Consider the following 57,409-nt stretch of genomic DNA (forward strand, 5'->3'; position numbering starts at 1 on the left):
AATTGCCCGTGAGGCTTGACCATATAACACCCAAGCAATTTGCTGACCCGATACATAAAGGGCACCAGATTGCGGTGTGTGAAGACGCTATGAACCGAAAGTTCGCACAACACACAAACCTATCGCATACCCATTCGCTGGAACGTGACCGCAAGGCACGCACCGGCTACCGAATTTCTTGACGACCATAGAGCATTGGAACCACCTGATCCCATCCCGAACTCAGCAGTGAAACGATGCATCGCCGATGGTAGTGTGGGGTTTCCCCATGTGAGAGTAGGTCATCGTCAAGATTAAATTCCGAAACCCCTATCTGCTGACGCAGGTAGGGGTTTTGTTTTGCCCGCAGGAAAGTTCTTACGACAAGCACGGACAGCTCCCGGCTGTCACAGCCCCCCGACAGTGCTAAGGTTCGGCCCTAGCTTTTGCATTTTCAAGGATGCCTTTATGCCGGACGCGACGTCCTTAAGCCCTGCTTTCATGGTGGTCCACGGGAATCGCCTGGATGAGTTGCGCAGCCTGGTGATCAGCTTGATGCGTCGCTATCCGCTGGGGCCTCTTGAAAATGAAATCGCGCTGGTTCAAAGCAACGGCATCGCCCAGTGGTTGAAGCTGGCATTGGCTGAGGATCCGCAAGACGACGATACCGGTGGCTGCGGTATTGCCGCCGCCATTGATGTGCAATTGCCCGGCAGCTTCATGTGGCAACTCTATCGAACGGTTCTGGGGCGTGACGAAATCCCGGCCAAGTCGTTGCTTGATAAGGCTCCCCTCACATGGCGGCTGATGCGCCTTCTGCCGCAGTTGATCGAGCAGCCCCATTTCGAACCCCTGCGGCGTTTTCTTACCCACGACACCGACTTACGCAAGCGTTATCAGTTATCCGAGCGCCTTGCCGATCTGTTTGACCAATACCAGGTGTACCGGGCTGATTGGCTGGAGGACTGGGCGGAGGGGCGGCATCAGACAAGAAGCGTCCGGGGCGAAATCAAGCCGCTCGCGCCAGAAAACTGTTGGCAGGCCGAACTGTGGCGCGCCCTTCTGGTGGATGTGGGCGAGCAAGGCATGGCCCAAAGCCGTGCCGGAGTTCATCAACGGTACATCGAGCGCATCAACAGTTTGGAAGTGGCTCCCAGGAACCTGCCCGCGCGGGTGATTGTGTTCGGCATTTCTTCTCTGCCGGCCCAAGCCCTGGAAGCACTTGCCGGTCTGTCCCGGTTTAGCCAGGTTCTGCTGTGCGTCCATAACCCATGTCGCCACCATTGGGCGGACATCGTGGCCGACAAGGACCTGCTACGTCACCAATACAAGCGCCAGGCCCGCAAGGCCGGAATGCCTGTCGTCCTCGACCCGCAGACCTTGCATCAGCACGCTCATCCATTATTGGCAGCGTGGGGCAAGCAGGGGCGTGACTATATCAACCTGCTCGACAGCTACGACGACCCCAACAGTTATCGCTCGGTATTTCGCGATGGACGGATCGACCTGTTCAGCGAGGGCAATCCCACGACCCTTCTCAGTCAGCTGCAGGATGACATTCTCGAGCTGCGCCCGCTGAACGAAACCCGGGAGCAGTGGCCTGCGGTCGATACGGAGCAGGACGGGTCTATCCGTTTCCATATCGCCCACAGTGCTCAGCGTGAGGTTGAAATCCTCCACGATCAACTGCTGGCCCGCTTCAGTGCGGATCCGAGCCTGCGCCCCCGGGATATCATCGTCATGGTCCCGGACATCGACAGCTACGCACCGCATATACGTGCTGTGTTCGGTCAGCTTGAGAGAACTGATCCCCGTTTCATTCCTTTCACCCTCACTGATCAGGGCCAGCGTGGACGTGATCCGTTATTGATCGCTGTCGAACACTTGCTCAAGCTGCCGGATAGCCGCTTTCCGGTCAGCGAAATCCTCGATCTGCTCGATGTTCCGGCGTTGCGTGAGCGGTTCGGTATCGATGAAGCTGACTTGCCTACGCTGCACCGCTGGATCGAGGGTGCCGGTATCCGCTGGGGCATGAATGCCGAACATCGTGCCGGATTAGGATTGCCCGCGGAGCTCGAGCAGAACAGCTGGCGTTTCGGTCTTCGGCGCATGCTGCTGGGCTATGCCGTCGGCGGCGCGGGCGCCTACGACGGCATCGAACCCTATGATGAAATTGGGGGCCTGGATGCGGCGTTGATCGGTCCTCTGGTTGCCTTGCTGGATGCTTTGGAAGTGGCTCATCAGGAACTCAGCCTCCCCGCATCACCGCAAGAATGGGGCTCGCGTCTGCAGGATCTGATGCAACTGTTTTTCCAGGCGAGCAACGAACATGACGACTATCTGCTGGCCCAACTCGAAGACTTGCGTGAAACCTGGCTGGAGACCTGTGAGTCAGTTGCCCTGCATGATGAGTTGCCCCTGACTGTTGTCCGTGAGGCTTGGTTGGCAGGGTTGGATCAGGGCCGACTGTCCCAGCGCTTCCTGGCCGGTGCGGTCAACTTCTGCACCTTGATGCCGATGCGCGCCATCCCCTTCAAGCTGGTGTGTCTGCTGGGAATGAACGACGGTGATTATCCGCGAGCGCAACCGCCCCTGGATTTCGATCTCATGGGCAGCGACTATCGCCCTGGGGATCGTTCCCGACGCGAAGATGATCGATATCTGTTATTGGAGGCGCTGCTCTCTGCCCGGGAAAAGCTCTATATCAGTTGGGTCGGACGCAGCATCCGCGACAACAGTGACCGTCCTGCATCAGTATTGGTCGGCCAACTGCGGGATCATCTTGCCAGTGGGTGGCGGTTGGCAGATGACAGCAAGGATCTGCTTGAGGCGCTGACCCAGGACCATCCTTTGCAACCGTTCAGTGCTCGTTATTTTCATCAAGGCAGCGCGTTGTTCAGTTACGCCAGCGAATGGCGAATGCTTCATGGTGCCCACGAACACGCCGCCCAAAGCCAGGTGCTGGATCCCTATGTTCAGGAAGAACCCTTGGGCCTTGGGCAACTGCAGGACTTCCTGCGCAATCCCGTCCGGCACTTCTTCAGTCAACGACTCAAAATATTCTTCGAGGCCATCGAGGCCCCTTTGGCAGATGACGAACCCTTCGTTCTCGATGCACTGCAACGCTACAGCCTGAGCGACAGCTTGCTGGAGGCCGCCCTGGTTCGCCTCGATCAACCGGATCTGGCACTGGCCACTCATGCCAAAAGACTGCAGAACAGCGGCCTGTTACCGATGGCCGGTTTCGGTGAATGCATGCAACGTGAACTGATCGAGCCTTTGCCTGATTTGCTCCAGCGTTACCAGCAGCTTCTGGCGTTATGGCCCACACCGCTGACCAGTGCCTTGCCTGTCAGCTTGCAATTGCATGGCGTGAGCGTCGAGGGCTGGCTTAGTGGCCTGCATCAGCGTGCTGATGGAGCGGTTCTCACCATCAGCGCCATACCCAACGGTATTGGCTCCCCCAAGACCCGTAAATGGCATCGTCTGATTCGTCCTTGGGTCAATCATCTTGTAGCGTGCGCTAACGGCTTTTCGATGACGACGGCACTGGTGGCCAGTGATGATAGCTTGCTGCTGGCTCCTTTTGAGGAGCCCGTGGCACGACGGTTGCTCGGTGATCTATTGCAAGCCTGGCAGGCGGGTATGCGTCAGCCGCTTCCCGTCGCGGTGAAGACCGCCTTCGCCTGGCTCGGCCAGAGTGATCCTGCCAAAGCCGATGCGGCTGCTCGAAAAGCTTACGAAGGCGATGGGCAGAACTCTGAAGGCGAGCGGCGGGAAAGTCCGGCGTTGGCCCGGCAGTTTGCAGACTTCGATGCCTTGACGGCCGACGAGACATTCTCCGACTGGTGCGATGCACTTTACCGGCCACTGCTCGAAGCACCATGGCGTTCATTGGCCGGCGAGGAGGTAAGCGCATGAATCGCCAGCCTCCACTCGCCCTGGCCTTCCCGCTACGTGGCAGTCAATTGATCGAGGCCAGCGCCGGTACCGGCAAGACCTTTACCATTTCGGCGTTGTACCTGCGTCTGGTACTGGGGCATGGCGGCCCGGCCACCGGCTTTGGTCGCGAACTGCTTCCTCCGCAGATCCTGGTGGTGACCTTTACGGACGCTGCTACCAAGGAGTTGCGTGAGCGTATCCGCACGCGTCTGGCTGAGGCGGCGCGTTTCTTTCGTGATGAAATTGCCGCCCCGGATTCGCTGATCGCCGAGTTGCGGGATGAGTTCGATGCAACGCAGTGGCCTGGCTGTGCGAACCGTTTGGACATCGCTGCGCAATGGATGGATGAAGCAGCAGTGTCGACCATCCATAGCTGGTGTCAGCGCATGCTGCGTGAACATGCTTTTGACAGTGGTAGCCTGTTTACACAGACCTTGGAAACCGATCACAGCGACTTGCTTGGCGAAGTGCTCCGCGACTATTGGCGGCTGTTCTGCTACTCGATGCAAGGTGAGGCGCTGAATTGGGTGCGGACACATTGGGGCGGGCCCGCTGCGCTGCTGCCGCGAGTCAGAGGCCTGTTTTCCAGCGAACGCGATGCTGCTGAGGGGCTTGAACCGGCCGAACTGATCGCCGCATCGCTTCAGGAGCGCAGCGCCGCCTTGCTCGATCTCAAGGCGCCGTGGCGGCAATGGGCCGTGGAGTTGCTGGAGATCTGCCAGCAAGGCGTTGCCAACAAAAGTGTCGACGGGCGCAAGATGCAGGCCCGCTACTTCGAGCCGTGGTTTCAGAAAATCAATGCCTGGGTGGAGGACGAAAGCCTTGAACTGTTGGACATCGGCAGCGGCTTCACACGCCTGACCCCCGAGGGCATGGCCGAGGCCTGGAAAGGCGAAGTGCCCAGTCATCCCGGGCTGGACGCCATGTCCGGTCTCAAGGCCAACCTGGAAGCCTTGCCCACCCCCGATGCCGCGGTGCTGCAACATGCCGCGCAATGGGTTGGGGCACGTTTTGAGGCGGAGAAACGGCGCCGTGCGGAGATGGGTTTCGACGATATGCTGCTGCGTCTGGACGCAGCCCTTCAAGCCGAAGGTGGACCACGTCTGGCAAGTTTGATCCGCGAACAGTTTCCGGTGGCGCTGATCGATGAGTTCCAGGACACCGACCCGATTCAATATCGCATCTTCGAAAGCATCTACCACATCGCAGAAAGCAACCCCGACACCGGGTTGTTCCTGATCGGTGACCCGAAGCAGGCCATTTACGCTTTTCGCGGCGCTGACATCTATACCTACCTGCGCGCCCGCGAAGCCACCGCCGGCAGGCTGCATACGCTGGGAACAAACTTCCGTTCCAGCCACGCCATGGTCAGTGCGGTGAACCATATTTTCCAGAATGCCGAATCCCGCGCTGAAGGGCGCGGTGCTTTTCTGTTTCGTGAACCGTCGGGCAAGAACCCGGTGCCGTTCCTGCCCGTTGAGTCCCAAGGGCGCAAGGAGTCCTTGCAGGTCGACGGGCTACCCGTTGCCGCACTGAATATCTGGCACCTGTCTTCTGATCAGCCGCTTTCCGGGGCGGTGTATCGCAAGCACATGGCGGCGGCTTGTGCCAGTGAGATCACGGCATTGCTCAATGGCGGCCAATCGGGGCGCGATGGCTTTACGGTCGATGAAAAGACGCTCCAGGGATTACGCCCGGCGGATATCGCCATCCTGGTGCGTGACGGTAAAGAAGCTCAGGCAGTGCGCGACGAGCTGTCCGTACGGGGAGTGCGCAGTGTCTACCTGTCCGATAAAGACTCGGTCTTCGCTTCCCAGGAAGCGCGGGACCTGCTGATCTGGCTCAGGGCCTGCGCCGAGCCGGATGTCGAGCGGCCACTGCGGGCAGCGCTGGCCAGCATCACACTGAATCTTGCGCTGACGGAGCTGGAACGTCTCAATCAGGATGAGCTGGCCTGGGAGCGTCGGGTCATGCAGTTCCGAGGCTATCGTACGGTCTGGCGTACCCAGGGCGTGTTGCCCATGTTGCGTCGCCTGCTACATGATTTCGAGCTACCTCAAGCCTTGATGACGCGCAGCGACGGCGAGCGGGTGCTGACCAATTTGCTGCATCTTTGCGAGCTGTTGCAACAGGCCGCCGGCGAGCTGGATGGCGAGCAAGCTTTGATTCGGCATCTGTCCGAGCACCTGGCGCTGTCCGGACAGGCTGGCGAAGAACAGATCCTGCGCCTGGAAAGCGATGAGCAACTGGTCAAGGTGGTCACGATTCACAAGTCCAAGGGACTTGAATATCCACTGGTCTTCTTGCCCTTCATCTGTTCAACGAAACCGGTGGATGGCAGTCGGTTGCCTTTGCATTACCACGATGAAGCCTGTAAGGCACAGATTAGTCTCAAGCCTACCGCCGAGTTGATTGCCAAGGCCGATGACGAGCGTCTGGCCGAGGATCTGCGGTTGCTCTACGTGGCCCTGACCCGCGCACAACATGCGTGCTGGTTGGGTGTGGCTGATCTTAAACGGGGCAACAGCAATAGTTCGATCTTGCACTTGTCCGCATTGGGCTATCTGTTGGGCGGTGGTATGCCGTTGGTCGAGTCGGTGGAGTTGAGGCGCTGGCTGGAGGACCTGCAACAAGGCAGCGCAGTGATCAGCTATCAGGAGATGCCCCAGGCCACCGATGAGCATTACCGGCCGCCACGCAACGAAGCGGTATTGCTTGAACCTTTGATTCCCGTACGCAAAGCCAGCGAAAACTGGTGGATCGCCTCCTACAGCGCTTTGCGTATCGGGGAAAGCCTGAGTGCGGCCAGCAATGATGCACCGGAGAACCCGCAAGCTCAGAAGCTGTTCGACGATGAGCGGCTTGACCCCGATGCCCCAAGGGAAATTGTTGCCGTGGGTGGCGATATTCATCGCTTCCCTCGCGGTCCCGGACCGGGCACTTTTCTTCATGGTCTACTGGAATGGGCTGCTGGCGAAGGATTTGAAGCGACGCCAAGCGCCATCGAGGATGCCATAGCCCGGCGCTGCAATCGTCGAGGTTGGAAAGGCTGGATCGCTACCCTGGGTGACTGGCTGCAACACCTGATCAAACTGCCTATGCACATAGGGGACGGTCAGGCGCCGGTGGTGCTCGAAAACCTGTCCCAGTTCCAGGTCGAAATGGAATTCTGGTTTGCCAGCCACAAGGTCGATGTGCTCAAGCTCGACCAACTGGTTTGCCAATTCACCCATGGCGGTGTCGCTCGCGTGGCCGCTGAGCCGGTGTTGCTCAACGGGATGTTCAAGGGTTTCATCGATTTGACGTTCGAGCACGATGGCCGATATTACGTGGCCGATTACAAGTCCAACTGGCTGGGTGTCGATGACATGGCCTACACCGCGCAGGCCATGGAACAGTCAATCCTCGACAATCGCTACGACCTGCAATACGTGTTGTACCTGTTGGCCTTGCACCGTCAGCTCAAGGCGCGCCTGCCTGGCTATGACTACGACCGGCATGTCGGTGGGGCGTTGTATCTGTTCCTGCGCGGTACCCGCTCAGCCAGTCAGGGCGTTTACTTCACCAAGCCTCCACGGGCGCTGATCGAGCACCTGGACCGCATGTTCCAGGGGAGGTGCGAGCCAAAGGCTGAACCGGCATGGGAACAGGGGGAGCTGCTATGAAACGTTCTTTTGCCGATCTGTTACCCAAGCCGTCTGATGACGAGAGCCTGATGGATCTGGCTCCGCTGAGCCGTGCGGATGACTTGCTGCTGTTGCTCACCCGCTGGGTCGAACGAGGATGGCTGCGCGCCCTGGACAAGGCGTTCGTCGCCTTCCTCCATGAACTCGCGCCTGAAGATGATCCATTGGTGCTGCTTGCTGCGGCGCTCACCAGCCATCAGTTGGGACACGGGCATGTCTGCCTGGATTTGTTCGAAACGCTCAAGGAGCCGGATTTCGCCCTGTCACTGCCGCCTGAAGGCGACTCGCAAACCGGCGTGGAGCTGTTGCCCTCGCAAATACTACGGACCCTCGATGGGGCTCACTGGTGCAAGGTCCTCGCCTCCAGTGCGCTGGTGGCCTTGGCCGTCGATGAGCATGAAGAGGCGCGGCAGCGTCCTTTGGTGTTATCAGGTAAGCGTCTTTATCTGCGTCGTTATTGGGCTTATGAGCGGCGGATCGATGAGGCGTTGCGGCAACGGCTTGCCGAACATGAAGCCGCACCTGGTGATCTTCGCGAGCGTTTGAGCGGATTGTTCGGGCCGGCCAAAGCCGCTGGCCCGATCGATTGGCAAAAACTGGCCTGTGCGCTGGCGACCCGGGGAGCCTTCAGTATCATCACCGGCGGTCCGGGTACCGGCAAGACCACCACGGTTGTGCGCTTGCTCGCCTTGCTTCAAGCGCCCGCTGTCGAGGCAGGCAAACCGCTGCGGATCCGCCTGGCCGCGCCCACAGGCAAGGCGGCGGCACGTTTGACCGAGTCTATCAGCCAGCAGGTCCGCACCCTCGATGTGGTTGACGCCGTGCGTGAACGCATTCCCTGCGATGTGACCACGGTCCATCGTTTGTTGGGCAGTCGGCCTGGTACCCGACATTTTCGCCATCATGGGGGCAATCGCTTGCCACTGGATGTGTTGGTGATCGATGAAGCTTCCATGATCGATCTGGAGATGATGGCCAATCTACTGGATGCGCTGCCGACTCATGCGCGACTGGTATTGCTGGGCGACAAGGACCAATTGGCTTCTGTTGAGGCTGGTGCGGTACTGGGGGACTTGTGTCGGGACGCCGAGGAGGGGTGGTACAGCCCCCGGACCCTGGCCTGGCTGGAGTCGGTCAGCGGCGAAAACCTGGCGGCCAGTGATCTGCGGCAGGACCTCGATGGTACTCATGCCCTGGCCCAGCAAGTGGTCATGCTCAGGCATTCGCGGCGCTTCGGTGAGGGCAGTGGGATCGGTCAACTGGCGCGTCGGGTTAACCAGCAACAATCGGAACAGGCCCGTCAACTGCTGCTCGAAGGCGAATTCACCGACCTGTTTTCCCTGGCGCTGAGGGGCGAACACGATGGAGCGCTGGAGCGCTTGTTACTCGACGGCAAGGCAGACGGGCCGAAGGGTTATCGGCATTACTTGAGCCTGTTGCGTCAGCGCCGCCCGGCCATTTCCCGACCGCTTGAGGACGGCTGCTGGACAGATTGGGCTCGAGAGGTCCTGTCGGCTTTCGACGAGTTCCAGCTGCTTTGTGCCGTACGCAAAGGCCCGTGGGGCGTCGAGGGGTTGAACCAGCGCATCACCGCCGCACTGCTCAAGGCCCAGCTTATCGACAGCGATCACCAATGGTACGAAGGGCGCCCGGTTCTGATGACCCGCAACGACTACGGGTTGGGCTTGATGAATGGCGATATCGGTATCGCGCTCAAGCTGCCCGAACGAGATGGGCCGGACGCGGGCAAGCAGGTTCTGCGGGTCGCGTTCCCTCGTAACGATGGCCAGGGCGGTGTGCGTTTCGTCCTGCCCAGTCGCCTGAATGATGTAGAAACTGTCTTTGCCATGACGGTGCACAAATCCCAGGGGTCGGAGTTCGCCCATACGGCTTTGATTCTTCCGGATGCGCTGAACCCCGTGCTGACTAAAGAGTTGGTGTACACCGCCATTACTCGGGGCAAGCAGTGGTTCAGCCTGATAGAGCCGCGAGCGGGAGTCTTTGAAGAGGCGGTTCGGCGCAAGGTCAAGCGCTTGAGTGGGTTGATGCTGGAGCTGGAAGGAACTGTCTGAGCGACCGACTTTCACGGTCAATGTCCTGGGCAGCTGTTCTGCCGGCGGATATCGCAAGCGTCGCAGAACGCTGCCTCGCTGGCTTTTTGGCACTGTGCTATCTTTCCGGCACTTATTGCATCGACCAAGAGACTTTCCATGAGTGTGGCTGTTCAGGAGACAGTGCGCCGCAAGGGCTGGAGGCAATATTTGCTCGCCAGCCTTCTGTGCTTACTGGCGCCTGTGGTTATCGGCCAGGAGCAGGCCACCACGACCCGGGCTGAACAGCGGGCCGAATCCGTCACCCAGGTTGTGTTGGGAATTCTCAGCTACGCCCGCTGGCCCGTGGAGCCGGCGCAATTGCAGTTGTGCATTGTCGGGCCGACTCAATACACCGACGATCTGGTCAAGGGTACGACGCAGGCCACTGGCCGGCCCGTGACTGTGCAGCGGGTGCTGGCCGATCACCCCAGCATCGCCACGGATTGTAACGCGATCTACATCGGCAGATTGACCCTTGACGAGCGCACCCGTCTGTTTGCGTCCTTGATCGGCAAACCTGTGTTGAGCATCAGTGAGGGCGGCGATCAGTGCACCGTCGGCAGCCTGTTCTGTCTGCGGGTCGCTGACGAACAGGTCTCGTTCGAGGTCAACCTGGATTCGGTGGCGCGCAGTGGCGTGCGCATTCACCCCAGCGTTTTGCAGCTTTCACGTCGCAGGCCAGCAGCACCATGAGTCTGCCCACGGCACGGATTCGTCCCACACTGGGCTCGGTCATCGGTCGCGGTCACCTGATTGTCGCGTTGGTGGCGATCACCATGGCCAGTGTCTCCCTGACGTTGCTCGGTGTACTTGCGCTGCGAGTCTATGCCGATCACAACCTGCACCTGATCGCCCGTTCGATCAGCTATACCGTTGAAGCGGCCGTGGTGTTCGATGACTCAGTGGCGGCGACTGAGGCGCTGGCTGTGATTGCCTCCACCGAAGAAGTCGCCGATGCCGAGGTGTTCAACGAGCACGGGCGTCTGCTGGCTCGCTGGCAGCGGCCGGAAACAGGCTTGTTGTCGGAGTTGGAAAGGCACATCGCCAAAACCTTCCTGGAAAAGCCCATCAGCCTGCCCATCATCCATCAGGGCCAGAATATAGGCGCAGTTCTACTGTCGGGGCATGGCGGCAGTCTTTTGCGGTTTTTGCTCAGCGGCCTGGCGGGAATTGTCCTGTGCACGGCGGTGAGCGCCTGGGTGGCGTTGTATCTGGCGCGGCGTCAGTTACGCGCAATCACCGGGCCGCTGCGCAGCCTTGCCGAGGTGGCCCATGCCGCGCGCAGCGAACGCGCCCTCGACCGACGCGTCCCACCAGCCGCTATCGCCGAACTGGATAACTTGGGCAATGACTTCAACGCGCTGCTTGATGAACTGGAGTCTTGGCAAACCCACCTGCAAAGCGAGAACGAAACCCTGGCTCACCAGGCCAGTCATGACAGCCTGACCGGATTGCCGAATCGGGCATTTTTCGAAGGCCGGCTGATCCGTGCACTGCGCAATGCCAACAAACTCGACGAGCAGGTCGCCGTGCTCTATCTGGACAGTGACCGATTCAAGGGTATCAACGATAACTTCGGCCATGCTGCCGGTGATGCAGTGCTGACGGCGGTGGCGACACGGGTTCGGGCGCAGTTGCGTGAAGGTGACCTGGTGGCGCGCCTGGGCGGGGACGAATTTGCCGTGCTGCTTGCGCCCTTGCACCGGGCCGAGGATGCCGAGCTGATTGCCGAAAAAATCATAGCCAGCATGGAAATGCCCATTCAATTGCCCGGCAATGCCTCGGTGCTGACTTCTCTGAGTGTCGGCATCGCCGTTTACCCTGATCATGGCGCTACACCAGGCGCCTTGCTCAATGCCGCCGATGCGGCGATGTATCAGGCCAAACGCCTCGCCAGAGGCGGTCAACACACGGCCGGGGCGGAGCACCCGGTTGCTGATCTTCAAGCCAGGAGCTGACTCGTGCGCCTCTATCCTCAACTCTCCCTGCAGCGCTTAGCCGCGCTTTTGTTCATCACCGTTCTGGCCCTGACCGGCTGCCAGACGCCGCCCCCAAAAGGTCTTACCCCGGCGCAAGTCGCCGTGCTCAAACAACAAGGGTTCGAATTGACTGACGAAGGCTGGGCCTTCGGTCTGTCGGGCAAGGTGCTGTTTGGCAGCGATGTGGAAAACCTCAACGCGGCCAGCACCGAGATCGTCGAACGAATTGGCAAAGCTCTGCTGGGGGCTGGAATCGAACGGGTGCGGATCGATGGTCATACCGACGCATCAGGCTCGCAAGCCTATAACGAGCAACTGTCGATACGTCGCGCCAGCAGCGTGAGCAAGGTACTGATTGACGTGGGCATGCGCGAAGAAAACGTTCAAACACGGGGGCTGGGCAGTAGCAGGCCAGTCGCCTCCAACGACACGGTGGAGGGGCGCACCGAAAACCGTCGCGTCGCCATCGTGGTCATCGCCGACTAGTCGGCGAACACCATTTCCCGGCTATCGCCCATCAGCAGTGGCTGATTCTGCTCAGTCACTTCGCGGATGTAATCCCACAACAGGGTGATGCGCTTGAGCTTGCGCAGATCCTCCCGGCAGTACATCCAGAACTGTCGGGTGACGGTGATTTCCTCCGGCAGCACCGGCAGCAGGCGGGGATCCTGGGCGGCGAGGAAGCACGGCAGGATAGCCAATGATCGTCCTTGCTGCGCTGCCACGAACTGCGCAATCACGCTGGTGCTGCGCAGGTGAGCATGGGCGCCTGGCAATACATTCGCCAGATAGAGCAGCTCGGAACTGAACGCCAGATCGTCCACGTAGCTGATGAACGAATGCTTGCTCAGGTCCGCCGGTCGGTGGATGGGAGGATGGCTGTCCAGGTATTGCTGGGTGGCGTAGAGCTGCAGTCGGTAGTCGCACAGTTTGCAGCACACATACGGACCATGTTCGGGGCGTTCGAGGGCGATGACGATGTCGGCTTCGCGCTTGGAAAGGCTGATGAAGTGCGGCAGCGGCAGGATGTCCACGGAAATGGCCGGGTAGGCATCGACGAAATGACTCAGTTGCGGCGTGATGAAGAAGCTGCCGAAGCCCTCGGTACAGCCCATGCGCACGTGGCCGGACAACGCCACCCCAGAGCCTGAAACCTGTTCGCAGGCCATGTGCAGGGTGCTTTCGATCGATTCGGCGTAACCCAGCAGGCGCTGGCCTTCGGCTGTCAGGACAAAACCGTTGGTCCGGGATTTTTCGAACAGCAGCGTACCCAACGAAGCTTCCAGCGAGCTGATGCGCCGCGACACCGTGGTGTAGTCGACGGCCAGGCGCTTGGCCGCCGTGCTGGCCTTGCGGGTGCGGGCCACTTCGAGGAAAAACTTGAGGTCGTCCCAATTCAGCGACCCCAGGGAGGTGATGTTTTTTTGCATGATGGACCGGTTTTTATGTGCGTTCTTATTAGAAGTTTGCACATCTATACTCCAAAAACCGTCTCATCACCAAGGTGTCTGTCTAGGCACCTTGATCTGTGCTGAACCAGCGCTCTCTATAAGAACAAGTCCCGGAGGCCAGCATGAACGTTTCCCTTACGCCCAGCGACACTGCCCTGCAAACCGTAAAGTTGTTGATCAACGGCGAGTGGGTTGAATCCCAGTCCAGCGAATGGCACGACATCGTCAACCCGGCCACCCAGCAGGTACTGGCGAAAGTTCCGTTCGCCACGGCGTCGGAAGTCGATGCCGCCGTTGCCGCCGCCCAGCATGCTTTCCAGACCTGGAAGCTGATCCCCATTGGCGCGCGGATGCGCATCATGCTCAAGCTCCAGGCGTTGATCCGCGAGCACTCCAAACGCATCGCCGCCGTACTGAGCGCCGAGCAGGGCAAGACCATCGCTGATGCCGAGGGCGATATTTTTCGTGGCCTGGAAGTGGTGGAACACGCTTGCTCCATCGGCACCCTGCAGATGGGCGAGTTTGCCGAGAACGTTGCCGGCGGTGTCGATACCTACACGCTGCGCCAACCGATTGGTGTGTGCGCAGGCATTACCCCGTTCAACTTCCCGGCGATGATTCCGCTGTGGATGTTCCCGATGGCCATCGCCTGCGGTAACACCTTCGTGCTCAAACCGTCGGAGCAGGACCCGCTGTCGACCATGCTGCTGGTGGAGCTGGCCATTGAGGCCGGTGTGCCGGCGGGCGTGCTCAATGTGGTGCATGGCGGCAAGGATGTGGTGGATGCGCTCTGCACTCACAAGGACATCAAGGCGGTTTCCTTCGTCGGCTCGACGGCGGTCGGCACCCACGTGTATGACCTGGCGGGTCGCCATGGCAAGCGCGTGCAATCGATGATGGGCGCCAAGAACCATGCGGTGGTGTTGCCTGATGCCAATCGCGAACAAACCCTCAATGCTCTGGTCGGCGCCGGTTTCGGTGCGGCGGGCCAGCGTTGCATGGCCACTTCGGTGGTGGTCATGGTGGGTGCGGCCAAGCAATGGCTGCCCGAGCTCAAGGCCCTGGCGCAGAAGCTCAAGGTCAACGCCGGCAGTGAGCCCGGCACCGATGTCGGTCCGGTGATTTCCAAGCGGGCCAAGGCGCGGATTCTTGAGTTGATCGAGAGTGGCGTGCAGGAAGGGGCGAAGCTGGAACTCGATGGCCGTGACATCAGCGTGCCGGGTTTCGAGCAAGGCAACTTCGTCGGCCCGACCCTGTTCTCCGGCGTGACGACCAAGATGCGTATTTACACCGAAGAAATCTTCGGTCCGGTGTTGGTGGTGCTGGAAGTCGACACCTTTGATCAGGCAATCGCCCTGGTCAATGCCAATCCGTTTGGCAACGGCACCGGCCTGTTCACCCAGAGCGGGGCAGCGGCGCGTAAATTCCAGAGCGAAATCGACGTTGGCCAGGTTGGGATCAACATTCCGATTCCGGTGCCGGTGCCGTTTTTCAGCTTCACCGGCTCCCGTGGTTCGAAACTCGGTGACCTGGGCCCCTACGGCAAACAAGTGGTGCAGTTCTACACTCAGACCAAGACCGTTACTGCGCGCTGGTTCGATGATGACAGCGTCAATGACGGTGTGAACACCACCATCAATCTGCGTTGAGGAGCCGGACATGAAGATCGCATTTATCGGCCTTGGCAACATGGGCGCCCCTATGGCGCGCAATCTGCTCAAGGCCGGCCATTCGCTAAACCTGTTCGACCTCAACCAGGCGGTGCTGGCTGAATTGGCCCCATTGGGCGGCACCATCAGCGCCTCGCCTCGCGATGCGTCCCAAGGCGTTGACCTGGTGATCACCATGTTGCCGGCTGCTGCCCATGTACGCAGTGTCTGGCTCGGTGAAGACGGTGTACTGGCCGGCATCGCCGCCGGTACGCCCGCGGTGGACTGCAGCACCATCGACCCGCAGACCGCACGCGATGTTGCGGCCGCGGCCGCCAAACAAGGCGTAGCGATGGCCGACGCGCCTGTCTCCGGCGGCACCGGTGGCGCAGCGGCCGGCACATTGACCTTCATGGTCGGTGCCACCGCTGAATTGTTCGCCACCCTGCAACCGGTGCTGGCGCAGATGGGCCGTAATATCGTGCATTGCGGTGACGTCGGCACCGGGCAGATCGCCAAGATCTGCAACAACCTGCTGTTGGGGATTTCCATGGTGGGCGTCAGCGAAGCCATGGCCCTGGGCGATGCCCTGGGGATCGATACGCAGGTACTGGCCGGGATCATCAACAGCTCAACAGGCCGTTGCTGGAGTTCGGACACCTACAACCCGTGGCCGGGCGTGATCGAAACAGCACCGGCGTCCCGTGGCTACACCGGGGGCTTTGGAGCCGAGCTGATGCTCAAGGATCTGGGCCTGGCGACTGAAGCGGCGCGGCAGGTTCATCAACCGGTGGTGCTGGGCGCGGTGGCGCAGCAGTTGTACCAGGCGATGAGTCAGCGGGGCGAGGGCGGCAAGGATTTTTCGGCGATTGTTAACAGCTATCGCAAACCGCAATAAGCGCTGGGGCATCGGCGTTTTTTTGTGGCGAGGGGATTTATCCCCGCTGGGGTGCGAAGCGCCCCCCTTCAAACTGCCTGACATACCGAGTGTCAGGTTTTGGGGCTGCTGCGCAACCCAGCGGGGATAAATCCCCTCGCCACAGGGGCATATGCAAGCAACATGCAGATCCCGAAAAGCTGTTTTCCGAGAGACCATGTCGGGTGGTCTCTCGGTTTTTTGTTTCAGGCAAAGACGAAATATTTACGCACGGTCTCGACCACTTCCCACGTGCCTTTCATGCCCGGCTCGACGACGAAGATGTCACCGGCCCGCAGATGGATCGGCTCCATGCCATCGGGGGTGATGATGCAGTAGCCTTCCTGGAAATGGCAGTACTCCCACTTCACATAGTCCACGCGCCACTTGCCCGGCGTACAGATCCAGGTGCCCATGATCTTGCTGCCGTCTTCGCTGGTGTAGGCGTTGAGGTTGACGGTGTGCGGATCGCCTTCGAGTTTTTCCCATTTGCAGGCATCGAGTACGGGCAGCGGATGGGTATCGCGCAGGACGGTGATGGGGGCGGTCATGTGAACTCCGAAAGGGACAGAAGAGAGCAGGCACCCTAACGTGCGACATGATCGGGCAGATGCCTGTGCTCGACACCGGCCTATCCAGAAGCGCGCATCAGATGGCGGTCAGGTGCGTGGCCAGGGCTTTGGCGTAGGCGGGCAAGGTGTCGAAGCGGCGGGCGCACAGCCGCAGTGAGCGTTGAGCCCAGGCCTCTTGCAGCAACACCCATCGCCAGGAAGGCTCGAGCGGGCGCCGCGCGATGGCGGCCTTTGGCACGATGGCAATGCCCGCACCATGAGCGACCATGCGAATCACCCCATCAAAACCGTCGGCGCGAATGCGAATGTGCATGCGTCGTCCGGTGTGCAGCGCCTGTTCTTCGAGGTAAATCGCCAGAGCACTGGAAGCGTTCAGGCCTACATAATCATGGCTGAGGGTCTCATTGAAACTTAGCGGGCGACCGTCAGCCAAGGGATGTTCCGAGGGCAGGATCAAGACCAGCGGATCATCGCGAAAAGGGCGGGTTTCAAGGCCGGCGGTGTCGACCGCGTCGGAGATGATACCCAGGTCCGCCGCGCCCTGACGCAGTGCATGGGTGATCCTTGAGCTGGGCAGTTCCTGCAGGTCGATGTCGAGGTTGGAATGGGCCTTGAGAAAGTCGGCCAACAATTCCGGCAGGTATTCGGTCATGGCGCTGGTGTTGCACAACAACCGCACCCGACCTTTAACGCCCCGGGCGTATTCGCCCAGGTCCTGTTGCAGGTGTTCGGCATGTTGCAGCAACACCCGGGCATGTTGCGCCAGCGCCTGGCCGGCCGACGTGGGTGTTACACCGCGCCGCCCGCGTTCGAGCAATTCGATCCCCAAGGAGGCCTCCATGGCGCGGACCCGGGCACTGGCCGCCGCCAGGGACAGATGGCTGCGGGCAGCGCCGGCAGTGATGTTGCCGGTGTCGAGGATATGTAGATAGAGGCGCAGGTCGATGAGGTCGAAGTGCATGAGTGATGTGATCCTGTGCCGGGTTCTGGGGTGCCTGGAACATTGTCATCGCGAGCAGGCTCGCTCCCACAAAAACAATGCAGGATCCAAGGTGGGAGCGAGCCTGCTCGCGATGGCGTCTACAGCCTCAGCAAATTCTTCAGCCTCTTGCTCGGCCAGAGGCTGTCTCAGTATATGGCAGATTTAAAACCTGACCGCCAGGGCCCACGATACGCCCATGAACACACTCATGGCTTTCTATCAAAATCTTGGCCCTGTCCTTTCTTTGCTGGTCATCGGCACCTTCCTGATGGCCGGCACCATCAAGGGCATGATTGGCCTCGGCCTGCCGACCATTTCCATGGGCTTACTCGGCCTGGCTATGGCTCCGACACAGGCTGCGGCGTTGCTCGTCATCCCGGCCACGCTGACCAATATCTGGCAACTGACCTTTGGCGGTCATCTGCAAACCCTGATCTGGCGTTTGTGGCCACTGTTGCTGGGGATTTGCATTGGCACCAGTCTGGGCACGTTGTGGTTCGATACGGTGGGTGGACCTTGGGCGGTTCGAGCTTTGGGTGGCGCGTTGTTGCTGTACGCGCTGAGTGGGCTGTTGCTGCCGACATTGCGGGTCGCTGCCAGTGTTGAGCGGTGGGCAGCGCCGTTGTGCGGTCTGCTCACTGGCCTCATCACCTGCGCGACGGGTGTGTTCGTTATTCCGGCGGTGCCGTACCTGCAAGCGTTGGGCTTGAGCAAGGACGAACTGGTGCAGGCGTTGGGCTTGTCATTCACGGTGTCGACACTGGCCCTGGCGGCCGGCCTGCTATGGCACGGCGCCTTGGGCGGGGGCGAATTAAGCGCTTCGTTGCTGGCCCTGGCGCCGGCGCTGCTGGGGATGTGGCTGGGGCAATGGCTGCGTCAGCGCATCAGCGCCGTGCTGTTCAAGCGGGCGTTTTTCATTGGCCTGGGTGTGCTCGGCGGCCATTTGCTGATCAGCGGCTAGCCGAGGACGGGCTGAGCATGTCGACGCGGCGGATTTCGAAATCGCGCTCCAGGTACTCCATGCGCTGCTCAAAAAACTGCTTCATGTGCGGCAGGTTCGAGTGCACGTCCAGATGAGCCTGGGATTGCCAGATTTCATAGAAGATAAACAGTGTCGGGTCTTGCCGGTCTCGCAGCATGTGATATTCGATGCAACCGGGTTCGGCACGGCTCGGTTCCACGTAGGCACGAAACAGCGTTTCGAAGGCTTCGGCTTTTTCCGGACGGGTCTTGGCGTGCAAGATGAAACCGTGCAATTGGCTCATCGGAGTGGCTCCTGAATAAAAGTATGCGAATGCTACGGCAAGAATGGGCTGTCTATTCGTGCGTATAGGTCAAATCAGTTTTGCCGTTGCAGCGCTTACTCCGCCGCAAGCTCATCGGTACTCTGCCGCCATCATTTTCAATCTTTCCATTGGGTGACCGTTCGACCGTGTCCCCTGGAATCCGATGAGGCTCTCCATGAAAAAAGTTCTGCTGCTCAACGGTGGTAAACAATTCGCTCACTCCGACGGTCGCTATAACGCCACCCTCCATGATGCGGCGGTCAGTGTGTTGGACCGTGGTGGGTTCGATGTGAAAACCACGTTCATCGACGGTGGTTACGACATCAAAGAGGAAGTCGCCAAGTTCCTCTGGGCCGACGTGATCATTTACCAGATGCCAGGCTGGTGGATGGGCGCACCGTGGACCGTCAAGAAATACGTCGATGAGGTCTTCACCGAAGGCCATGGCAGCCTCTACGCCAGCGACGGCCGCACCCGTTCCGATGCTTCGCAGAAATACGGCAGTGGTGGCTTGTTACAGGGCAAGCAATACATGTTGTCGTTGACCTGGAACGCCCCGCAGCAAGCCTTCGATGACCCGACCGACTTCTTTGAAGCCAAGGGTGTGGACGCTGTGTACTTCCCGTTCCACAAGGCCAACCAGTTCCTGGGCATGAGCGGATTGCCAACCTTTCTGAGCGTGGACGTGATGAAACGCCCGAATATCGAGGCCGATGTGGCGCGCTATGAGCAGCATTTGATTGAGGTGTTCGGCCTGAAGGCCTGACTTTCTTTTGTCACGTATCCCGATACTATCCTGTGGCTCAGATCCGCTTTGCGGCACAACGGGGATAGACTCCCTCGCCACAAGCGCGCGCAGTCGACAGGGGGATATGTGAAAGCCAGATCCGACGAATTGCAGATTTTCGTCTGCGTGATCGAATGCGGGTCGATTTCCGCCGCCGCCGAGCAGGTCGGGCAGACGCCGTCTGCGGTCAGTCGTACCTTGTCGCGCCTGGAAGCCAAGCTCGATACCACGCTGATCAACCGCACCACGCGGCGCATGGACCTGACCGAAGAGGGCAAGTATTTCTTCGAGCAGGCCAAGGGCATTCTCGACCAGATGGATGAGCTGGAGGAACGCCTGTCGTCCCGCCAGAAAAACCCGGCCGGGCGGTTGCGGATCAATGCGGCGGCGCCTTTCATGTTGCACGCTATCGTGCCGCACATCGAAGAGTTCCGCGGTCTCTACCCGGACATCCAGCTCGAACTCAACAGCAACGACCTGATTATCGATTTGCTCGAGCAAAGTACCGACATCGCCATTCGCATCGGCACCCTCAGCGACTCGACGCTTCACGCCCGATCCCTGGGTTGCAGCCCGCTGCACATACTGGCCAGCCCGACCTATCTGAAGCGGCACGGAACACCTGCCACCGTCGCCGAGCTGGCCCGGCATGCCTTGTTGGGGTTTGCCCAGAATGAGGGCCTCAATCAGTGGCCGTTGCGTCACGAGCACGGTGATCGTTGGCCGATCCAGCCAGCCATCAGCGCGTCCAGTGGCGAGACCGTGCGCCACTTGGTGCTGCAAGGGCAGGGCATAGCGTGTCTGTCGGACTTCATGACCCGCGAGGACATCCGTGCCGGCCGGCTCAAGGTGCTGCTGGCCGATGCCAACAGCGGCTATCGCCAACCGATCAACGCGGTGTATTACCGCAACTCCCAACTGGCGCTGCGGATCCAGTGTTTTCTGGACTTCATCCAGGGCAAGCTCGCCGAATACGCCTCGCGGGACTTCAAAGGCTGATTCGTGGCTTCAAGGCGAGTGTGGTTTGGGTTCGAGGGCTGGCCGATGCCCGAGCGTACGTCGGTGCGAGGCTGTGAATCGGCGCTCGTTTGTCGTCAGCCGCGCAGATGAGTCAGCGGCAGTTCGGTGCTGTTGAGCACCTGGTTCAACACGAAGCTGGAGCGCACACTGGTGACCCCGTCAATCCGGGTCAGGTGCCCCAGCAGCAGTTTCTGATAGTGGTCCATGTCCGGCACCACGACCTTGAGCTGGTAATCGGCATCCATGCCGGTCACCAGGCTGCATTCCAATACTTGGGGCAGGTTGCGGATGGCGGCTTCGAAGTTCTCGAAACGTTCAGGGGTGTGGCGGTCCATGCCGATGAGCACGTAGGCCGTCAGGCTCAGGCCGAGCATTTTGCGGTCGAGCAGGGCGACCTGACGGGTAATGTAGCCGTCGTCTTCCAATTGCTTGACCCGCCGCGAGCAGGGGGACGGCGACAGGCCGATGCGTTCGGCCAGCTCCTGATTGGAGATGCGCGCGTCGCGCTGCAATTCCGCCAGAATGCTCAGGTCGTAACGGTCGAGTTTGCTCATTGGTCGGGCCTTTGTCTTGATAATTGCTGGATATTATCTATCGCGGGTAAAAAATTGCGCAAGTAATGTTTATTTACGCAATCTTCGCAATCATTCGTCGGTACTCCGGGCCTATTCTTATCACCAAGATCACTGCTCGGACAAACAGTCCAGTGCGGCCCGCCCAATCCGGCCGGCTGCGGTCGCAGCACCCACCGGTGTTGGCAGACCCCCGAGCTGCACACTGTCCAGAAGACGGCGTGAGGTGAGCCGACGTCAAAAGCGTCGCGCACGGACGAAGTTCTCAAGGGGAGGCCGACGGGCCTCCCTTTTTTAATGCCTAAATAATGGCGACGACTGATAACCTGTCGCAGAACCGGCCTAGGCTTTTCCAGTCTCATTCATCAGGCCCTGAACCGTTGTGAGGAATTTCATGAAGTCGCGCATCTGGCGTTTGGCAGGTGTTGGTCTGTTGTGGGCAAGTGTCAGTGCGCAGGGCGTGGCCGACGATCAGCAAAATCGTGGCGGGCCGGACGGGCAAGGTGGTAACGGCCAGGGTTATTCAGGCCAACCCCGGCCACAGAGCAACGAGATCATTCGCGGCGACAACAGCCGCCAGTTTGAGGTCCAGCCTCACGCTCAAGGCGGGCAGCCCTACAACCGCCCGCCGCAAGACCCCAATGGTCGTCCGCCGCACCAACCTGGTAACAGCCTGCCGATCCAGGGCCGCCCCGACAGCGTGACCCAGACCCAGGAACCGAAGCCGGGTTACTACCGCGATATTCCGCGCCGCAGCGATGGCTATCCGAGCGGTGGGCCACGCCCTGGCCATGACCCTCGCCCGGACCAGCACTGGCCCGGCCGGCCGGACGGTCATGGCAACGGCTGGGGACCGGGGCCGCAATATCGTCCCGGGTATGTCATCGATCGTTTTCCGGATCGCAACTACCGCGTGCCTTACCGTGGCCATGACTATTTTTATTCGGGCGGTTACTGGTATCGCCCTCAAGGGCCGCGCTATATCGTGGTTGAGCCACCGCGCGGAATCCGTACCCGTTATCTGCCCGATTACGCCCGGGAAGTCTGGATCGGCGGCGCGCTGTTTTTCCTTGCCGCTGGCGCCTATTACATCTATGAAGCCAACACCCGGGACTACGTCGTTGTCGACGCGCCGATGAGCAACCCGCAGCCCCAGCCCCAAGGCAACAGCTTCGATGTGGTGGCTTATCCAGCCAACGGCCAATCTCCCGAGCAGGTCAATCAGGATGGCTACGAATGCTATCGCTGGGCGGTGCAACAGAGCGGTTTCGATCCACGCAACTACACCTACCCACCCGCGCCGCAAGTGGTGCAGACCTATCGCCAAGCCCAAGGGAGTTGCTTGAGCAGTCGGGGATATCAGGTAACGTACTGATCACGCGAAAGAAAAACACTCCCCTGTGGCGAGGGAGCTTGCTCCCGCTCGGTTGCGCAGCGACCGCAAAACCTGGGCCTGTTGCGCAGGCCAGCGGGAGCAAGCTCCCTCGCCACGGGTCTGTGTTCAGCGTCAAGCGTCGGCGCCTTTCACCACTTCCGACGGATCGGCATGCACCAACACTTCCGCCTTCGGATAGGCGCGGTGTATGGCATCGGCGGCTTGGTCGCTGATGCCGTGGGCCACTGACAGGGTCAGCTCGCCCGGCAGCTCCAGATGCAGTTGCACGAACCAGTGGTTACCCGAGATACGTGTGCGCAGGTCGTGGGCACCCAGTACGCCGGGCACTGCGCAGGCCAGTTCCAGCATGCGCTGGCTGACGTCAGGTGGCAGTTCCTCATCCATCAGTACCGCGAAACTTTCCCGGGCGATCTGGATGGCGCTCCACAGGATGTAGGCGGCGATGCCCAGGCCGAACCAGGCGTCGAGCCGATCCCAACCCAGCCCGGCCAGTACCAAAGCGACCAGGATGCTGCCATTGAGCAACAGATCCGAGCGATAGTGCAGCGAGTCAGCGCGCACGGCGGTGGAGCCGGTGGCGCGGACGACCCGATGTTGCAGCGCCAACAAGGCCAGGGCCAGCCCCAGGGCGAAGATGATCACGCCGACACTGAGCCAGGCCGCCTCCACCGGGACCGGGTTTTTCAGGCGCTCAACTGCCTGCAACGCAATCAACACGGCACTGCCGCCAATGAACAATGCCTGGGCCATGCCGGCCAGGGACTCGGCTTTGCCGTGGCCGTAACGATGGTCTTCGTCGGCAGGGCGCAAGGCGTAATGTACCGCCAGCAGATTGAGCAGCGACGTGACGCCGTCCAGCGCCGAGTCGGTCAGGCCGGCGAGCATGCTCACCGAGCCGCTCAGCCACCAGGCCAGTGCCTTGGCAACGACCAGAATGAGCGCCACGGCCACCGAAGCGCGCGTGGCCAGGCGCAGCAGACGGGCATGTTCGGTGCTGGTGGTCATGGCGCGGTCGTTCCTTCAATAGCGCCCATCACGCGGCTGGTTTAAGCCCGAGGGCGGCCAGTTGCTGGGCGTTGCCCTTGCTTTGGATCAAGCGTGGGTCGTCCAAGGGGAAACTGCGCCCCAGTTCGCTTTCCAGGATCGCTTGCAGCTTGAGGTTATTGACGCTGCCGTCGGCGTTGATGGCCGGCTTGAGTTTTTCTGGCTCGATCTGGACGCTGCGGCCGGGTTCGAAATAAATCGCCCCGGTGGCAAAGTCCACGGCGAACGCGATCAAGCCGGGGATGATGTAGAACAGCAGGCCGACGGCGTCCAGCGCAGCAATCGCCGGGTCGATCTTGCCGTCGATCTGGCCGCGACGGTCGGGGTAGAAGATCGAGCCGCAGGCGCTGATCTGGGTCAGCAGAGAGGCGACCAGAACGCCGCCGATCACGCGAAAGGGAATACGCATAGCAATCTCCTGAGCAGATAAAGGCGTTGCTGGTTGGAGTCCAGACCACGCTAAACAGTTCGCCGTTATACTCGGCCCTCTGTTTTGGAGCCAGCATGATTTCTTTGCCGATTGATGAAGTTTTACCCGCCCTGCGTCAAGCCTTGGCATCGCGCCAAGAAGCCGTGCTCGAAGCACCGCCCGGCGCCGGTAAAACCACCCGCGTCCCCTTGGCCCTGTTGAATGAGGCCTGGCTGGCCGGGCAGACCATTCTGATGCTTGAGCCGCGGCGCCTGGCGGCACGGGCGGCGGCTGAGCGACTGGCCAGCGAGCTGGGGGAAAAGGTCGGTGAAACCGTCGGCTACCGGATTCGGCTGGACAGCAAGGTCGGCCCCAAGACCCGCATTGAAGTAGTCACCGAAGGCATCCTCACCCGCCGCTTGCAGGACGACCCGGCGCTGGAGGGCGTGGGGCTGCTGATTTTTGATGAATTTCACGAACGCAGTCTCGACGCCGACCTGGCCCTGGCCTTGAGCCTCAATGGCCGGGAGCTGTTTCGCGACGACCAGCCGCTGAAAATCCTGCTGATGTCCGCGACTCTGGAAGGCGAGCGCCTGGCCGGGTTGTTGGACGATGCGCCGATTCTGCGCAGCGAGGGCCGCATGTTCCCGGTGGCAGTGCGCTGGGGCCGGCCGTTCCAGCCCGGCGAGTTCATCGAGCCGCGCCTGGTGCAGACCGTGCTCGAAGCGCTGCACGATGAAACCGGCAGCGTGCTGGTGTTCTTGCCTGGGCAAGCGGAGATCCGCCGGGTTCATCAGCAACTGGCCGATGCCTTGGGTGAGGGCGGCAATGTGCTGCTCTGTCCGTTGCATGGCGAGCTGGACCTCGCCGCCCAACGTGCGGCCATCGACCCGGCGCCGCCCGGCCAGCGCAAAGTGGTGCTGGCCACCAACATCGCCGAAACCAGCCTGACCATCAATGGCGTGCGGGTGGTGATCGATGCCGGATTGGCGCGAGTGCCGCGTTTCGATCCGGGCAGTGGCATGACCCGCCTCGACACCCAGCGTATTTCCCGGGCCAGCGCCACTCAGCGGGCCGGGCGGGCCGGGCGTCTGGAGCCGGGGGTGTGTTACCGGTTGTGGTCCGAAGACCAGCACGAACAACTGGCCGCTTATGGCAGCGCCGAGATTCTTTCGGCGGACCTGGCCGGGCTGGCCCTGCAATTGGGACGTTGGGGCGTGACGCCGCAGCAATTGGTCTGGCTCGACATTCCGCCCGCCGCCGCTTATGCCCAGGCGCAGGATCTGCTGCAACGCCTGGGCGCGCTGGACGGCGAGCAACTAACCCGGCATGGCCAAGCCATGGCCGAACTGCCGGCTCACCCGCGCATCGCCCATTTGTTGCTGCGTGGGCAGTCGCTGGGGCTGGCGGACATGGCGTGTAACGTCGCGGCGCTGTTGGGGGAGCGAGACATTCTGCGCGGCGCCGGTGCGGACCTGCACACGCGCCTGGCGTTGCTGTCTGGTGAAGAGCGGGCAGCCCGTGGTGCTCAGGGCGGGGTTCAACGGGCGCGGCAGCTGGCCCGGCAATATCGCGGTTACCTGCGGGGCAAGGCCGAAGAAGCCGTCGCCGACCCCGAACATCCGCGCTGGTTGGGCGCTTTACTGGCGTTGGCCTACCCGGATCGCGTCGCCCAACAGCGGCGGCCCGGCGGGGCGGAGTATCGCCTGGCCAACGGCCGCGCGGCGTTGTTTGCCGAGGCGGATAGCCTGATGAAACAGGCGTGGCTGGTGATCGCCGACCTGGGCAGTCGTCAGGGGCAGCGCGAAGAGCGGATCTACCTGGCGACGGACTTCGATCCGGCGCTGTTTGATTCGGTGCTGGCCGAGCAGGTACGCACGGTGGATCAACTGGATTGGGACGAGCGTGAAGGCATGTTGCGCGCCGAGCGCCAGCGCAAGGTCGGCGAACTGGTGCTCAGCCGTGAGCCACTGACCGGCCTGGATGAGTCGGCGCGCAGCCAGGCGCTGGTGAACCTGGTACGGCGCAAGGGCCTGGAGTTGCTGCCCTGGACGCCGGAGCTGCGGCAATGGCAGGCACGGGTGGCACTGTTGCGCCAGCTCGACCTGGAGGCCAAGGGCGAGAGCGATTGGCCAGATGTCAGCGATGGGGCGCTACTGAACACGCTTGAGCAGTGGTTGATGCCGTACCTGGGGCGCGTGTCACGCCTCAGCCATTTTGCCAACCTTGACCTGCCCAGTATCGTCCACAACCTGCTGCCCTGGCCCTTGCCGCAACGGCTGGATGAATGGGCACCCCATCATCTGAGCGTGCCTTCGGGCTCGTCGATTCGCCTGGACTACAGCGAGCATCCGCCGATTCTGGCGGTACGCTTGCAGGAACTGTTCGGCCTGGCCGACACCCCACGCATTGCCGGCGGCCGACAGGTCGTCAAACTGCACCTGCTGTCACCGGCGCGGCGACCGGTGCAAGTGACCCAGGATCTGGCGAATTTCTGGCGCAGCACCTATGCCGAAGTGAAGAAAGACCTCAAGGGGCGGTATCCCAAACATTACTGGCCGGACGATCCGCTGGTGGCCGAAGCCACGGCACGGATCAAACCCCGCAAGTGAAAAACCGCCGGTTTGGCCCGCCAGCACGGCGGCGCAAATGGTAGATTCACCGCCCCATCAACTGCTTTATACGCAGTCCCGGTTAGTTGGCTTCAGATTCGGAACAGTTCATGGCAAAGAAACCAGCAGCGCCCACCTCCCAGGCACCGATGACCGTGGCCACCAGGGGGTCGAGCCTGACGTTGATCGATGTGGCAAAGATTGCAGGCGTTTCGCCAATGACCGTTTCCAGAGCATTGCATCGCCCGGAACTGGTGAGCGAGAACACGCGGGAGAAGGTCCGCGAAGCGGTGCGCCAATCGGGCTATGTACCGAACATGCTGGCGGGTAGCCTGGCGAGCAACAAAAGTCGTCTGGTGGCGATTTTCCTGCCCACCATCGCTAACTCCATTTTTGCAGACACCGTGCAATCGCTGATGGACCGCCTGACCCACGCGGGCTATCAAACCCTGCTCGGTCTGACAGGCTACAGCGCGGAGCAGGAAGAAAAACTGCTTGAAGCCGTACTCGGTCGGCGCCCGGACGGCATCGTGTTGACCGGTACGCTGCATACCGAGTCAAGCCGCTTGCGACTCGCCCAGGCGGGAATTCCCGTGGTCGAGGCCTGGGATCTGAGTGAAGACCCTTTGGACATGCTGGTGGGCTTCTCACATGAAAAAGTGGGACAAGAGACAGCGCGACATTTGCTTAAAAAGGGTTACCAGCGCTTTTCCGTGGTGACCATCAGCGACCCTCGTGGCCTGCGTCGCTGCAACAGTCTTATCGCCGAGCTGAAGCGCCAGGGCATTGAAGAGGTGCCGATGGAAGTCCTGGCGCCCCCCGCTACGCTGGAGGTGGGCCGAGAGGGCCTTCGGCGGCTGCTGGATCTGCCGGTGCGCCCCGACATCGTGGTGTGCAGCTCCGATACCGTGGCTCAAGGTGTGTTGGCGCAAGCAGCCAGCCTTGGCCTGAAGGTGCCCGCTGAGCTGGCCGTCATGGGCTTCGGGGATCTCAGCAGCGCGGCACAGGTTTACCCGGCGCTGTCGACCGTCAGCGTTGACGGTGCCAGGATTGGCCTGCACGTGGCTGAGGCGCTGCTTGAGCGCTTCGAAAATCCCGGCGCCCACCTCAACCCCGTGCGGATCGACACCGGCTTCACGTTCATCGACCGCGCCAGTACCTGAACCTGGCAGTCGATTTTCCGGGGATTTGCGGGATTGAATGATTGCGCAATCAGTGTAGTATCGAGGCAAGAGACCTTCTGAAGCACCGGCGAAGGTCTTTTTTATGTCTCTTGATGATTGCGCAATCATCGTCGCCTTCAGAGCCTGTCCAAGGAGAGCCCCATGCTCGTACAACAACAAACACTCAAGTCCTCCGACGACGACCGCATTGCCTGGGTTCGTGTCGCTTCGGTGATCCTGCCGCTGGCCAATCCCATCAGTGATGCCAAGGTGCTCACCGGCCGACAGAAGCCGATGACTGAAATCGCCATCCTGTTTGCCGAAATCGAGACCGTCGATGGGCATCAGGGCCTGGGTTTCAGTTACTCCAAACGTGCCGGCGGGCCGGGACAATTCGCGCATGCCAAGGAAATCGCCCCGGCGCTGATCGGCGAAAACCCCAGTGACATTGCCAAACTCTGGACCAAGCTGTGCTGGGCTGGCGCGTCGGTGGGCCGCAGCGGTATGTCGACCCAGGCCATCGGTGCGTTCGACGTGGCGTTGTGGGATCTGAAGGCCAAGCGCGCCAACCTGTCGCTGGCCCGCTTGCTCGGTGCTCAACGTGACTCGGTGCGTTGCTACAACACGTCCGGTGGCTTCCTGCACACCCCGCTCGATCAGTTGATGAAGAACACCGACCTCTCGCGTGAAAAAGGTATTGGCGGCATCAAATTGAAAGTCGGGCAACCGGATTGCGTCATCGACATTGAACGGGTCAGTGCGGTGCGCAAGCACTTGGGCGACAACTTCCCGCTGATGGTGGATGCCAACCAGCAATGGGATCGCCCGACGGCCCAGCGCATGTGTCGGCAGTTTGAAGCGTACAACCTGATCTGGATTGAAGAGCCGCTGGACTGCTATGACGCTGAAGGCCATGCCGCGTTGGCGCAGCAGTTCGATACACCGATTGCCACGGGTGAAATGCTCACCAGCGTTGCTGAACACGCCGAGTTCATCAAGCAGCGCGGCGCTGATTTCCTGATGCCCGACGCACCACGAGTAGGCGGCATCACCCCTTACCTGAAGGTTGCATCAATGGCCGAGCAGGCGGGCCTGATGCTGGCCCCTCATTTCGCCATGGAACTGCACGTTCACCTGGCAGCCGCCTATCCAACCGAGCCCTGGGTCGAGCATTTCGAATGGCTTGAGCCGCTGTTCAACGAGCGTCTGGAAACCCGCGACGGTCGGATGTTGGTGCCCACTCGTCCCGGTTTGGGCCTGACGCTGAGCGAACAGGTCAAACCCTGGACGGTCCAGGCCGCTGAGACAGGTACTCGACCCTGATCACGTGTGGGTGATGCGCGCCAGCGCCACACTCGTCTGGCGACGAATGTGGCTTGCCGTCACGGCGTGGCGGGCAACAGGAATCGGGCAATCACCGGCAAATGATCGGAGATCCGCAAGGTATCGTCCTGCCTCACCCGAGCCTCGACCCGCTTGATCCGAGGGCTGTAGAACAGGTAGTCGACAGTGCGGTCAGGGCCGTTGAGGCCGGGGTCGTTAGGGTAGTGGGTCAGCCAGTGGGCGCGGTCGATGCCGCTGGCCTCGTTGTTGGTGGGGATCATCGGGTATTTGTCCCACAGCAGGTGCAACGGGCTGTCGGCGGAGTAGGGCGTGCGTTGCTCGGCAGGCAGGCGCCGGTATTGGCCCAGGGGGAGCAGGTTGAAGTCGCCGCCGATCAGCCAGGGCGTGCCTCGCGATTCAAGTTTGTCCAGGACCTTGCTCACGGCCCCGACCTGATTTGGCAGGGTTTCATCCGGTTGTGTGGCCCGTTCCAGATGCGTGTTGAGCACGACCAGGTGGCCGCCACTGCTCAGCGGCAGGTGACTGACCAACAAAGCGTTTTTCGGCTGGAACTGGCGGCTGATGAAATTGGCCCCGGCCACTGGCAACTGCACCCGTTCCGCTTGATCGATGCGGTAACGGCTCAACGTCGCCAACTGCCGGCCAACGCTGCCGAAGATATGCGGGTCGGGGATGAAATCGGCTTTCCAGTCAAAGGCGCTGGTGCTGCACGGATAGAGGTCGGTCAAGCGTTCCTGCAACAACTTGAGCTGATTCTGGTAGTCGCTGGCCTTGGCGCCGTCGTCCAGTTCTTGAAGCAACACGATGTCCGGTTGCTCGTCGCGAATGACCCTTGCCACTTCGTCGAGGCTGAAGGCCATGTCTTCGAGGGTCGGGCTTTCATCGTCACCGTGGGCCAGATCGTGCCAGAACACGTAGCGCTTGCCGGCCAGGAACTGGACGTTCCAGGTCATCACCTTCAAGGCCTGGCCAGGCACGAGCGTTGCGGTGTTGGCGGGGCAACTGACCGGCAGTGCTTCCCGGGGCTGTGGGCGCCAGGTCAGGCTGTAGATCGACAGGGCGGCCAGGCCGAGAATCAACAACAGGCCCAGCAAGGTGTAGCGCAATAGACGGGTCATGGCTCGACTTAAATGGGCGTTACGCAAAAGTGATCCCGAGCATAACCGAGAGCAGTTGCCGAGCCCAAGCCCGTCACCTGCGCAGCAGTCGTCAACGGTTGTCAGGTTTTTCCGTGACCAGCATGAACATCCGGAACAGCACCACGGTGGTGAACAGCTGCAGGAAGCTGTGAACGCTGTCGATCAGCAAGGCGATCAGCGGGTTCTGCGGCGGCGGGTACACCGACAGGCTGGCGCCCTTGAGCAGCCAGAGCGGGACCATCACGCAAAGAATGCACAACAGGATGCGCCAGAAACTGCCGCGGCTCAGGCGCAGGCTTTCCTTCATTGCTGCCAGCGGAGTCAGGCCGCGCAGCACCAGCAGGTATTCGCCAAAGGCCAGAACCACCATCAGCCAGAGGCCCGGCAGGAAGTACAACGAAATGCCCACCAGAATCAGCAACGTATTGAGTGCGGTCAGCAGGGCAAAGCGTGGCCACAGGGTCAGGGCCGTCGCGAGAAGGTCACGGGGACGGGGCGATTCGCCGCGACTGCGGGCGTCGAGAAACAGAATCAGCGCGGCGGTGTAGAGCGGGTATATCAGCAGCCCGACGATCAGGCTGTAGCCGGAAAAACCTTCGGGGCCCACGACGCTGTCCACGCCTTGTTGCAGCACGGCCTCGAGGATCACCAGCGGCAGGCACAGCTGGGCGATCCGGCCAAGATGGCGCTTGAAGAAATACAAAGAGTCGCGCAGCACGTCAAACGGATTCATGAGTCGGTATCGCAGGTCAAAAAGCGGTCCGACACTTTAACCGATCAGGCGCCTGCACAAGCAAACGTAAACATCAGGTAAAGACCATTGAAAGCTCTGAGCCCAGCCCCATTACTGGCTGGCACCGGTCCTGTAGGGCCGGCATGGTTTTTTTACCCGGCAATCTGATGAGGTCGCCATGAACAGCGAAGAACAAACCCTGATCGATGGACTGTTTTCACGGCTGCAACAGGCCGAAAAGGATTCAGCCCCGCGCGATGCCCAGGCCGAGGCGCGGATCAAGGAACATATGACCCGCCAGCCCGCAGCGGGCTATTTCATGACCCAGGCGATTCTGGTGCAAGAGACGGCGCTCAAAAGCCTCGACGAGCAGAACAAGCAGTTGAGCCAGCAGATCGAGCAGTTGCAGGCGGACCTGCAACAGGCCCGCCAACAGCCTCCAGCGTCCAGCGGTGGTGGCTTTCTCTCGAGTATTTTCGGTGGCAGCTCGCGCGACTCACGTTCAACGTCCGCTCCAGGCGCTTCGCCTACGAGCGGGGGCGGCTGGCGTGAACCGGCGCGGCCTGGCTTCAATGCGCCACCCCAGCAGAACTACACCCCGCCGCCGGCGCCCTACGGCGCAGCGCAACAGCAGGCTCCTGGAACCGGCAGTTTCATGAGCGGCGCGCTGAAAACCGCGGCTGGCGTGGCCGGGGGCGTGATGCTGGCCCAGGGCATCAGCAGTCTGTTCCACGGTGCCCAGCAGCCTCAGGAGGTGGTCGAGGTCATCGAGCAAGCGCCGGCTCAACCGGTCAATGACACGGCAAGCAGTGACAGCGGCTGGGGCGATGACTCAAGCGTCGCGGGTAACGATGCCTATGGCAACGACCAGAGCGGTTTCGCCGACGCCGACTACGGCGACGATTCATCTTTCTTCGGCGATGACGACTCCTTCGTCTGACCTGCCATTCGTCCGGGGCGCCCTGGTGCCTCGGACCGATTATTCGCGGAACATTCCTCTGGGCTGGCATACTGGGCAACTTTTCCGGCCCGCTCTGCTGGCTTGTGCATTCAAGAGGAAACGCGGTGAAAAAAATCGCAGTGTTCGCCGATGTCCAGAACCTCTACTACACCGTGCGCCAGGCTTATGGTTGCCATTTCAACTACGCGGCCTTGTGGGCCGATGTCAGCAAACAGGGGCAGATCGTCGAGGCCTACGCGTATGCGATCGATCGCGGTGACAGCAAGCAGCAGCAATTCCAGCAGATCCTGCGCAACCTGGGGTTTGTCGTGAAGCTCAAGCCTTACATCCAGCGCAGCGACGGCTCGGCCAAGGGCGACTGGGACGTGGGCATCACCCTGGACATCATGGACGCAGCCGATCACGTTGACGAAGTGGTGTTGGCGTCCGGTGATGGCGATTTCGACATGCTGCTGGAACGCATCATCAGCAAACACGGGGTTCAGGCGGTGGCCTATGGTGTGCCGGGGCTGACGGCCAACTCGCTGATTCGCGCCGCCAGCCGCTACGTGCCGATCGAAGGCGCGTTGTTGCTCAAGAATTGATTTTTACGGAGTTCAGACAGGTTTGGAACGCATCGCAGTCATCGACTTTGAAACCACCGGCATCACGCCGAGCAGCAGTTGCCGGGCCACCGAAATCGCCGTGGTGATCCTCGAACAAGGCCGGATTGTGGATCGCTATCAGAGCCTGATGAACGCCGGTGTGCGCGTGCCTGCGTTCATCGAGCAACTGACCGGCATCAGCAACGCCATGCTGCGCAGCGCCCCGTCCGCGGAAAAGGTGATGAACGAGGTCAACGAGTTCGTCGGCATCACGCCGCTGCTGGCCCACAACGCCGCGTTCGACCAGAAGTTCTGGGACTTCGAACTGGGCCGGATCAAGCGCACCCGCCTGCAGAATTTTGCCTGCTCACTGCTGCTGGCCCGGCGCCTGATGCCGACGGCGCCGAACCACAAGCTCGGCACGCTCAACACCTTCGCCGGCCTGCCTCACACGGGCCAGGCTCACCGGGCCATGGCCGACGCCGAAATGGCCGCCAACCTCACCGCGCACCTGGCGACGCAGCTGCGGCAACAGCACGGGCTGCGGGAGTTGTCCCACGATCTGCTGTGCAGTTTGCAGAAAGTGCCGGCGGCGAAGATCAACGAGCACCTCAAGCGCCATCGCGGGTTCTGACCACACCACCGAAAAAAATGTGGGAGCGAGCCTGCTCGCGATTGCGGCGTGTCAGTCGACATTGATGTTGGCAGATCCAACGCTATCGCGAGCAGGCTCGCTCCCACAGGTTGATCTGTGTGAAGCAGGTTATTTTCCGTTGCCTTCCAACTGCCCCAGCGGCGCGCGCTTTTCAATCGCGCTGGACAGCACGATCGAGGTCTTGCTGAAGCCAAACTTGGCGATGCGGTTGATCAGCTCTTCCAGTTCCGGCATAGAGCCGACGGCCGCTTGCATGATCACGCACGGGTCGCCTGTCACCCGATGGCATTCGGTCAGTTGCGGGATTTTGCACAGTTCGTCGTAGGTCTTCTGGTTGCCATGCTGGTTCATCCGCAGTTCGATGACGCACTGCACCGGCAGGCCGATTTTCGCCATGTCGACTTTTGCTTGATAGCCGGTGATCACGCCGCTGGCTTCCAGCTTGCTGACCCGCTCGGCCACGGCCGGGGCCGACAGGTTCACTTTGCGGGCCAGTTCGGCGTAGGACGCACGACCGTTTTCCAGCAGGGCACTGAGCAGCATGCGGTCGTACTTATCCACGGTTCGGGCTCCCAGGGGGCTGACTTTCGAAAGTACGGTTTATAGCGCTGATCTCCGTGTTTTGAAAAGTGTACGGTTCGGATAAACAGGTTTTGTAACTTATTTTCCGCCTGTCGCCTTTCTAGAATAGCGTCTCTCATTGTCCTGACTTCGAGCTGACCATGCCTGGCCCACGCCGTTTCCCCTTGCCATTGATCGCTGCCTTTTTTGCCCTGTACGTCATCTGGGGGTCGACCTACCTGGTGATTCGCATCGGTGTGGAGCATTGGCCGCCGCTGCTGCTGGCCGGGATTCGTTTCGTGATCGCCGGCTCGCTGATGTACGGTTTCCTGCGCTGGCGCGGGGCGCCGGCACCGACCTGGGCGCAGTGGAAGGCGGGGGCTGTGATCGGCGTGTTGTTGCTCAGCTTCGGCAATGGCGCGGTCAGTGTCGCCGAGCACACGGGCGTGGCGTCCGGGGTGGCGGCGCTGGCCGTGGCGACGGTGCCTTTGTTTACCTTGCTCTGCGGATATTTCTGGGGCGCCCGTAACACCCGTCTGGAGTGGGCGGGGATTGTGCTGGGGTTGATCGGCATTGCCATGCTCAACCTGGGTTCCAACCTGCAATCGAGCCCGCTGGGCGCGACCTTGCTGCTGTTCGCGGCGGCGTCCTGGGCCTTCGGCTCGGTATTGAGCAAGCACCTGCCGCTGCCGGCGGGGGCGATGGCCAGTGCCGTGGAAATGCTGGTGGGCGGTGTGGTGCTGTTGATTGGCAGCGTGGCCAGTGGCGAGCACCTGGACAGCATGCCGCCGCTGGAAGGCTGGATCGCCCTGGCCTACCTGACCTGCTTCGGTTCGATCATTGCCTTCAACGCCTACATGTACCTGCTCAAGCACGTACGTCCGGCGGCGGCCACCAGCTATGCCTACGTCAACCCGGCGGTGGCGGTGTTGCTGGGCATTGTGTTCGCCGGTGAAACCATCGGGATCGAAGAGGCCCTGGCGATGTTGGTGATCATCAGTGCCGTGGTGTTGATCGGTTTGCCCCAATGGCGCAAACCCAAGCCTGCGCCGGCCGAATCCTGATTTAGGGTAAACTGCCGCGCATTGCACACCTTGCGCTGATTTTTTCCTACGGTACTTCCATGACTTTCGCCACCCTTGGCCTGATCGAACCCTTGCTGCGCGCCCTTGAGACGCTTGGCTACCAGACCCCGACCCCGGTGCAGGCCCAAGCCATGCCGGCGGTGCTGGCCGGTCGCGACCTGATGGCCGCGGCCCAGACTGGCACCGGCAAGACCGCCGGTTTCGCCGTGCCGCTGTTGCAGTTGCTGACCACCGAGGGGCCGAAGGTCAGTGCCAACTCGGTACGGGCGCTGATTCTGGTGCCGACCCGTGAACTGGCCGAGCAGGTTCACGAAAGCGTGCGCCAATACGCGCAAAACCTGCCGTTGAGCACCTATGCAGTGTACGGCGGCGTCAGCATCAACCCGCAGATGATGAAGCTGCGCAAAGGGGTTGATCTGCTGGTCGCCACGCCGGGACGCTTGCTCGACCTGTTCCGCCAGAACGCGCTGAAGTTCAATCAGCTGCAGACCCTGGTGCTGGACGAAGCCGACCGCATGCTCGACCTGGGCTTCTCCGAGGAGCTGGCGAATATCTATAAAGCGCTGCCGAAGAAGCGCCAGACGCTGCTGTTCTCGGCAACGTTCTCCGACGCGATCCGCTTGCTGGCCGGGCAAATGCTCAATGATCCGCTGAGCATCGAAGTGAGCCCGCGCAATGTGGCCGCCAACACCGTCAAGCAATGGGTGGTGACGGTGGACAAGAAGCGCAAGCCAGAGTTGTTTGTGCACCTGATGCGCAAGAACAAGTGGAAACAGGTGCTGGTCTTTGCCAAGACCCGCAACGGTGTCGATGCGCTGGTGGAAAAACTCCAGGGCATGGGCGTCAATGCCGACGGCATCCACGGCGATAAACCCCAGGCCACCCGCCAGCGGGCGCTGGACCGTTTCAAGGCCAGTGAGATCCAGATCCTGGTGGCCACCGACGTCGCCGCGCGTGGGCTGGATATCGAAGACTTGCCGCTGGTGGTGAATTTCGATTTGCCGATCGTCGCCGAGGATTACATTCACCGTATCGGTCGTACTGGCCGGGCGGGTTCCACCGGGGAAGCGATTTCCCTGGTGTGCGCCGATGAAGTGAATCTGCTGTCAGCCATCGAAACCCTGACCCGTCAGACGTTGCCACGGCAGATGGAACAGGACTTCGAGCCTGAGCATCGGGTGCCGGACACCGATGCCAGCGGCCAGGTCATCAAGAAGCCGAAAAAGCCGAAGAAGCCGAAAGCCTCGGGCGGTGGCGGCAAGCGCAACCTGGGCAAGTGGGTCGACAGCGGCGACGCCTCGCCCGTGGAGCCTTCGGTCAAACCTGTGCGCAAAGTCCCGGTGTTCAATACCGGGCCGCGTAAGCGTAAGCCTTGATCTCAAAGGTCTCCTGAGACCCGTAGGAGCTGACGAGTGCAACGAGGCTGCGATCTTTTCCCAGACCATTGAGTCATGAGCGAAAGATCAAAAGATCGCAGCCTCGTTGCACTCGTCAGCTCCTACGAATTCAACCATTCAAAAATTCCAACATCCCTAGGCCAGCCGCCCGGCCGCTGGCAAAGCAGGCCGTGAGCAAATAGCCGCCGGTCGGTGCTTCCCAGTCGAGCATTTCCCCGGCACAGAACACGCCAGGTATCTGCTTGAGCATCAGGCGTTCGTCGAGGGCTTGGAAGGTCACGCCACCGGCACTGCTGATGGCTTCGTCCAGCGGGCGGGTTTTTACCAGGGTGATGGGCAAGGCCTTGATTGCCTGGGCCAGCCGCGCCGGGTCGGCGAAACAATCGGCAGGTGTTTGCTCGCGCAACAGCGCAGCCTTGACCCCATCGATCCCCAATTGACTGTGCAGGTGCTTGGCCACCGAGCGTGAACCGCGAGGCTTGCTCAACGCTTGCTGGATCTTGTCCAGCGGCCGGCCCGGCAGCAGGTCCAGATGGATCGTCGCGCTACCGTGCTGGTTGATGGCTTCGCGAATCGGCGCCGACAGGGCATAGATCAGACTGCCTTCGATACCGGTAGCGGTGATCACGCATTCGCCGAGGCGCGGCTTGTCATCGTTCAGGCCGATGGCGACATTTTTCAGCGGGGCACCGGCGAATTTGCTGACCATCAGATCGCTCCAGGCCTGCACGTCGAATCCACAATTGCTCGGCTGCAGTGGCGCCAGGGCTACGCCGCGCTGTTCCAGGGGCAGCATCCAGGCACCGTCCGAACCCAGGCGTGACCAACTACCACCGCCCAGGGCCAGCAGCGTCGCGTTGGGCTGCAACGCCTTTTCGCCGTCGGGGGAGGCTATTTTCAAGCTGCCGTCCGGGTTCCAGCCAAGCCAGCGATGGCGGGTGTGGATCACCACGCCGGCATCGCGCAGCCGCTTGAGCCAAGCGCGCAGCAGCGGGGCGGCTTTCATGTCGGTCGGAAATACTCGTCCGGAACTGCCGACAAAGGTATCGATGCCCAATCCGTGAATCCATTCGCATAACTCCTGCGCACCGAATGCCCGCAGCAGCGGGGCGATATTGGGCGCGCGCTCGCCGTAGCGGGACAGGAACGGCGAGAAGTCCTCCGAGTGGGTGATGTTCATGCCGCCGACACCGGCCAGCAGGAATTTTCTGCCCACTGAGGGCATGCCGTCGTACAGGTCGACCTGTATCCCGGCCTGGCTCAACACCTCGGCCGCCATCAGGCCGGCAGGGCCGCCGCCGATGATGGCGATGTTTTGGGGGGAGGGTTTGGAGGCTTGGTTCATTGCGCGCGATGTCTGGCGGATCAGGGAGGGCATTCTATCAGCTCAGTTCCCCTGATCCGTGTCGGTAATCTGCTGTAGGAGCTGTCGAGCGAAGCGAGGCTGCGATCTTGCCCCAGACAATTGAGTCCAGAGCAAAAGATCAAGAGCAAAAGATCGTCCGAACGCGGCCCGAGCCTTCGGCAGCTCCTACGGGGATCGCTTGCCTACGGACAAGGTTTTACCAAAGCGCCAACGTGTAACTCACGATCAGACGGGTCTCATCCAGGTCATTGCCAAAGTTCGAACGAACCGTCGCGTTCCTGAGTTTGACCCCGAGATTCTTCAATGAACCACTTTGGATCACGTAACCGATGTCGGTATCGCGCTCCCACTCTTTACCCGTGTTACTGCCTGCGACTTGGGCATTGTCGCCGTTGACATAACGCGTCATGAAGGTGAGCCCGGGGATGCCCAGCGCGGCGAAGTTGTAGTCATAGCGCAGTTGCCATGAGCGCTCCTGGGTGTTGGCGAAATCGTTGATCTGTACGAAGTTGACGAGGTAGGGGTCGCTGTTGGCGATGTAGGGGAACGGATCGTCTCCGCTCATGCGCTGATAGGCGGCCGTGAACACGTTGGCGCCCAGGGTGTAGGAAACCAGCCCGTTCGCTGCCCGGTTATCGAGGGGGCGGAAGTGACCATCGTCGGTACTCTTCGAATAGCGCAGATCGAACTTCAGCGACTGTTGTGCGGCGAGGGGAATTTCATAGACGACGCCGCCAAAGAACTGCCGATAGACATTTTCCAGGTTGCCATAGAACAAACTTGTGCTGAGGGTTTTGTTGAAACTGTAAGTACCACCGGCAAAGCGGAAGTCATCACTGACACCGCCGATGCGGTTACCGGTGAAGTCCTGATAGTTGGAGGAACTGTTGAATTTTATTTGTTCCAGCTTGCCCCCTTGCAGGACCCACTGATCAATGTCGCTGGACGTCAGTAGCGCGCCTTCGAAAGTTGACGGCAACAGGCGCGTGTCATTGCTCGATACCACAGGCGTGCGGAAGGCGAGAGAGCCGACTTTCAAAACAGTTTGCGAAACTTTCGCCTTGGCGGTGAGTTCGAGTTTGGAATATTCGTCCTGTGAGCCGCGGCCGTTTTTCGAACCCAGGTCAGCCGGTAACAGGCCCGTGCCACCGGACCCATCACCGCCGTCAAGCTTGAGGCCGAGCATGCCAACGGCGTCGATGCCCAGGCCCACGGTGCCGGCGGTATACCCCGACTCCAGGCGCATCATGATGCCCTGCGCCCATTCTTTTGCCGCGTCACGCTGGGCCGTGGGTGGGCCGTTGCGAAAGTCGCGATCAAAGTAGAAGTTGCGCAGTTCTACACTGGCCTTACTGTCGGCAATAAAATCGGCAGATGCCGCCAATGGAAAAACCAACGCGCAGGTACCCGCCACCGCAAAAGCCTTGTTGATCAACATGCTCTTTATGCTCCAGATAACGCCAGATTGAGGGTGTGTGTTTTATCGTTAGTGTCTATGCAACATGACATCGAACATTTTTTGCGGGCAGCACGCGGCAACCGGGTTATTCACCCGTTGCGCGTGTTATCTGCGTAAGGAAAACGTTTGGATCAGTGAGCGGTTTCGATGCGGCCGATGATCGAGCCGGCTTCGAAATAGGCGCCTGCCTGTTCAGCAATCCGCACCTTGCCGTCAGCAGGGGCCAGGATCGAGGTTTCCATTTTCATCGCTTCGATAACGGCGACCACTTGACCGGCGTTCACCGCTTCGCCGTCTTCGACGACCCAGGTATGCAGATTGCCCGCGACCGAGGTGCGTAGTGCGTGTGGATCATCCAACTCGCTTGGGGCCGTGCGTTCGCCCGCCGTGGCCGGGGTGTTCAGGCTCAAGCCGCGCAACAGCTCGGCCGGCAGGCCCAGTTCGTGGCGCTTGCCGTCGATTTCGACGAACGTGCGCAGCACCTCAGTGTCGGCCGACATGGCGTTGCGTGGTGCGAGGGTGATCTGGTCAGCGAAGTCGGTTTCGATCCAGCGCGTATGCACGGCGAATCGACCCGCGCCCGTGAAGTCGTCATGGTCCATCACGGCCCGGTGAAATGGCAGTACCGAGGCGATACCCTCGATATTGAATTCGGCCAGGGCGCGCCGGGCGCGCACGATCGCCTGCTCGCGGGTGGCGCCCGTGACAATCAGTTTGGCCATCATCGAATCGAAGGTGCTGGGCACTTGCGAACCGCTGGTCACGCCGCTGTCCAGGCGTACGCCCGGGCCAGAGGGTGGCTGGAAGGCGGTGATGTGTCCGGGGGTCGGCATGAAACCCTTGCCTGCGTCTTCGGCGTTGATGCGAAATTCGAAGCTGTGGCCGCGCGGTGTCGGCGTTTGGCTGAAGGACAACGGCAAACCATCGGCGATGCGCAGTTGCTCGATCACCAGGTCGACGCCGGTGGTTTCTTCGGTTACCGGATGTTCGACCTGCAACCGCGTGTTGACCTCCAGAAACGAAAGCGTGCCATCCTGACTGAGCAGGAACTCCACCGTGCCGGCACCGACGTAACCGGCCTTGGCGCAGATATCGTGGGCGGCCTGATGAATGCGCTGGCGCTGTTCTTCGCTGATAAAAGGCGCTGGCGCTTCCTCCACCAGTTTCTGGTTGCGTCGTTGCAGCGAACAATCCCGGGTCCCTACCACGACCACCTTGCCGTGTTTGTCAGCCAGGATCTGCGCTTCGATATGCCGAGGGCGGTCGAGGAACTGTTCGACGAAACATTCGCCACGACCAAAGGCCGCTTCGGCTTCGCGCACGGCCGAGGCGAACAGCTCGGCGACTTCGTCCATGCGCCAGGCGACTTTCATCCCGCGCCCGCCGCCACCAAAGGCGGCCTTGATGGCAATCGGCAGGCCATGTTGTTCGGCAAAGGCCAGCACCTGGGCTGCGCCTTCGACCGGTCCTGGCGTACCGGCTACCAGAGGGGCGCCGACCTGTTGGGCCAGTTTTCGCGCCTGGACCTTATCCCCCAGCACATCGATGGTTTCCGGGTTGGGGCCGACCCAGATCAGCCCCGCGTCGATCACTGCCCGGGCGAAATCGGCCCGTTCCGACAGAAAACCATAACCCGGGTGCACGGCGTCGGCGCCGCTGCGTTTGGCGACGGCAAGCAGTTTGCCAATGTCGAGATAGGTTTCGGTCGGACGCTGACCGTTCAGTGAATAGGCTTCGTCAGCCTGGCGCACGTGCAGGGCATCGATGTCTGCGTCGGCGTAGACGGCGACAGATTGCACGCCGTAGTCGCGGCAGGCGCGGGCGATGCGTACGGCAATTTCACCACGGTTGGCGATCAATAATTTTTTCATGGGATTTTCTTCGCATCGGCAGTTGGAAAAGAAGCAGCTGTGCTGGGTTGAATCTCGTGGAATTCATCCAGTGGGTTGAAGCGAATCTGCGCGTTGACCGGTATTTGTCCGGCCAGATCCAGATGATGGCTGGCCACCACGGCGATCACCGGATAGCCGCCGGTCAATGGGTGGTCCGCCAGGAACAGCACGGGTTGGCCGCTGGCCGGAACCTGGATGGCGCCCACGCAGGTGCCTTCGCTGGGCAACTCCTGGTGATTGCTGCGCGTCAGCGGCGTTTCCCCGGCCAGACGAATGCCGACCCGATTGGATTGCGCGCTGACCCGCCAGAGTTGGCTGCTCAGGCGCTTGATGGCGTCCTCGGTAAACCAGTCGGTGCGGGGGCCCATGACCACGTCGAGGGTGACGATGTCGCTTGCCGTTGGCAGTTCAAAGGCCGGCGCTTCGTTCAGCGATACGCTGGTGCCCGTGCCGAGTGTTGCAAAACCCAGGCGGTCGCCGGCGGCCAGGGCAGGGGGGCCGACTTGGGCCAGGGTGTCCGTGGACAGGCTGCCGAGCACGGGCGCGACGTCAAACCCGCCGCGAATCGCCAGGTAGCTGCGCAGCCCCGCCTTGGGTGAACCGAGGCTGACACGATCGCCCTCGTCCAATTCGATGGGCTGATAGTTGGGTGCTTGCCATTGCAGGCCGCCGGCCGTGGTGATACTGACCGGGGTCTGGGCGCCGGTGACAGCGATCACGGTGCAGCCATGGCAGACAACACTCAAACCGCCGAGTAGCGCTTCGATGCAGGCCATGTTCGAGCGGTTGCCCACGGCGCGGTTGGCCGCTCGCAGGGCACTCAGGTCCAGCGCCCCGGATTTGGACACGCCTTGGCTGGTCTGGCCGGGACGCCCCAAGTCCTGCAGGACGCTGTGCAGTCCGGGGGTGATGATTTCCAGGCAGGCGCCGCTGTGTGGGGCGGCGCGTGTCGGCGGGGTGGGCGCAGGCAAACCGCCGGCCGGAAGAGGGCCGGCATCGGTAAAGCGAACCTTGTAACCGGGGCGTAACAACGCCGGTTCATCGCGGTTCAGGTCCCACATGCGTGAGGGCGTAACCCCGATGATCTGCCAGCCGCCGGGGCTGGCTTGCGGATAGACGCCGCTGAACTCACCGGCCAGGGCCACGGCGCCGGCGGGGATGCGGGTGCGCGGGGTTTGCCGGCGCGGCACCTGGAAGCCGGCACCGTCGGTGAGGTAGGCGAAGCCTGGGGCAAAACCGCAGAAGGCCACGGTGTAGTCATGGGCGGTGTGGCGGCGGACCACCTCGTCGCGGCTCAGGCCCAGCAAAGTGGCGACTTCGTCGAGGTCTTCACCCGTGTAGTGCACAGGGATTTCCACTCGACGATGTTCGTGCGCGCGGCGCTGGCTCAAATCCTGGACAGCGATACGGTTAACCAGCACCTGGCGTTCGATGGCGCTGGGGCGGAACTCGATCAGCAACGTTCGAGCGGCGGGAATGATGTGCTCCACCCCGGCAATGGGCTCGGCCATCAGGGTGTCGTACAACGCCAGGGTCTGGTCGAGGTCTTTCAATTCGACGAGCAGGGCGTCCAGGTTGACCGGTAGAAAACGCACGGGAGACTCCTAGACGTGGTAGGTGCTGTCAGGCACATCGGTGATGAACATATGGCCCGGCGAATGGGTGATGGCGAAGGGCACGCCCGATGCCATGACCGCTGCCTGGGGCGTCACGCCGCAGGCCCAGAACACCGGAATCTCACCGGGTTCGATGCGTACGGCGTCGCCGAAATCGGGGCGCGCCAGGTCCTGGATGCCGAGCAGCGCGGGCTCGCCGATGTGCACCGGAGCACCATGGACCGAAGGGTAACGCCCGGAAATACTCGCCGCCTGCGCGACACGATCGGCCGGGATCGGGCGCATGGACACCACCATTTCACCGTGTAGACGCCCGGCCGGGCGGCAGGCACGGTTGGTCTGGTACATCGGCACATTGCAGCCATCGGTGATATGCCGCACGTCGATACCGGCCTCTTGCAGGGCAGTTTCAAAGGTGAAGCTGCAGCCGATCAAAAAGGCCACCATGTCGTCGTGTTCAGCCCAGGCCTGAGTGGCATCGCTGACTTCCTCGGCCAGCTTTCCATCACGCCAGATGCGGTACAGCGGGATGTCAGTGCGCAGGTCCGCTCCTTCAGCCAGCAGTGTTCTCGGGCTGCCGGCGTCGCTGACGTCAAGGATCGGGCAGGCTTTGGGATTGCGCTGGGCGTACAGCAGGAAGTCGTACGCCCAGGCGCGCGGCAGGGCGATCAGGTTGGCCTGGGTCATGCCCGGCGCGATACCCGCCGTGGGGGCGATCAGGCCGTTACGGTAAGTGGTGCGTGCATCCCGGGCAGCGGCAATCGCCGCCTTGCGGGCGAGAGCCAGGGCATTCATGAGTGTGCTCCGGCAAAGGGCAGCAAGGACATGTGCGCCTGTTCCAATACCCGGCGCAGCTCGCGGGCCATTTCCACAGCAGCGGGGCTGTCGCCATGGACGCAGATCGAATCGGCTTGGATTCGGGTCAGGCTGCCATCGATGGCTTCGACAGTGCCGTCTTCCACCAGGCGCAGCATGCGTTGGGCCACGAGCTTGGGATCGTGCAGCACGGCCCCGGGTTCGCGTCGCGAGACCAACGTGCCCTGGGGCGTGTAGGCGCGGTCAGCGAAGGCTTCGGCGACACACTGCAAGCCCTCGTTACGGGCCAGTTCGATCAGGCTGGAACCGGCCAGGGCCACCAGTATCAGAGTCGGGTCGACAGCGCGGATGGCTTCGATCACCGCCAGCGCCTGCCGGCGATCGTGGGCAATGGTGTTGTACAAGGCTCCGTGGGGTTTTACGTAGCGCACCGACGTGCCGGCGGCCTTGGCCAGGCCCTGCAACGCACCAATCTGGTAGATCACGTCTGCTGTCAGCTCATCGCTGGCCACGTCCATGTTGCGTCGACCAAAGCCCACTTTGTCCGGGTAAGCGACATGGGCACCGATGGTGACATTTTTTGCCGCCGCCGCTTTCAGTGTCCGCAAGATGCCGGCCGGGTCGCCGGCGTGGAAACCGCAGGCGACATTGGCGCTGGTCACGACATCGAGCATCGCGGCATCGTCGCCCATGCTCCATGCGCCAAAGCTTTCGCCCAGGTCACTGTTGAGATCAATATTTGGCATGAGAGTGGCTCCTTTGTTTCTATCGGGCTCAGACCACGTTGAGGAAGGCGAAGATCGGCCCAACGGATTTGAACGCCATGTACCAGGTCAACACGCTGGTCAGCGCGCCGAGCACCAGCAGCCAACGTGGATAATGGTAGCCGCCCATCAAGTCCGACCGACGCCAGCCAACGTAGATGAAGATGCTCAGGCCGATGGGCAGTATCAGGCCGTTGAACCCACCCGCAAAAAGTAACAGTGCGGCGGGGGCGGTGCCCATCAGGGTGAAGATCAGCAGCGACAGGGCGATGAACACAGTGGTGGCGCGGTTTCGGCCTTTTTCAGTGATGTTCGGCTTGAACACGGTGATGAAGGACATGGAGGTGTAGGCGGCACCGATCACGCTGGTAATACTGGCGGCCCAGAGAATCAGGCCGAACACGCGCAGGCCGAACTGCCCTGCCGCGGCCTGGAAGGCTTGCGCCGCGGGATTTGCGCCTTGACCGGAGGTGTCGATGACGACGCCACTGGCCACAACGCCGAGGATGGCCAGAAACAGGATGTAGCGCATGACGCCGGTGACCATGATGCCGCTCAAGGCGGCCTTGGACACGGCCTGAAGGTTCTCTTCCCCGGTGGTGCCTCGATCCAGCAGGCGGTGAGCCCCTGCGTAGGTGATGTAACCGCCGACCGTGCCCCCGACAATGGTGGTGATGGTGGCGAAGTTGATCTGGTCTGGAAGCACGGTCTGGTACAGGGCTTCGCCCAGTGGCGGGTTGGAGGCGAAGGCGACGAACAGGGTCAGGGTGATCATCACCAGGCCCAGCACGACGATCAGCCGGTCGACGGCAATCCCTGCACGGTGGGAGGAGAAAATGCCGATGGCCAGCAGGGCGCTCAGACCACCGCCCCATTTTGCATCCAGGCCCATCAGGGCATTGAGCCCCAGTCCGGCACCGGCGATGTTGCCGACGTTGAACACCAGGCCGCCGAAGATCACCAGGACTGCCAGCAGGTAGCCGCTCCCCGGAATCGCCCGGTTGGCCAGGTCGGCCGCGCGCATCCGGGTCAGCGAAACAATTCGCCAGACATTCAGTTGAACGACGAAGTCGATCAGGATCGAGGCCAGGATACCGAAGGCGAACGCCGCGCCGATGTTTGCCGTAAAGGTCGCGGTCTGGGTAATGAAGCCAGGGCCGATGGCGGAGGTCGCCATCATGAAGATTGCGGCGATCAGGGAAGAGCGTCGCGCCTTTGTGAACTCATGAGCGATCTGTGTCACGGCATCATTCCTACGGTGGGAGATGATGAGTGTTGAGCAACGAACATGCCAAAACCCAGGAATCTGGTTGAAAGTGTTGATCCATACTTATTGGATCGTTGAACAATCATGATCGTGGAAGGCTACAATCTGCACCGAATTGTAACCTTGTCACTCGTGCGTGTTACTTAATGATGCACGCAGGCCCCTGGCTTCTTGCCTTGCACCAAGCTCTCGTGGAACATCGTGGCTTTCTCTTATCCTGGATTGCACATGAACGACGTTTCACCTTCCCTTCCTCGCTCGCTGGGAGAGTCCATCACCCAGGAAGTCCGCAGAATGCTGGTCGAAGGTGAACTGGTTCCGGGTCAACGACTGTCCGAAGCGGCCCTGGCCGAAAGCCTGCAGATTTCCCGCAACACCTTGAGGGAAGCGTTCAGGGTCCTTACCCGTGAGGGGTTGCTCAAGCATGAACCCAATCGCGGGGTGAGCGTGGCGGTGCCCGATATGGCGTCGATCATCGACATCTATCGTGTCCGCCGCTTTATCGAATGCAAGGCCATTGCCCAGGGTTACCCGCTGCATCCGGGAACACTGCATATGCGTGAGGCGGTGGAGGCGGGCATGCGCGCCCGTGAAGTCAAGGACTGGAAGGCTGTCGGCACCGCCAACATGATGTTCCACAAGGCGATCGTCGAACTCGCCGACAGCCCGCGATTGGTGGTGTTCTACGGTCAGATATCTGCCGAGCTGCGGCTGGCGTTCGGCCTGCTCAAAGATCCGGAGTTCCTGCATATGCCCTATGTCGATATGAACGTTTCAATCCTGCGCTGTATCGAAGAGGGGCAATCAGCGGAGGCAACCCGGTTGCTCGAAGCCTATCTGGTGCAGTCGGAGCGTACCGTCCTGGCCGCTTACGAGCGCAGTCTGAACCGGTAGCGCCCCACGAGCGCGACGAACGCCTCGCCAGCAAAGGCAAGCCTGTCGATAATTGATACCTGGCGCGGCCGCGTGGCTCATTCGATCATGGTGGACACATCGTCGGTGTCTCCACCTTGATTCCGGCAGCGGCCGTGGGCCGTTTATTTGGGCGTGGCGATTTCGCTTGAGTAGGCGTTGGGGCATGGAGAGGAAGGAAATGGAGCCGATACTGGAACTGCAAAGCGCGCGGCTGATACTGCGCCAGTGGCGCGACGCGGACTTGCCGGAGTTTGCCGCCATGTCTGCCGATGCGCAGGTGATGCGTTATTTTCCGGCGCCCCTGAGCCGCCTGGAAAGCGCCGCGCTGATCGGGCGCGTGCGGGGCCATTTTGCCGAGCATGGTTTTGGTTTGTGGGCCCTGCAGCGCAAGGACACCGGGGCCTTCATTGGCTTTACCGGCTTGGGCGTGGTCGGGTTCGACGCGCACTTCACTCCGGCAGTCGAGATCGGCTGGCGTCTGGCCCGGGAGCATTGGGGCTTGGGTTATGCCAGCGAAGCCGCATGGACGGCCCTGCGGTGTGCGTTCGATCGCCTCGGGCTGGAGGAGGTGGTGGCGTTCACCGCCGTCGATAACCTGCCATCGCAGAAAGTCATGCAAGCGATCGGCATGCAGCATGACCCGGCCGATGACTTCGAACACCCAAAGCTCGCCGTCGGTCATCCATTGCGTCAACATGTGCTCTATCGCATCAACCGTGAACAGTGGCTACAGACCCTGCACGGTTAGCCGACACGGACGTTTACAATGCCCGCCACAATGGCCCGGGCCAACAATCGATCCACCGTCGCAGCACCGGCTGCGCGGTTGAGCTGTGTGAGGAAAGTCTGAATGAGCCACGTGTTGGAAGATCTGGTCGACCTGCTGACCCTGGAACCCATCGAAGAGAACCTGTTTCGCGGTCGCAGCCAGGACCTGGGGTTCCGCCAGTTGTTCGGCGGCCAGGTGCTGGGCCAGTCACTGTCGGCGGCCAGCCAGACCGTTGAAGAGGCCCGTCATGTGCATTCGATGCACGGTTATTTCCTGCGCCCAGGCGATGCGGCCTTGCCGGTGGTCTACCAGGTGGACCGGGTGCGTGACGGTGGCAGTTTCAGCACTCGCCGGGTCACGGCGATCCAGAAAGGCCACCCGATTTTCACATGCAGCGCTTCGTTTCAATACGACGAGCAGGGTTTCGAGCACCAGAACTCCATGCCCCAGGTGGTAGGGCCGGAGAACCTACCTTCGGAGCTGGAACTGACCCAGCAGCGGGCGCACCTGCTGCCCGAACACATGCGGGAAAAACTGCTGTGCCCCAAACCGATCGAGGTGCGCCCGGTCACCGAGAAAGATCCCTACAATCCGCAGCCGGCCGATCCGGTCAAGTACGTATGGTTCCGGGCCGATGGTGCCCTGGCGGACTCGCCGGCCCTGCATAAATACCTGCTGGCCTACGCCTCGGACTTTGGTCTGCTGACCACCTCGATGCTGCCCCACGGCAAATCGGTCTGGCAAAAGGACATGCAGGTTGCCAGCCTCGACCATGCCTTGTGGTTCCACGCCGACCTGCGCGCCGATGACTGGTTGCTCTATGCGATGGACAGTCCGTGGGCCGGCAATTCCCGTGGGTTCTCCCGTGGCAGCGTGTTCAATCGCGCCGGACAACTGGTGGCGTCGGTGACCCAGGAAGGCCTGATTCGCCACCGCAAGGACTGGGCATGAGCCTGGCCGATGTGCGCCACTGGGTGTTCGACATGGACGGTACGCTGACTATCGCGGTGCATGATTTTGCGGCGATCCGCGTGGCGCTGGCGATCCCGGCCGAAGACGATATTCTGACCCACCTGGCGGCGTTGCCGGCTGACGAAGCCGCCGCCAAGCATGCCTGGCTGCTGGAACACGAGCGGGACCTGGCGCTGGGCTCCCGGCCTGCGCCGGGGGCGGTCGAGTTGGTGCGCGAACTGGCGGGGCGCGGCTATCGCCTGGGGATTCTGACCCGTAACGCCCGCGAGTTGGCCCACGTGACCCTGCAAGCTATCGGCTTGGCCGACTGTTTCGCCGTGGAGGATGTGCTGGGCCGTGACGAAGCACCGCCCAAACCTCATCCAGGCGGCCTGTTGAAACTGGCCGAGGCCTGGAGTGTGGCGCCCGAAGCGATGGTGATGGTGGGCGACTACCGTTTCGATCTGGACTGCGGCCGTGCGGCGGGTGCGCGGACGGTATTGGTGAACCTGCCGGACAATCCGTGGCCGGAGCTGGCGGACTGGCATGCGCGCGACTGTGGGGAGTTGCGGCGGATGCTGTCGGCTTGATAGTTATGTTGGCTGGTTAACCGCATTCGCGAGCAAGCCCGCTCCCACAGTGGATTTACGGTGAACACAGAATTTGTGATCGACACAAATCCACTGTGGGAGCGGGCTTGCTCGCGAAGAGGCCCTCCCGCTCGACACAAGGCTCACTGCCCAAACAAAACCTTAAGCCCCTGCGCCGAATTGAACATGCCATCCCCATCATGCCCAACCCCGGGCACTTCGATCAGCCGCTGGTTCAGCCCTTCAGGATGACGCCGGGTCAGGTAGTCAAAAAAGAACTGCCCGCGCAGTAACCGATACGCCCCTTGGGTCTGCGCTTCACAGCCTTTATCCAGCGCCGGATGCTCAGGGTCGATGTCCTGTTGCCCAAGCAGATAAACGATGTCGCGTTTGACGTAGTTGTCTTCCAGTTGAGCGGGCGTTTGCCCGGCGGCATAGGCGGGCAGGTTCTGCAGGCCGTACTTCCAATGGTTGAAGCCGGGACAACCGGCCGGGTCGAAGGCCATGGGGCGCTGCGCGTCGAAATAGGCATAGGAGGATGGGTTGGCGATGACGAATCTGGGTGTGATCCGGGTTTGGCCGCGAGCGAGCAAGGCGTAGCGCTGAGCGACCTGCGCGCCGCCGGAATGGCCCGCGATGACGATCTCTTTCACCTCGGGAAACTGCTGCCGGTCACTGACCCGGGCGACGATGTCGTCAATGACCTGAAAGGAACTGACCGCCTTGGGCCCCGTGGATAAGCCGCCGGCCATCCAGTCGTTGCCCTGCCAGCGCAAGAGCTCATTGGGCAACTGATGGCGGGCAACGTCATGTTCGTTGAGAAACTGCGGGGCGATGATCAGGGTCGTGGTCAGTTGACCGGCGTGTGCGGCAGCCTTTTCGGCGCTGTGCAGATACGTCTGGGCGTTGCGCAGCCGGCCATGGAGGATGATCAACACGCGCTGGATAGACGCCGGGGGTGGACTCACGCCGACCACCATGGCGCCGCCCTTGAGCTGCAGTCGCCCTTGAGCGACCACGCCCACGCCCTGTTCGTTTGCCTGGGTAAAGGTGCAGCACAGCAGCAGGCTGAGGAGGGCACCCCACTTCATTACAGATTTTTCGCCGCGAAGGTGTCGCATTGGCTGACTTGACCCTGGGCAAACCCGGTCTTGAACCAGCGAACCCGTTGCGCCGAGGTGCCGTGGGTAAAGGAGTCCGGCACCACCCGGCCCTGGCCCTGCTGCTGGAGGCGGTCATCACCGATGGCGTTGGCGGCGGTCAAGGCCTCTTCAATGTCCCCCGGCTCCAGCCAGTTCAGGCGCTTCTGCGCATGGTTGGCCCAGACGCCCGCCAGGCAGTCGGCCTGTAATTCCTGACGTACCAGCAGACCACCATCGCCTTCCATCTGGCGACCTTGACGGCGAGCCTCCTGGATTTTTGCCGACACCCCGAGCAGTGTCTGGACGTGATGCCCGACTTCATGGGCGATGACGTAGGCCTGGGCGAAATCCCCGGCGGCGGCGAACCGTTGGGACATTTCCTGGAAGAAACTCATGTCCAGGTAGACCTGTTTATCGGCCGGGCAATAGAACGGGCCGGTGGCTGATGAAGCGAGGCCGCAAGCCGAGTTGACCCGGCCGCTGAACAGCACCAGTTTGGGTTGCTGGTACTGGCGCCCGGCCTGCTGGAAGACCTGGCCCCAGGTGTCTTCGGTATCACCGAGGATTGAGCGCACGAACTCGGCCTGTTCATCGTTCGCGGGCGGCGCTTGCCGGGTCTGGGAGGAAGCAGGGGCCGAAGTCTGGTCCATCTGCCCGGCCAGTTGCCCGAGAATCTGCATGGGGTCCTGGCCGGTGATCCAGCCGATGCCGACGATCAGGACAATGGCCGTCAGGCTCAGCCCCTTGCCGCCGCCGAAACGCATCCCGCCCCCACCGTCCCCGCGGGCGTCCACCACGTTGTCACTGCGGCGACCTTTTTTCCATAACATGTGGGAAATCCTCTGATTGACCGTGTGAAGAGTGTTGCTGCTGAGTGGGGTTGCCGCCAGTTAACGGACAGACATTCGCAGTGAGTCTAGCTTTTGAAGGCGCAGGGTGTACGCCTGAGCTCTCAGGCAATCGCCACGGGTTTTGGTTCATCGGTCAACATTGAATGTCGGGTTCCAGAATTTGCATTACACTTCGCATATTTTGGAATCGACGTCTCTCATCTGGATTTTTCATGGCCGGCAGTCAAATCGAACGGGTTTTCAATGTGCTGGAATGTCTTGCCAGCGATCCCCGCGGCTGGGCTCTGCAAGGGTTGGCCGAACACTTACAGATTCCCAAGAGCGCTACGCACCGCCTGCTTGCCGAACTGACGCGCCTGGGTTACGTGCGCCAGAACCCCGAGAACCTGCGTTATCACTTGTCGACCCGCCTGGTCGCCCTGGGCTTTCGCTACCTGTCGCGCAGCGGTGCCGATATCGTGCAGCCGGTGCTCGATCGCCTGGCTCGGGAAAGCGGTGAACTGGTGCGCCTGGGCGTGATCGAGGGTGATCGCCAGACCTGGATTGCCAAGTCCCAGGGCGCCCGGTCCGGGTTGCGTTACGACCCCGACATGGGCCGCGAGGCGCCGTTGGTCTATACCGCGTCGGGCCATGCCTGGCTGGCGTGCATGAGCGACGCCCAGGCGCTGTCGCTGGTGGACCGCCAGGCCCTGGAAATGCCGGCGGACGTGGGCCCCAACGCGCCGCGCAGCAGCGTTGAATTGCTTCAGTACCTGCGTCAGGCCCGTGAGCAGGGCTATGCCTGTGTCGAGGAAAGTTCGGCGGTCGGCACCTCAGCCATTGCTGCCGTGGTGCGTCATCCGCTGGATGGCCGGGTCTTGGGGGTGCTCAGCATTGCCGGGCCCACCGCACGGATGACGCGAGCGAGGCTGCATGAGCTGGCGCCGACCTTGCTTGCGTTTACCGAGGAATTGTCACAAGCCAGCCAGGCATCGGAGTTGTTCAGCTGAATTTGCAGTCGCAGATACCGGCTCCTCTACATCAAGCAGCGCAGGATTTTTACATGACCGTCAGCACCCCGCTTTCCGGCGTCAATCAGGCCTTCAAGGGCATCCTGCTGATACTTTGCGCGACGTTCCTGTTCTCCAGCCATGACGCTTTGTCCAAATATCTTTCGGGGTTCTATCCGATCATCATGGTGGTATGGGCGCGCTATCTGGTGCACACGCTGTTGATGGCGGGGATTTTCCTGCCGCGCTCCGGGCTGCGCGTGCTGCGTACCAAGCGGCCGTTATGGCAGTTGGCGCGTGCGTTGTGCCTGTTGGGCACCAGCCTGTTTTTCACCACGGCGCTGCTCTACATCCCGTTGGCGGAGGCGACCGCGGTCAACTTCCTCGCGCCCGTGCTGGTCACTGCATTGTCGGTGCCTTTATTGGGTGAACACGTGACGCGCGGCCAGTGGATCGCGGTGATCTTCGGTTTTATCGGGGTGTTGATCATTGTCCATCCGGGCGGTGAGCTGTTCACGCCGGCGGTGTTGTTGCCGTTCTGTTCGGCACTGTTTTTCTGTTTCTATCAACTGCTCACTCGCAAACTCAGCGAGATCGACAGCCCCACCACCAGCAATTTCTTCGCCGGCCTGTGCAACACATTGGTGATGAGCGCCCTGGTACCGTTCTTTTGGCAGGTGCCGAGTCTGTTGCATGGGGCGATGATGCTTGCACTGGGGGCGTGCGGGATGACGGCGCACCTGATGCTGACCCAGGCCTTCCGCTTCGCCGCCCCGGCGCTGCTGGCGCCATTCGGGTATTGCCAGATCGTCTTTGCCGGCCTGCTCGGCTGGTTGCTGTTCAGCCATACGCCGACGCTGACCACGGTGTTCGGCATCGTGCTGATCTGCCTCAGCGGGTTGGCGGCGGCGTGGCAACAGCGGCGGAGCTAAAGCGGACCGTGGTGGGATCGATTGTGGGAGCAAGGCTTGCTCCCACAGGGGATGAGTCCCGGGCTGACGGGTATCAGCTTTCCAGCGTCGGCACCTTGCGCGGTGCCATGAAGTACAACCAGATCAGGGCAATGAAGTACATCGCCGGGATCAGGGTGAACAGTACGGTGTAGTTGTTGTTGGTCACTGTGAGGATATGGCCCACCAATTGGGTCATGAACATTCCGCCGACGGCGGCGCACATGCCGCCGAAGCCGAACACTGTACTCATCATGTGTTTGGGCGTGTAGTCCATCACCAGGCTCCAGATATTGGCGGTCCAGGCCTGGTGCGCGCCGATGGCCAGGGAAATGGCAAACACGGCCATCCACAGGTTGCTGGCGCCGGCGGCCATGATCACGCCGATGATGCAGCAGGCGAACAGCAACATGGAAATCAGCCGGGCCTTGATCGGATTCAGGCCGCGACCGATCAGGAAGGAAGACAGAATCCCGCCGCCCACGCTGCCGAAATCGGCGGTGAGGTAAATGATGATCAGCGGGATGCCCATCTGGGTCACGTTGATGCCCAGGTTGTATTGCTGGTTCAGGAACGGCGGCAACCAGTAGAGGTAGAACCAGAACACCGGTGCCGTGATCGAGTAGGCCAGGGCGAACGCCCAGGTGCCCCGCATGCGCAAGATACGGGAGAACGGCACGCGGACCTGATTGGGTTCGTCCTGGGCCTGGATGTAGTCCAGTTCCGCCTGTTTGACGCTGGGATGATCTTCCGGGTTGAAGTATTTCAGGCCCCAGAACACCAGCCAGATCCCGCCCAGCGCGGCCATGCACAGGAACGCCGCCTGCCAGCCCCACACCTGCAGGACCAGCGGCAGCAGCATTGGGGTGAACATCGCGCCAACGTTGGTTCCGGCGTTGAAAATACCGGTCGCCACGGCCCGTTCACCGGCCGGGAACCATAGCCGTGTGGTCTTCACGCAGGCCGGGTAGTTGGCGGCTTCGGTCAGGCCCAGAATGAAGCGGCAGACCATGAAGCCCACCGCCGACGTGGCCAGGCCATGGGCACCGGTCGCCAGGCTCCAGAGCAGTACGGCGCAGAAGAAGACACGCTTGACGCCGATCCGGTCGATCAGTCGGCCTTGCAGCACGAAACCGATGGCATAGCCGACCTGGAACCAGAAGTTGATGTTGGCGTAATCCATCGCCGTCCAGCTCATTTCCTTGGCGAGGATGGGCTGCATCACGCCCAGTGCGGCGCGGTCGATGTAGTTCAGGGTGGTGGCGAAAAATACCAGGGCGAGCATGCCCCAACGGGTTTTGCCCACGGCCAGGGCGCCGCGGATCTTGTCACCGACGCCAGCGGTCGTGGCACTCAGGACGGGGGGCAGGCGGGAGCTTTGGGAAGGAATCATAACGTGTACCCGTTCTTGAAATTCTTATGGTGTGGTCTGGGGCTGTCCAGAGAGGTCGACGATCAGGCCTGCCTCAATGAGGGGCCGATGGTGCGCAGTGAGCAAAAAATCGTCAATTCGCTGATCGGGCATTGCGTTCGATAATCGCCCAAAAAACTAACCGAATAGTACATATTAAATTGCTGAAACAAACCTTCAGCTCAATAATCGGCTCACTCTTTCAAAAGCGGCACACCTGTGTGTAGCCGATGCCTGTCCCGGGAGCCGAAGTCATGCAGCGTTCCATTGCCACCGTGTCCTTGAGCGGTACCCTGCCGGAGAAACTTGAAGCCATTGCCGCCGCCGGTTTCGACGGGGTGGAAATCTTCGAGAACGACCTTCTCTATTACGATGGCAGCCCTCGGGAAATCAGGCAGATGTGCGCCGACCTGGGCATCGCCATCACACTGTTCCAGCCGTTTCGGGACTTTGAAGGTTGCCGTCGCGAACGCCTTGCGCGCAATCTGGAGCGGGCCGAGCGCAAGTTCGACCTGATGCAGGAGCTGGGCACCGACCTGGTGCTGGTGTGCAGTAACGCCTCGGCCGACAGCCTGGGTGATGAGCAGATTCTGGTGGATGACCTGCGATTGCTGGCCGAACGAGCCGGTGCGCGAGGCTTGCGCATCGGTTACGAGGCGCTGGCCTGGGGCCGACACGTCAATACTTATCAACAGGTCTGGAACATCGTGCGCCAGGCCGACCATCCTAACCTGGGTGTGTTGCTCGACAGCTTCCATACCTTGTCTCTCAAGGGCGATCCGAGTGCGATTGCGCAGATTCCCGGCGACAAGATTTTCTTCGTGCAAATGGCCGATGCGCCGATCCTGGCGATGGATGTCCTGGAATGGAGCCGGCACTTCCGTTGCTTCCCAGGCCAGGGCGAGTTCGATTTGCCGGGCTTTTTGGCACCGATCATCAAGAGTGGCTACACCGGGCCACTGTCGCTGGAGATTTTCAACGACGGTTTCCGCGCCGCGCCACCACGGGCCAATGCCGCCGACGGTCTGCGTTCATTGTTGTATCTGGAAGAGAAGACCCGCCAGCGGCTGGCCGAAGAGGCCGAGCCGGCGAGCCATGCTGACATCCTGTTCGCCACACCGCCGGCCAGCGAATACAACGGTATCGAGTTCCTTGAGTTTGCAGTGGACGACAACCTTGGCGCGAAGCTGTCCCATTGGCTGGAGCGGCTGGGGTTCGTCAAGGCCGGCCAGCATCGCTCCAAGAACGTGAGCCTGCTGCGCCAGGGCGATATCAACCTGATCCTCAATTGCGAGCCCTATTCGTTTGCCCACAGCTTTTTCGAAGCTCACGGACCGTCCCTATGCGCCACCGCCGTGCGAGTCAAAAACAGCGCCAGCGCCCTGGAACGGGCCGTGGCCTACAAGGGTCAGCCTTATCGCGGCCTGGTGGGGCCCAACGAACTGGAGTTGGCGGCGGTGCGTGCACCGGATGGCAGTCTGATTTATCTGGTGGATCAGGACGCCGACGTCTACGGCACCGATTTCAACCTGCAACCGGGCGCTGTCATCGGTGCCGGACTCAAGCGCATCGACCACATGGCGATGGCGCTGCCGGCCGATAGCCTCGACAGCTGGGTGCTGTTCTACAAGAGCTTGCTGGATTTCGAAGCCGACGACGAAGTGGTGTTGCCCGATCCGTATGGCCTGGTAAAGAGTCGTGCCCTGCGTAGCCGTTGCAGTTCGATCCGCTTACCGCTCAATATTTCCGAGAACCGTAACACCGCGATCTCCCATGCGCTGTCCAGTTATCGCGGCTCCGGCGTGCACCACATCGCCTTCGACTGCGATGACATCTTTGCCCAGGTCAGCCGTGCCAAAGAAGCCGGCGTGCCGCTGCTGGACATTCCGCTCAACTATTACGATGACCTCGCGGCGCGTTTCGATTTCGACGATGAATTTCTCAGCGAGCTGGCGTATTTCAACGTGCTGTACGACCGTGACGCCCAGGGCGGCGAGTTGTTTCACGTCTACACCGAGCCGTTCGAAGGGCGCTTCTTCTTTGAAATCATCCAGCGCAAGAACGGCTATGCCGGCTACGGCGCCGCCAATGTCGCGGTGCGGTTGGCGGCCATGGCCAAGTCCCGCAGCGGTGGCTTGCGGCACGCCAAGTTGTAGGGAAATCGTAAATGCGGCGGTAAAGGGCAACCCCGTGGCTTGGCTTGACTGCGCGGTGCGGCCCATAATCGCCAACCTGTGCAGTGATGGCCGTGAGCCCCGCGATGACTATGAATTCAGAGCTTTCCGCAGACCTCGACGAACCTGTCGTCGAGCCGCGCAAGAGTCGCAAGAACAACCCGGAGAAAACCCGGGAAAACATTCTTCAGGAAGCCATCGTCGAGTTCGTCCAGCAGGGCCTGTCCGGCGCTCGGGTCGACGCCATTGCTGAGCGCATCCACACCTCCAAGCGCATGATCTACTACTACTTCGGCAGCAAGGAGCAGTTGTACGTCGAGGTGCTGGAAAAACTCTACGGCGATATCCGCAACACTGAGAGCCGCCTGCACTTGGCCGAACTGGCCCCGGTCGATGCGATCCGGCGCCTGGTGGAATTCACCTTCGACCACCATGACCGCAATGTGGATTTCGTGCGCATCGTCTGCATCGAAAACATTCACAACGCCGAGTACGTCAAGCAATCGGGCGCCATCAAGGCGATGACCAATACCATCCTTGATTCCCTGGGCGTGATCCTGCGCCGAGGTGCCGAAGAGGGGGTGTTCCGCGCTGGCCTCGAACCGCTGGATGTGCATCTGCTGATCAGTTCTTTCTGCTTTTACCGCGTGTCCAATCGCCACACCTTAGGTGAGATTTTTCAGATCGATTTGCCGGACGAAGCGATCAAGCAGCGTCATCGCCAGATGATTTGTGAGTCGGTGTTGCGGTATCTGCAGGCCTGACCTTGAAACCTTTGTGGGAGCGAGCCTGCTCGCGATAGCGGTGAATCAGTCAGTGTTGATGTAACTGACATACCGCTATCGCGAGCAGGCTCGCTCCCACAAGGGTGGGTTCAGTGATTCATGCTCTGGAAATGCTCCAGCATCCGCTGCGCATCCGGCGCCACGCCGCTGAACAGCTCGAACGCCTTCACCGCTTGGAACACTGCCATGTTGCCGCCATCCAGCGTGCGGCAACCCAGCGCGCGGGCGTTGCGCAGCAGTTCGGTTTCCAGTGGGAAGTAGACGATTTCCGCGACCCACAACTCGCCCCGCAGCAGCTCGACCGGCACCGGCATGCCCGGCAGTTTAGCCATGCCCATGGGCGTGGTATTCACCAGGCCGTCCGCCTTGGCCATGGCGGCAGGCAAATCATGCCCGGCGCGGGCGCGGCCAGGACCGAAGTGTTGATTCAAGTTGTTTGCCAGCGCTTCGGCGCGGCTGACTTCAACATCAAAAATGCTCAGCGTCTGTGTGCCTTCTTCCAACAGCGCGTGGGCCACCGCCGCGCCTGCGCCACCAGCACCCATCTGAACCACGTGCTGACGTGCCACTTCACCCAGGCCGCGGCGAAACCCTTCGGCGAACCCCAGGCAGTCGGTGTTGTGGCCGATGCGTTTGCCCTCCTTGAACACCACGGTATTCACCGCGCCAATGCCCCTGGCCTCGGGCGACAGCTCGTCGAGCAAC

The 57,409-nt window shown here is 61.3% G+C and carries 50 protein-coding genes and 1 rRNA gene (1 of these 51 cut by a window edge); 30 read left to right on the plus strand and 21 right to left on the minus strand.

The genetic code is table 11. The features are described 5' to 3' along the window. From BM132_RS28590 to BM132_RS26170, 8 genes are all read left to right on the plus strand, one after another. Positions 1–182, plus strand: a 182-nt coding sequence (locus tag BM132_RS28590; RefSeq protein ID WP_218157851.1) for a hypothetical protein, incomplete at its 5' end; no start/stop codon positions are given. Beyond that, positions 178–293: ribosomal RNA gene (gene rrf, locus BM132_RS26140) — 5S ribosomal RNA — on the plus strand. The genes BM132_RS28590 and rrf, both read left to right, overlap by 5 nt. A 154-nt stretch (positions 294–447) precedes the next feature. After that, positions 448–3,900, plus strand: coding sequence for an exodeoxyribonuclease V subunit gamma (recC, locus tag BM132_RS26145; protein WP_092459712.1), 3,453 nt, complete (start codon positions 448–450; stop codon positions 3,898–3,900). Beyond that, positions 3,897–7,586: an exodeoxyribonuclease V subunit beta gene (recB, locus tag BM132_RS26150; protein ID WP_092459714.1), complete on the plus strand. Its 3,690-nt coding sequence runs from the start codon at positions 3,897–3,899 to the stop codon at positions 7,584–7,586. Before recC ends, recB begins: the two co-directional genes overlap by 4 nt. Then, entirely contained in the window at positions 7,583–9,679 is a 2,097-nt protein-coding gene (gene recD, locus BM132_RS26155) for an exodeoxyribonuclease V subunit alpha (protein WP_092459716.1), read from the plus strand. Before recB ends, recD begins: the two co-directional genes overlap by 4 nt. A 138-nt stretch (positions 9,680–9,817) precedes the next feature. Then, positions 9,818–10,393 carry a regulatory sequestration protein YfiR gene (locus tag BM132_RS26160; protein ID WP_092459718.1) on the plus strand — a complete coding sequence of 192 codons (576 nt, stop codon included), beginning with the start codon at positions 9,818–9,820 and terminating at the stop codon, positions 10,391–10,393. Next, positions 10,390–11,658, plus strand: a complete 1,269-nt coding sequence (locus tag BM132_RS26165) for a diguanylate cyclase DgcN/YfiN (RefSeq protein WP_092459720.1) — start codon at positions 10,390–10,392, stop codon at positions 11,656–11,658. Before BM132_RS26160 ends, BM132_RS26165 begins: the two co-directional genes overlap by 4 nt. Before the next feature lie 3 nt (positions 11,659–11,661). Then, positions 11,662–12,165 (plus strand): outer membrane lipoprotein YfiB, encoded by a 504-nt coding sequence (locus tag BM132_RS26170; RefSeq protein ID WP_092402181.1) that lies wholly within the window; start codon positions 11,662–11,664, stop codon positions 12,163–12,165. Here BM132_RS26170 and BM132_RS26175 read toward each other — a convergent pair. Next, on the minus strand, positions 12,162–13,109 hold the full coding sequence (locus tag BM132_RS26175) for a LysR family transcriptional regulator (protein ID WP_092459722.1): 948 nt from the start codon (positions 13,107–13,109) through the stop codon (positions 12,162–12,164). The genes BM132_RS26170 and BM132_RS26175 overlap by 4 nt on opposite strands. 143 nt (positions 13,110–13,252) lie before the next feature. On the opposite strand from BM132_RS26175, the gene BM132_RS26180 reads away from it, so the two are divergent. Together BM132_RS26180 and mmsB are read left to right on the plus strand one after the other, a co-directional pair. Beyond that, positions 13,253–14,779: a CoA-acylating methylmalonate-semialdehyde dehydrogenase gene (locus tag BM132_RS26180; RefSeq protein ID WP_092459724.1), complete on the plus strand. Its 1,527-nt coding sequence runs from the start codon at positions 13,253–13,255 to the stop codon at positions 14,777–14,779. A gap of 10 nt (positions 14,780–14,789) precedes the next feature. Beyond that, positions 14,790–15,677: a 3-hydroxyisobutyrate dehydrogenase gene (mmsB, locus tag BM132_RS26185; RefSeq protein ID WP_092459726.1), complete on the plus strand. Its 888-nt coding sequence runs from the start codon at positions 14,790–14,792 to the stop codon at positions 15,675–15,677. Positions 15,678–15,901: 224 nt separating this feature from the next. Here mmsB and BM132_RS26190 read toward each other — a convergent pair whose 3' ends face one another. Next, the gene (locus BM132_RS26190) at positions 15,902–16,246 is read right to left on the minus strand and encodes a cupin domain-containing protein (protein WP_085701337.1); all 345 of its coding nucleotides are present in this window, start codon (positions 16,244–16,246) and stop codon (positions 15,902–15,904) included. Between the two features lie 97 nt (positions 16,247–16,343). Continuing rightward, the gene (locus BM132_RS26195; RefSeq protein ID WP_092459728.1) at positions 16,344–17,228 is read right to left on the minus strand and encodes a LysR substrate-binding domain-containing protein; all 885 of its coding nucleotides are present in this window, start codon (positions 17,226–17,228) and stop codon (positions 16,344–16,346) included. Positions 17,229–17,445: 217 nt separating this feature from the next. On the opposite strand from BM132_RS26195, the gene BM132_RS26200 reads away from it, so the two are divergent. Further along, entirely contained in the window at positions 17,446–18,210 is a 765-nt protein-coding gene (locus tag BM132_RS26200; RefSeq protein ID WP_092459730.1) for a sulfite exporter TauE/SafE family protein, read from the plus strand. Here the strand turns inward: BM132_RS26200 and BM132_RS26205 are convergent. Then, on the minus strand, positions 18,200–18,514 hold the full coding sequence (locus BM132_RS26205; RefSeq protein WP_092402222.1) for a putative quinol monooxygenase: 315 nt from the start codon (positions 18,512–18,514) through the stop codon (positions 18,200–18,202). The genes BM132_RS26200 and BM132_RS26205 overlap by 11 nt on opposite strands. A gap of 196 nt (positions 18,515–18,710) precedes the next feature. On the opposite strand from BM132_RS26205, the gene BM132_RS26210 reads away from it, so the two are divergent. Both BM132_RS26210 and BM132_RS26215 read left to right on the plus strand, forming a co-directional pair. Further along, entirely contained in the window at positions 18,711–19,301 is a 591-nt protein-coding gene (locus BM132_RS26210; protein WP_047229531.1) for an NADPH:quinone oxidoreductase MdaB, read from the plus strand. A 108-nt stretch (positions 19,302–19,409) separates the two neighbouring features. Continuing rightward, positions 19,410–20,321 carry a LysR family transcriptional regulator gene (locus BM132_RS26215; protein ID WP_092459732.1) on the plus strand — a complete coding sequence of 304 codons (912 nt, stop codon included), beginning with the start codon at positions 19,410–19,412 and terminating at the stop codon, positions 20,319–20,321. 95 nt (positions 20,322–20,416) lie between these two features. Here BM132_RS26215 and BM132_RS26220 read toward each other — a convergent pair whose 3' ends face one another. Beyond that, positions 20,417–20,896, minus strand: a complete 480-nt coding sequence (locus tag BM132_RS26220; RefSeq protein WP_047229533.1) for an Lrp/AsnC family transcriptional regulator — start codon at positions 20,894–20,896, stop codon at positions 20,417–20,419. A 412-nt stretch (positions 20,897–21,308) separates the two neighbouring features. Between BM132_RS26220 and BM132_RS26225 the strand changes: the two genes are divergently transcribed. Continuing rightward, complete coding sequence (locus tag BM132_RS26225; RefSeq protein ID WP_092459734.1) at positions 21,309–22,289, plus strand: DUF6515 family protein; 981 nt, start codon at positions 21,309–21,311, stop codon at positions 22,287–22,289. A gap of 132 nt (positions 22,290–22,421) precedes the next feature. Here BM132_RS26225 and BM132_RS26230 read toward each other — a convergent pair whose 3' ends face one another. Beyond that, the gene (locus BM132_RS26230; RefSeq protein ID WP_092459736.1) at positions 22,422–23,315 is read right to left on the minus strand and encodes a cation diffusion facilitator family transporter; all 894 of its coding nucleotides are present in this window, start codon (positions 23,313–23,315) and stop codon (positions 22,422–22,424) included. A gap of 28 nt (positions 23,316–23,343) precedes the next feature. Then, positions 23,344–23,763, minus strand: coding sequence for a polyribonucleotide nucleotidyltransferase (locus BM132_RS26235; RefSeq protein WP_092402234.1), 420 nt, complete (start codon positions 23,761–23,763; stop codon positions 23,344–23,346). A 95-nt stretch (positions 23,764–23,858) separates the two neighbouring features. Between BM132_RS26235 and hrpB the strand changes: the two genes are divergently transcribed. The 3 genes from hrpB (at position 23,859) to BM132_RS26250 (ending at position 28,861) form a co-directional block, all read left to right on the plus strand. Further along, on the plus strand, positions 23,859–26,375 hold the full coding sequence (hrpB, locus tag BM132_RS26240; RefSeq protein WP_092459738.1) for an ATP-dependent helicase HrpB: 2,517 nt from the start codon (positions 23,859–23,861) through the stop codon (positions 26,373–26,375). Between the two features lie 110 nt (positions 26,376–26,485). Beyond that, positions 26,486–27,538 (plus strand): LacI family DNA-binding transcriptional regulator, encoded by a 1,053-nt coding sequence (locus BM132_RS26245; protein ID WP_092459740.1) that lies wholly within the window; start codon positions 26,486–26,488, stop codon positions 27,536–27,538. A gap of 162 nt (positions 27,539–27,700) precedes the next feature. Next, positions 27,701–28,861, plus strand: a complete 1,161-nt coding sequence (locus tag BM132_RS26250; protein ID WP_092459741.1) for an L-talarate/galactarate dehydratase — start codon at positions 27,701–27,703, stop codon at positions 28,859–28,861. Between the two features lie 59 nt (positions 28,862–28,920). Here BM132_RS26250 and BM132_RS26255 read toward each other — a convergent pair whose 3' ends face one another. Then, positions 28,921–30,000 carry an endonuclease/exonuclease/phosphatase family protein gene (locus BM132_RS26255; protein ID WP_092459743.1) on the minus strand — a complete coding sequence of 360 codons (1,080 nt, stop codon included), beginning with the start codon at positions 29,998–30,000 and terminating at the stop codon, positions 28,921–28,923. A 91-nt stretch (positions 30,001–30,091) separates the two neighbouring features. Next, complete coding sequence (locus BM132_RS26260) at positions 30,092–30,754, minus strand: hypothetical protein (RefSeq protein WP_092459745.1); 663 nt, start codon at positions 30,752–30,754, stop codon at positions 30,092–30,094. A gap of 178 nt (positions 30,755–30,932) precedes the next feature. Here BM132_RS26260 and BM132_RS26265 point away from each other — a divergent pair, with 178 nt between their 5' ends. The 3 genes from BM132_RS26265 (at position 30,933) to BM132_RS26275 (ending at position 32,933) form a co-directional block, all read left to right on the plus strand. Then, complete coding sequence (locus BM132_RS26265; protein ID WP_092459747.1) at positions 30,933–31,694, plus strand: DUF2076 domain-containing protein; 762 nt, start codon at positions 30,933–30,935, stop codon at positions 31,692–31,694. 125 nt (positions 31,695–31,819) lie between these two features. Next, entirely contained in the window at positions 31,820–32,299 is a 480-nt protein-coding gene (locus tag BM132_RS26270) for a LabA-like NYN domain-containing protein (protein ID WP_003185707.1), read from the plus strand. A 22-nt stretch (positions 32,300–32,321) separates the two neighbouring features. Further along, on the plus strand, positions 32,322–32,933 hold the full coding sequence (locus BM132_RS26275; RefSeq protein ID WP_092402255.1) for a 3'-5' exonuclease: 612 nt from the start codon (positions 32,322–32,324) through the stop codon (positions 32,931–32,933). Positions 32,934–33,062: 129 nt separating this feature from the next. Here the strand turns inward: BM132_RS26275 and BM132_RS26280 are convergent, their stop codons facing one another. Further along, the gene (locus BM132_RS26280) at positions 33,063–33,515 is read right to left on the minus strand and encodes an Lrp/AsnC family transcriptional regulator (protein WP_092459749.1); all 453 of its coding nucleotides are present in this window, start codon (positions 33,513–33,515) and stop codon (positions 33,063–33,065) included. 161 nt (positions 33,516–33,676) lie between these two features. On the opposite strand from BM132_RS26280, the gene yedA reads away from it, so the two are divergent. Both yedA and BM132_RS26290 read left to right on the plus strand, forming a co-directional pair. Continuing rightward, on the plus strand, positions 33,677–34,579 hold the full coding sequence (gene yedA / locus BM132_RS26285; protein WP_076386438.1) for a drug/metabolite exporter YedA: 903 nt from the start codon (positions 33,677–33,679) through the stop codon (positions 34,577–34,579). Positions 34,580–34,638: 59 nt separating this feature from the next. After that, the gene (locus BM132_RS26290) at positions 34,639–35,976 is read left to right on the plus strand and encodes an RNA helicase RhlE1 (RefSeq protein ID WP_092459751.1); all 1,338 of its coding nucleotides are present in this window, start codon (positions 34,639–34,641) and stop codon (positions 35,974–35,976) included. 130 nt (positions 35,977–36,106) lie between these two features. Here BM132_RS26290 and BM132_RS26295 read toward each other — a convergent pair whose 3' ends face one another. From BM132_RS26295 to BM132_RS26325, 7 genes are all read right to left on the minus strand, one after another. After that, positions 36,107–37,342 carry a TIGR03862 family flavoprotein gene (locus BM132_RS26295; protein WP_092459811.1) on the minus strand — a complete coding sequence of 412 codons (1,236 nt, stop codon included), beginning with the start codon at positions 37,340–37,342 and terminating at the stop codon, positions 36,107–36,109. Positions 37,343–37,559: 217 nt separating this feature from the next. Next, entirely contained in the window at positions 37,560–38,801 is a 1,242-nt protein-coding gene (locus tag BM132_RS26300) for an OprD family porin (protein WP_092459753.1), read from the minus strand. A 152-nt stretch (positions 38,802–38,953) separates the two neighbouring features. Further along, on the minus strand, positions 38,954–40,693 hold the full coding sequence (locus tag BM132_RS26305; RefSeq protein WP_092459755.1) for an acetyl/propionyl/methylcrotonyl-CoA carboxylase subunit alpha: 1,740 nt from the start codon (positions 40,691–40,693) through the stop codon (positions 38,954–38,956). Next, entirely contained in the window at positions 40,690–42,309 is a 1,620-nt protein-coding gene (locus BM132_RS26310; RefSeq protein WP_092459758.1) for a 5-oxoprolinase subunit B/C family protein, read from the minus strand. The genes BM132_RS26305 and BM132_RS26310 overlap by 4 nt, the downstream gene beginning before the upstream one ends. 9 nt (positions 42,310–42,318) lie before the next feature. Continuing rightward, the gene (locus BM132_RS26315) at positions 42,319–43,125 is read right to left on the minus strand and encodes a putative hydro-lyase (protein WP_092459760.1); all 807 of its coding nucleotides are present in this window, start codon (positions 43,123–43,125) and stop codon (positions 42,319–42,321) included. After that, positions 43,122–43,892: a LamB/YcsF family protein gene (locus BM132_RS26320; protein ID WP_092402279.1), complete on the minus strand. Its 771-nt coding sequence runs from the start codon at positions 43,890–43,892 to the stop codon at positions 43,122–43,124. Before BM132_RS26320 ends, BM132_RS26315 begins: the two co-directional genes overlap by 4 nt. A 28-nt stretch (positions 43,893–43,920) precedes the next feature. After that, positions 43,921–45,153: an NRAMP family divalent metal transporter gene (locus BM132_RS26325; RefSeq protein WP_092402282.1), complete on the minus strand. Its 1,233-nt coding sequence runs from the start codon at positions 45,151–45,153 to the stop codon at positions 43,921–43,923. A gap of 252 nt (positions 45,154–45,405) precedes the next feature. Here BM132_RS26325 and BM132_RS26330 point away from each other — a divergent pair, with 252 nt between their 5' ends. The 4 genes from BM132_RS26330 to BM132_RS26345 all read left to right on the plus strand — a co-directional run bounded on the left by BM132_RS26330 (position 45,406) and on the right by BM132_RS26345 (position 48,402). Beyond that, entirely contained in the window at positions 45,406–46,071 is a 666-nt protein-coding gene (locus BM132_RS26330; RefSeq protein WP_092402285.1) for a GntR family transcriptional regulator, read from the plus strand. 199 nt (positions 46,072–46,270) lie between these two features. Continuing rightward, the gene (locus tag BM132_RS26335) at positions 46,271–46,840 is read left to right on the plus strand and encodes a GNAT family N-acetyltransferase (protein ID WP_092402288.1); all 570 of its coding nucleotides are present in this window, start codon (positions 46,271–46,273) and stop codon (positions 46,838–46,840) included. Positions 46,841–46,942: 102 nt separating this feature from the next. Further along, on the plus strand, positions 46,943–47,812 hold the full coding sequence (gene tesB / locus BM132_RS26340) for an acyl-CoA thioesterase II (RefSeq protein ID WP_092402291.1): 870 nt from the start codon (positions 46,943–46,945) through the stop codon (positions 47,810–47,812). After that, positions 47,809–48,402 (plus strand): HAD family hydrolase, encoded by a 594-nt coding sequence (locus tag BM132_RS26345; RefSeq protein WP_092459762.1) that lies wholly within the window; start codon positions 47,809–47,811, stop codon positions 48,400–48,402. The genes tesB and BM132_RS26345 overlap by 4 nt, the downstream gene beginning before the upstream one ends. 143 nt (positions 48,403–48,545) lie before the next feature. Here the strand turns inward: BM132_RS26345 and BM132_RS26350 are convergent, their stop codons facing one another. Then, complete coding sequence (locus tag BM132_RS26350) at positions 48,546–49,493, minus strand: alpha/beta fold hydrolase (RefSeq protein ID WP_092459765.1); 948 nt, start codon at positions 49,491–49,493, stop codon at positions 48,546–48,548. Further along, a complete protein-coding gene (locus tag BM132_RS26355) occupies positions 49,493–50,374 on the minus strand; it encodes a KPN_02809 family neutral zinc metallopeptidase (protein WP_092459767.1) in 882 nt (293 codons plus the stop codon). The genes BM132_RS26350 and BM132_RS26355 overlap by 1 nt, the downstream gene beginning before the upstream one ends. A gap of 233 nt (positions 50,375–50,607) precedes the next feature. On the opposite strand from BM132_RS26355, the gene BM132_RS26360 reads away from it, so the two are divergent. Beyond that, positions 50,608–51,384 (plus strand): IclR family transcriptional regulator, encoded by a 777-nt coding sequence (locus BM132_RS26360; protein WP_092459769.1) that lies wholly within the window; start codon positions 50,608–50,610, stop codon positions 51,382–51,384. 53 nt (positions 51,385–51,437) lie between these two features. Further along, entirely contained in the window at positions 51,438–52,316 is an 879-nt protein-coding gene (locus BM132_RS26365) for a DMT family transporter (protein WP_092402306.1), read from the plus strand. A gap of 73 nt (positions 52,317–52,389) precedes the next feature. On the opposite strand, the gene BM132_RS26370 is transcribed toward BM132_RS26365, so the two are convergent. Continuing rightward, positions 52,390–53,727 carry an MFS transporter gene (locus BM132_RS26370; RefSeq protein WP_092459771.1) on the minus strand — a complete coding sequence of 446 codons (1,338 nt, stop codon included), beginning with the start codon at positions 53,725–53,727 and terminating at the stop codon, positions 52,390–52,392. Positions 53,728–53,999: 272 nt separating this feature from the next. On the opposite strand from BM132_RS26370, the gene quiC reads away from it, so the two are divergent. Then, a complete protein-coding gene (quiC, locus tag BM132_RS26375; RefSeq protein ID WP_092459773.1) occupies positions 54,000–55,901 on the plus strand; it encodes a 3-dehydroshikimate dehydratase QuiC in 1,902 nt (633 codons plus the stop codon). A 104-nt stretch (positions 55,902–56,005) separates the two neighbouring features. Continuing rightward, positions 56,006–56,683, plus strand: a complete 678-nt coding sequence (locus BM132_RS26380) for a TetR/AcrR family transcriptional regulator (RefSeq protein ID WP_092402315.1) — start codon at positions 56,006–56,008, stop codon at positions 56,681–56,683. 110 nt (positions 56,684–56,793) lie between these two features. Here BM132_RS26380 and BM132_RS26385 read toward each other — a convergent pair whose 3' ends face one another. Continuing rightward, positions 56,794–57,409: the 3' portion of a shikimate dehydrogenase gene (locus BM132_RS26385; RefSeq protein ID WP_371264161.1), read on the minus strand. 236 nt of this gene lie beyond the right edge of the window; 616 of the gene's 852 nt are visible here — the last part of the coding sequence; its start codon lies off the right edge, out of view; its stop codon occupies positions 56,794–56,796.

Origin of the sequence: Pseudomonas sp. NFACC45 (assembly GCF_900113505.1) — a bacterium.
GTDB lineage: Bacteria > Pseudomonadota > Gammaproteobacteria > Pseudomonadales > Pseudomonadaceae > Aquipseudomonas > Aquipseudomonas tehranensis.

Excerpts from the sequence above, each read along its gene's own strand:
- BM132_RS26165 (WP_092459720.1), top strand. The coding sequence starts at position 10,390 with ATGAGTCTGCCCACGGCACGGATTCGTCCCACACTGGGCTCGGTCATC.
- BM132_RS26355 (WP_092459767.1), bottom strand. The coding sequence starts at position 50,374 with ATGTTATGGAAAAAAGGTCGCCGCAGTGACAACGTGGTGGACGCCCGC.
- BM132_RS26260 (WP_092459745.1), bottom strand. The coding sequence starts at position 30,754 with ATGAATCCGTTTGACGTGCTGCGCGACTCTTTGTATTTCTTCAAGCGC.
- hrpB (WP_092459738.1), top strand. The coding sequence starts at position 23,859 with ATGATTTCTTTGCCGATTGATGAAGTTTTACCCGCCCTGCGTCAAGCC.
- BM132_RS26250 (WP_092459741.1), top strand. The coding sequence starts at position 27,701 with ATGCTCGTACAACAACAAACACTCAAGTCCTCCGACGACGACCGCATT.
- BM132_RS26220 (WP_047229533.1), bottom strand. The coding sequence starts at position 20,896 with ATGAGCAAACTCGACCGTTACGACCTGAGCATTCTGGCGGAATTGCAG.
- BM132_RS26305 (WP_092459755.1), bottom strand. The coding sequence starts at position 40,693 with ATGAAAAAATTATTGATCGCCAACCGTGGTGAAATTGCCGTACGCATC.
- BM132_RS26195 (WP_092459728.1), bottom strand. The coding sequence starts at position 17,228 with ATGCACTTCGACCTCATCGACCTGCGCCTCTATCTACATATCCTCGAC.
- BM132_RS26230 (WP_092459736.1), bottom strand. The coding sequence starts at position 23,315 with ATGACCACCAGCACCGAACATGCCCGTCTGCTGCGCCTGGCCACGCGC.
- BM132_RS26255 (WP_092459743.1), bottom strand. The coding sequence starts at position 30,000 with ATGACCCGTCTATTGCGCTACACCTTGCTGGGCCTGTTGTTGATTCTC.
- BM132_RS26300 (WP_092459753.1), bottom strand. The coding sequence starts at position 38,801 with ATGTTGATCAACAAGGCTTTTGCGGTGGCGGGTACCTGCGCGTTGGTT.
- mmsB (WP_092459726.1), top strand. The coding sequence starts at position 14,790 with ATGAAGATCGCATTTATCGGCCTTGGCAACATGGGCGCCCCTATGGCG.
- BM132_RS26350 (WP_092459765.1), bottom strand. The coding sequence starts at position 49,493 with ATGAAGTGGGGTGCCCTCCTCAGCCTGCTGCTGTGCTGCACCTTTACC.
- BM132_RS26205 (WP_092402222.1), bottom strand. The coding sequence starts at position 18,514 with ATGAGCCAATTGCACGGTTTCATCTTGCACGCCAAGACCCGTCCGGAA.
- BM132_RS26320 (WP_092402279.1), bottom strand. The coding sequence starts at position 43,892 with ATGCCAAATATTGATCTCAACAGTGACCTGGGCGAAAGCTTTGGCGCA.
- quiC (WP_092459773.1), top strand. The coding sequence starts at position 54,000 with ATGCAGCGTTCCATTGCCACCGTGTCCTTGAGCGGTACCCTGCCGGAG.
- yedA (WP_076386438.1), top strand. The coding sequence starts at position 33,677 with ATGCCTGGCCCACGCCGTTTCCCCTTGCCATTGATCGCTGCCTTTTTT.
- BM132_RS26245 (WP_092459740.1), top strand. The coding sequence starts at position 26,486 with ATGGCAAAGAAACCAGCAGCGCCCACCTCCCAGGCACCGATGACCGTG.
- BM132_RS26210 (WP_047229531.1), top strand. The coding sequence starts at position 18,711 with ATGAAAAAAGTTCTGCTGCTCAACGGTGGTAAACAATTCGCTCACTCC.
- BM132_RS26290 (WP_092459751.1), top strand. The coding sequence starts at position 34,639 with ATGACTTTCGCCACCCTTGGCCTGATCGAACCCTTGCTGCGCGCCCTT.
- BM132_RS26345 (WP_092459762.1), top strand. The coding sequence starts at position 47,809 with ATGAGCCTGGCCGATGTGCGCCACTGGGTGTTCGACATGGACGGTACG.
- recD (WP_092459716.1), top strand. The coding sequence starts at position 7,583 with ATGAAACGTTCTTTTGCCGATCTGTTACCCAAGCCGTCTGATGACGAG.
- BM132_RS26360 (WP_092459769.1), top strand. The coding sequence starts at position 50,608 with ATGGCCGGCAGTCAAATCGAACGGGTTTTCAATGTGCTGGAATGTCTT.
- BM132_RS26315 (WP_092459760.1), bottom strand. The coding sequence starts at position 43,125 with ATGAATGCCCTGGCTCTCGCCCGCAAGGCGGCGATTGCCGCTGCCCGG.
- BM132_RS26180 (WP_092459724.1), top strand. The coding sequence starts at position 13,253 with ATGAACGTTTCCCTTACGCCCAGCGACACTGCCCTGCAAACCGTAAAG.
- BM132_RS26160 (WP_092459718.1), top strand. The coding sequence starts at position 9,818 with ATGAGTGTGGCTGTTCAGGAGACAGTGCGCCGCAAGGGCTGGAGGCAA.
- BM132_RS26235 (WP_092402234.1), bottom strand. The coding sequence starts at position 23,763 with ATGCGTATTCCCTTTCGCGTGATCGGCGGCGTTCTGGTCGCCTCTCTG.
- BM132_RS26370 (WP_092459771.1), bottom strand. The coding sequence starts at position 53,727 with ATGATTCCTTCCCAAAGCTCCCGCCTGCCCCCCGTCCTGAGTGCCACG.
- recC (WP_092459712.1), top strand. The coding sequence starts at position 448 with ATGCCGGACGCGACGTCCTTAAGCCCTGCTTTCATGGTGGTCCACGGG.
- BM132_RS26335 (WP_092402288.1), top strand. The coding sequence starts at position 46,271 with ATGGAGCCGATACTGGAACTGCAAAGCGCGCGGCTGATACTGCGCCAG.
- recB (WP_092459714.1), top strand. The coding sequence starts at position 3,897 with ATGAATCGCCAGCCTCCACTCGCCCTGGCCTTCCCGCTACGTGGCAGT.
- BM132_RS26225 (WP_092459734.1), top strand. The coding sequence starts at position 21,309 with ATGAAGTCGCGCATCTGGCGTTTGGCAGGTGTTGGTCTGTTGTGGGCA.
- BM132_RS26380 (WP_092402315.1), top strand. The coding sequence starts at position 56,006 with ATGACTATGAATTCAGAGCTTTCCGCAGACCTCGACGAACCTGTCGTC.
- BM132_RS26190 (WP_085701337.1), bottom strand. The coding sequence starts at position 16,246 with ATGACCGCCCCCATCACCGTCCTGCGCGATACCCATCCGCTGCCCGTA.
- tesB (WP_092402291.1), top strand. The coding sequence starts at position 46,943 with ATGAGCCACGTGTTGGAAGATCTGGTCGACCTGCTGACCCTGGAACCC.
- BM132_RS26330 (WP_092402285.1), top strand. The coding sequence starts at position 45,406 with ATGAACGACGTTTCACCTTCCCTTCCTCGCTCGCTGGGAGAGTCCATC.
- BM132_RS26295 (WP_092459811.1), bottom strand. The coding sequence starts at position 37,342 with ATGAACCAAGCCTCCAAACCCTCCCCCCAAAACATCGCCATCATCGGC.
- BM132_RS26265 (WP_092459747.1), top strand. The coding sequence starts at position 30,933 with ATGAACAGCGAAGAACAAACCCTGATCGATGGACTGTTTTCACGGCTG.
- BM132_RS26365 (WP_092402306.1), top strand. The coding sequence starts at position 51,438 with ATGACCGTCAGCACCCCGCTTTCCGGCGTCAATCAGGCCTTCAAGGGC.
- BM132_RS26175 (WP_092459722.1), bottom strand. The coding sequence starts at position 13,109 with ATGCAAAAAAACATCACCTCCCTGGGGTCGCTGAATTGGGACGACCTC.
- BM132_RS26200 (WP_092459730.1), top strand. The coding sequence starts at position 17,446 with ATGAACACACTCATGGCTTTCTATCAAAATCTTGGCCCTGTCCTTTCT.